Raw genomic sequence first — 50,813 nt, 5'->3', positions numbered from 1 at the left:
TGGCATATCGGCGCACGTTGGTTTGCCCATGCACAGCGACATCCAGATGGGCGCTTGCTACATCTACGCCAACAAATTGGGTAGCTTGTTGGATCTTCATCGTACAAAATACGAGTGCCGGGGTGGGCCCTGCTGTCGGCGTGAGCTTGCAAGAATTGGAGATCGAGACTGCATCATGCAGGTGACGTCGCCAGGTTCCTTATCGTCGCTCGGCGCAGGGATGGGGTGCTGACTCAGTAAGTCGGTCCATTGGGTCTAATGCAATGGCCGATGCCCGTCGATGTCCCTCCATCCCGGCTCCTCGCCCTTTCTTCATGGTTGGTTGATGGAAACCAAACCATACAAGCCCGTCTAAGGGTCGAAGCCTTGCTTGTGGCTTCGACAGGTGAACGGCATTAGGTAAAGCTCATCCCATCTCGACTCGCTCGCCCGGCAGTCTCGTCGCCTATGCCAAGGCACTTCCTTGATCTTTACAATTGCGGCCGCATATTCATATGCTCACCCCTGGGGAAACACTCTTGGGGCCGTGCCAGACGCAACCTGTTGACCATAATGAAAACCATTGACGAGATGCTGCACCTTGACTTGTTGACCTCAGATCAGCACGCTCAGATCGGCGCATGGATTGCGCAGGCCGGATCGGCCGATGAAATTTTGAAAATGCCTGCGCCCCTCTGGCTGGCCCTGGAGCGCGCCAGCGCCGCAATGGGCCTCGACCAAGACCTCGCGCGCAATCCTCAATTTGATGAGATCGATACTCTATGGCCGTGACTTGATGGGTCTAGTCTGAGTATCACCAAGGCTAAATATTACTCGGGCGTTCGCCCTCGCGTCCAGACTGTGAGCAAGCCCTAGCCCATGAGCTGAGAGCGGCCAAAAGCGCCATAACTTCGATCTTCGATAGCGACCGCCGCGCACCGCTATCTCCGTCAACTGCTCAGGCAAGTTACGACTCCCGACGCTATCAGCTTCTCGATGCGCTCCTCATCGAAGCCAAGGCGTCTCCGCGGCTTCAAACAAACGCCCGTAGCCAACTGAGCGGTCAGAGGAGCTGACATGCAACTGCTTTTTCTCAAACTACCCCCTCGCTCCCCCGCTTCATCTCGTCATCCCTGGTTGGTCGGCCCCCGCGTAGGCGGGCTATCCGGGGGGTGGAAAAAGGCGACGATTTTCCGTATTCCGCCGCGCGCCTTCGCCTGATCTCGACTCCTCTGCGTATACATAAAAATCATCGTTTACCCTATATTTCACCAAATTTAGCTTGAATATCCACTTAACATGACATCAAATCGACATCAACGTATACGTAAATAGCTTCTGGCAGTTTGCGTAGCGTGCAGAGCATGAGCGATCGAGGCTCGGTACGAAACGCACATAAGGAGCGGAAGATGAGCATTGGAAAAATTCAACGGGTGGTGAGTCGCGCGGCGGCCTTCACAGCGGTCTCAGCCATCGCTTGCAGCGCTTGGGCACAACCCACCGAGAAAATCAAGGTGGGCCTCATGCTGCCCGCAAGCGGCACGTTTGCAGCGCTCGGGACAGCCATTGAAAACGGCTTTCGAATGTATGTAAGCGAGCAAGGCGGCAAGCTCAGCGGGCGAGAGATCGAATACTTCAAAGTCGACGACGAGTCTGATCCTTCCAAGGCCATGCACAACGTCAACCGCCTGATCAAACGCGACAATGTCGATGTGCTCGTGGGTACCGTGCATTCCGGCGTCGTCATGGCGATGGCTCGTGCAGCCAAGGAAAGTGGCACTATTCTCATAGTGCCAAACGCTGGTGCCGACGCAGTCACCGGAGTGATGTGTGGCCCCACCATCTTCCGCTCATCCTTCAGCAATTGGCAGATCTCCTATCCAATGGGCGTCATCGCGGCCAAGCAGGAAGGCAAGAAAAACGCCATCACCATCAACTGGAAATATGCGGCCGGTGAAGAAGCGGCAAGTGCCTTCAAGGAAGGATTTGAAAAGAACGGTGGCAAGGTCACCAGGCAACTTACGGTGCCGTTTCCGAACGTGGAATTTCAGGCGTTCCTGACCGAAATCGCTGCGGCGAAACCGGATGCAGTATTCGCCTTTTTTGCAGGCTCCGGTGCAGCGAAATTTGTGAAGGATTACCACGCTTCGGGTCTGTCCAAGAACATTCCACTGTATGGTCAAGGCGCGCTCACGGATGGCACGCTGGACGCGCAAGGCGCCTCCGCCGAAGGCATTCTCACCACCCTGCATTACGCAGACGAACTAGGCACCGAGCGCGACAAGGTTTTCCGCACCAACTACGCGAAGGCCTACAAGCTCGCCCCCGATGTGTACTCCGTGCAGGGCTACGATGCAGCGCAAATGCTGGCGGTCGGCTTGAAGGCTGCGGGAGGCGATATCTCCAAGAAAGACCTCTTCCGCACTGCGATTGAGAAAGCCACGATTCCAAGCCCACGCGGTGACTTCACCATAAGCAAGTCGCACAACCCTGTGCAGGACATATATCTCCGCAAGGTAGAGGGCAAGCAGAACACCAAAATCAGCATCGCAGCAAAGAAGCTGGCTGATCCTGCACACGGCTGCAAACTCTGATCAAAACACCCGCAGGGCTCGTCATACCTGGAATGGCGTGAGTCGGTTCTCAGCCAACTCACGGATTCAGTTCGTTCTTCAACACGACAAGAGGTTGCCGTGGATCTAGCTACGTTTCTGGTGCAGTGCCTGAACTCGATTCAGTACGGACTACTGCTGTTTCTGCTGGCCTCGGGGTTGACGCTGATTTTCGGGATCATGGGGGTGATCAATCTTGCGCACGGCAGCTTCTACATGATCGGGGCGTATATGGCGTTTACGCTCGCGCCGTATATAGGCCAGCACTTCATTAGCATGCTGCTGGTCGGCGTGGTTCTGGCCGTGGCCATTGGGTATTTCCTGGAATGGGCGTTCTTCAGTTTTCTGTACGAGCGTGATCATCTGCAACAGGTGCTGATGACCTTCGGCCTGATCTTGGTGTTTGAAGAGTTGCGTGCCATTCTCGTAGGCAACGATGTGCACGGTGTGCAAGCACCCGCTTGGCTCTCGGGAAGTTTCTCGTTGGCTGGCATCATGACCTACCCGTGGTATCGCGTTTTTGCTGCAGTAACTTGCCTGATTGTGGCGTTGCTCATGTATTGGATGGTGAACCGCACACGCCTTGGAATGATGGTGCGAGCGGGCGCTAGCAATCGCGACATGGTGCGCGGCCTGGGCATCGACATCAAGCGCCTGTACCGCATCGTTTTTGCAATGGGCGTGGCATTGGCCGCGCTTGCGGGAATGATCGCTGCACCGATGAGTTCCGTCTACCCCCACATGGGCTCAAGCGTACTCATCATTTGTTTCGTGGTAGTGGTCATTGGCGGTATTGGATCGATCACTGGCGCGTTGGTGGCTTCGCTTCTCGTGGGCTTTGTGGACACGTTTGGCAAGGTGTTTTTCCAGGAACTGAGCGGAATGAGCATCTATCTGCTCATGGCAGTCATTTTGGTATGGCGCCCCGAAGGCCTGATGGGCAAGAGGAGCTGAGCCATGACAACCCAAACCCTTCAGGCGCAACCAACGGTGCAAAATTTGCGCGATGAAGCAAAAGCGCAAGCCGAGGCGCCAATACTTACCTCCAAAGACATGTCTGACTCGGTGCTACGCAGTGGCAGTGCATGGCGGAGGCTGAATCTGATGGTGCCGCTGATTTGCGCGATCGCGCTAGCCGTGGCTGCACCCCTGTGGTCGTCATACCTCTCAGATCTGGTGGTGAAAGTGATGATCATGTCGATCTTTGCACTCAGCCTGCAGTTGCTGGTCGGTGGCACGGGCTTGGTGAGTCTTGGGCATGCCGCATTCTTTGGTATTGGTGCCTACGCCACCGCTCTCGCAATGCCTCCTTTCGGCGGCAATCTGCTGATGCTTCTAGGCGCTGCCTTGATGGCTGCTGCGCTAAGCGCATTGGTCATCGGAACACTTAGCCTGCGCACCAAGGGGGTGTACTTCATCATGGTGACGCTCGCCTTTGCGCAGCTCGCGTTCTTTGTGTTTCACGACACCAGCGTGGGCGGCGGCAGCGACGGCATCTACCTAGATGCGCGCCCATCCATCGGCTTTATCGACATGGAAAGCAGCCGCACCCAATACTACGTGGTGCTCCTCTCTCTGGTGTTGGTCTACGGGCTGCTGACACTCATTCGCCGCTCCCGCTTTGGTGCCGCCCTGGCAGGAATTCGCGTGAATGAGCAACGCATGCGTGCGGCGGGTTTCAGCACCTATTGGTACAAGCTCGCGGCATTTGTGCTTGCGGGTGCGCTCGCCGGAATGGCAGGGTTTTTGCTGGCCGCGCGAGACGGTGTGGTGAACCCCGAGTTGATGGCATGGAATCATTCTGGTGAGGTTTTACTGATGGTTATTCTGGGTGGCATCGGCTCGCTACGCGGTGCAGTCATTGGCACCGTGGCGTTCGTGGCGTTGAAGGAATTGCTGGGTACGCATGCGCTGGTCGGCGCTCTGGCCGATCACTGGCAACTGACGCTCGGCATTTCCATCATCGTGCTTGTCGCTTTGCTGCCCAGAGGCGTGATGGGTATTGGCGATCAACTCAAGAAATGGCGCCCTGCCAAATCCCCATTTGGGGCGCAGCATGACTGACGTACAACACCCCAAGCTCTCGGTTCGCGGCTTGACACGGCGCTTTGGCGGACTCATCGCGGTGAAGGACGTCGATCTCGACCTGCACGAAGGCGAAGTCCACGCCGTGATCGGTACCAACGGCGCGGGCAAATCGACGCTGATCAACATGCTCTCAGGCGAAATGCCCGTCTCAAGCGGCACCATCAAGCTCGAAGGCAAGGACGTCACGCGTATGCCTCAGCCACACCGCTCCAAAGCAGGTATTGGCCGCAGTTATCAACGCACAACGATATTCCAGGAGTTCACCGTGCTTGAGAACTGTCGCCTTGCCGCCCAAGCTCAGTCGCACACCAGACCGTGGCACATCTGGCAAGCCTCGCAGCATTGCGCCTCTAGTCTCGAGCGGGCGCGCGATGCGCTTGGACGCGCGGGGCTAGAGGCTTATGCCAACACGCACGCGGGTAGCCTGAGCCACGGTGCCAAACGACAGCTGGAGGTAGCCATGTGCCTGGCCACGCAGCCGCAGGTATTGCTGCTGGACGAACCGCTTGCCGGCATGGGGTCGGAGGAAACGGAACGCATGCTCGGTTTGCTCGGTGACTTAAAGAGCGGGCACGCCGTGCTGCTGGTTGAGCACGATATGGATGCAGTGTTTCGCATCGCCGATCGCATCACCGTGATGGTTAACGGCAGTGTAGTCGCCACAGCCACGCCCGACCGGATACGTATCGACCCGGTAGTGCGGACAGCGTATCTGGGAGAAGAACAGCATGACTGAACTGCTTGCAGACCGCACCACGACGAACGCCGCATCAACAACGATGTTCCGCATCGAAGGCATCCACACCTATTACGGCGACAGCCACATTCTGCGAGGCGTGAGTCTGGAACTGACGCAAGGCCGGGCGGTCGGCCTCCTCGGCCGCAACGGCATGGGCAAGACCACGTTGATCCGCACGCTCATGGGATATGTGCAAGCACGCGTAGGAAAAGTACTTGCCGATGCACGTGATGTGACGAACTATCCCCCCGAGAAGATGGCGCGCCTTGGCATCGGCTACGTGCCTGAAGGCCGTGGGGTGTTCCCGAATCTGACCGTGAAGGAAAACCTGCAAATGAGCGCACGCGCAGGTTTGAACGGCGAACGCGATTGGACATACGACCGCGTAATGGATACATTTGCGCGGCTCAAAGAACGTTGCAACAACCGCGGCGACCAGCTTTCAGGTGGAGAGCAACAAATGGTCTCCATCGGTCGAGCCCTGATGACCAACCCACGTCTGATGATCCTGGACGAAGCCACTGAAGGCCTGGCGCCTTTGGTGGTCAAGGAAATCTGGCGTGTGATTGCAGAAATCCGCCAAGCCGGGGTCTCCACGCTCATTGTCGACCGAGACTATAAAAAGGTTCTTGCGCACACCGATCACGCCGCAGTGATGGAAAAAGGCCAGCTTGTGGTGGCCACCAACTCAGCGCAATTGTTGGCTCAACCCGAACAACTGGCGCAACTTCTAGGTGTTTGACGTTTTCGATTCGGCAACACAAGGAGGGCGTGCAGGAAAGGCCGTGAACTCTTCAGGTACAGCCGGTGCTTCTGGCGCTCGAAACCTCAGGGCCGCACGATCATGCGCAAGCCCGCCAGATCAAGCGACGAGTCCCCCTGCAAGAAGATTTGATGAAGGTATCGCCAAGTGGAGCGCGAATGCTCAATCGCCAGCGCTTCAGCACGTGTGCCTTCGCGAAGTTCGATGGCCTCCACAATGGAGCGATGTTGCTCCTGCGCATAGATCACGACCTGTAGCAACCCGTCCAGATTCAGCGGGGAAGCGCTTGCAAATGCATTCGGCGTGGCAAATGGAAGCACCACCAATCGCTCAAGCGAGCGCTTCAACATTGGACTATTGCAAGTGTCTTGCATCAAATCGTGGAACTGATCGTTCAGACGCACATATTCAGCCAAATGGTCCCATGAATGCTTGAGATTCTCGACCGCTACATCGAGCTGCTTCACGACCTTTTTCAGCGCTTTCAGCACCTCGGGTGGCGCGCCTCGTTCTGCAGCCAAGCGTACTGCCATGCCCTCGAGATTCCCGCGTACAGCGATCGCATCAAACACATCGGTTACCGAGAACTTGACTACAGCAAAGCCCCCGCCAGGAAGCGGCTCCATCAGTCCTTCTTCGCATACACGTTGCATTGCAGTGCGCGCGGGCGTTCGGGAAACGCCCAAAGTGTCGACGAGCATTTGCTCAAGCACGCGCTCCCCGGGGCGCAAGCGGCCGTCAATGATGTAGCCCCGCAGTCCCATGATCGCCTTGATCGTTTGGGATGCACGCGAGTCTTTGGCGGAATCGGGTTCTAGGTTTTGGTCTGCCATGGTTGGAATCATCTTAGCTCGAAGCAACAACGTATACGTAACTATGCTCGTTTTCCCTTAAATATTCAATTTTCCATTTGAAAATTCAGCCATTTTGGCGTCAAATCGAAAACAACGTATACGTTAATGCAATTCAGTCTACCGGCACTTGCGTTAGTACACGTGATCGCGCGGAGTCGAAATGAATACAGGAGTCAAAGGCTTGTTCCCAATATATACACGTCAAAAGCCGACTTGCGGTTTGCCCAGGTGATTGGCATGCCGACGCATTCGCTGTGCCGACGAGTCCTTGTGGGCGTACTTGAACAGCTAGCAAACAGAGCGCACCCTGCGCGCCCGTATTCACGCCTAGGGACTCTCTAGATCTTCATCGGACTGAGTAACTTTTCTCCGTCTCATCTTTCAGTTGGGAGAACGATATGTTCATCAAAGACGCTTGGTATATCGCGGCCTGGGCTCACGAGGTCAAAGATCAAGTCCTGGCTCGCAAAATCTGCAATGAGTCGATTGTGATTTTTCGAGACAAAGCCACCCAGAAGGCTGGCGCGCTGCGCGACCGTTGTTGTCACCGTGGCACGCCTCTGAGCTACGGCCAGGTGGTCCAAGCGGGCCTGGAATGCGGATACCACGGGTTGATCTTCAACACTGCAGGGGCCTGCGTTCACATTCCCGGGCAAGCAAAAATCCCCAGCAAAGCGTGCGTTCAATCATTCCCATTGGTTGAAAAAGATGAGTGTCTATGGATCTGGATGGGTGATCCTGAGAAGGCCGACGTCAGCAAGATCGTCGACTATCCGTATCACAACGATCATGCCAAGTGGCCGCACAAGCATGAGGTCTATCACGTCAAGGCCAACTCCATGCTCATGGTGGACAACCTGATGGATCTGACCCATCTGGCTTATGTGCACAAGAGCACCATCGGCGGCAGCAACGCCAACGCGCATATCGAAGCACAGATGAAAGTCACGCCCAAAGATACCGGCCTGCACTTTATCCGCTGGCTGCTGAACTCGACACCACCACCAACTTACAAAAAAGCCGTTCCAGATATCGGCGAGCGCGTAGACCGGTGGATGGAGTTCGAGTTCGTTGCGCCTGGAAGCGTCATTCAGTGGACCGGTGGGCTTAAGACTGGCATGGATGCTCAGAACAACCGCGACCAAGAGGGCGGGTTCTCTCTACGCATTTTCCACGGCCTGACACCTGAGACCGAAAGCAGTTGCTTTTACTTCTGGTCTGCAGCAAACGGCTATCGCCAGAATGATCCTCAGGCAACAGAAGATCTGTTTCACGAAATTACCGTGGCGTTCAGCGAAGACAAAGGCATTGTTCAGGCGCAGCAACGCATGCTGGATGAAACCGGCACCAGCGATCTGGTCGACATCGTCTCCGATCAGGCTCGCGTGCATATGCGGCGGACAGTAACCAGATTGCTTGCCCAGGAGCAGCAAAGCGCTGCTTGAACAATGAAAGTGCAACCACGGTAATGTTCCTTCAGGACAAGCGCCATGGCTCGCCCTTTCGTTACCTGAATGATCCAAGACGGCATGCGCCGCAACGAATCCTTATATGAGCATTCCGAAATTGACAGTGCGTGTGGCGCGCAAGACGCTGGTAGCACAAGGCATCTGTTGCGTTGAACTAGTGTCGGCTAGTGATGCTTATGCACTTCCTGCGTTTACGGCGGGCTCCCATATCGACGTTTACTTACCGGGTGACATCGTTCGCCAATACTCGCTGTGTAACGATCCGGGCGAAACTGACCGCTATGTGCTCGGCGTGCTGAACGATCCCAACTCTCGCGGTGGATCAAAAGCGATGCACGAGGCAGTGACGGAGGGATGCACGTTAGAAATCAGCGAGCCAAAGAACCATTTCGAGCTATCTCCCGATGCAGAGCAACATGTGCTTTTTGCGGGAGGCATTGGCATCACCCCCATCCTTAGCATGGTGCAATTTCTGGCTCGAAACGGCCGGCCGTTCAAGATGCACTATTGCACTCGCTCCAAAGCCACTACAGCGTTTGCGCAGCGTTTATCAGCGCCTTCACTCGCTACGCATGTCACCCACTACTTTGACGATGCCATCGGCACACCAAAACTCGAACTTGAAGCCGAGTTGAAGACCTTGCGACTTGGAGCGCACATCTACGTCTGCGGCCCCAAAGGGTTCATGGATTGGGTTCTGGGCACCGCACGCAGCTACGGCTGGCCGGAAAGCCAGTTGCACTACGAGTTCTTTGCAGCAGATGCACCAGACCTTTCGGATGCCGACAGCTTTGACGTCAGGATCGCCAGTAGCGGACAAGTCATCACCATCGCCAAGGACAAGACTGTGGTGCAGGCATTGGCTGAATGCGGTATCGAGATCGAGACCTCATGCGAGCAGGGGATTTGCGGCACATGCCTTACAGGTGTGAAGGAAGGAAGGCCCGATCACAAGGATCTATTCCTCACTCAAGCAGAGCACGACTTGAATGACCAATTCACGCCCTGCTGTTCGCGCTCGCTCTCGCCATTGTTGGTGCTTGATTTGTAGTTTCGGCAGCTCCGGGGCGTTAAGGGGTTTTGACGGCAAGCTCAGGTTCAGCCGGGTCCCTTCAGTCGCCCGGCAATCAATAGGACTTGGGCAATCCCAGCACGCGTTCGGCGATGTGGCTGAGCACCAGCTCGCGGCTCACAGGTGCAATGCGGGGGAGCATCGACTCACGGAAGTAACGCTCCACATGGTATTCCTTGGCGTAACCGAAGCCACCATGCGTACGTACCGCCCTGTCACAGGCAGTGAATCCCGCCTCCGCCGCCAGTATCTTGGCCGCATTGGCCTCTGGGCCACAAGGGAGACCGCCGTCGTAGAGCTCCGCAGCATGAAAAACCATCAAGTTGGCCGCTTCCAATTCGGCCCAGCTCTCAGCCAACGGGTGCTGAATGGCTTGGTTTTGCCCGATAGGACGCCCAAAGACAATGCGCTCTTTTGCATAGGCCGTAGCCTTGGCCAGTGCCCGGCGGCCGATTCCGACGGCCTCTGCGCCCACCAAGATCCGCTCAGGGTTCATGCTGTCCAGGATGATTCGAAAGCCCTGACCCTCTTGTCCTATGCGATCTCTCTCAGGCACAGGTAGGTCGGAAATGAAGATGGCGTTGGAGTCAACTGCGGCTCGACCCAGTTTCTCGATCTCGCGCACCTCGATATGCTTGCGATTCAGATCCGTATAGAACAGTGTGATCCCGTCCGTTGGTCGCTTTGGGTCATAGGCCGCGGTACGCACCAGCAGCATGATTTTGTTGGCAACCTGAGCAGTGGATGTCCAGACTTTCTGGCCATTGATCACATAGCCATCGCCAGTGCGAACTGCGCGTGTGCTCAGCTGAGTGGTGTTCAATCCCGCATCGGGCTCCGTCACCCCGAAGGCGGTGAGGTCTTCGCCGCGAATCAGAGGCGGCAGCATACGCTTGCGCTGCTCCTCTGTGCCATGCTTGACCATGGCATGGGGCCCGAAAATATTGATGTGAATGCTTGAGCAGGCGGCCATGGTGCCAGCAGAGCTGGCTATGAGCTGCATCATGTAGGCGGATTCGGTCACACCCAGGCCCGCACCGCCATATTCCTCCGGCAAGGAAATACCTAGCCAACCGGCCTTAGCCATGGCGTCACGAAATTCATGTGGAAACTTGTGCTCGCGATCCAGCCCCAGCCAGTAATCGTCATCGAATTGGTCACACAGGTCGGTGATGGCGTCGCGGATTTGCGCCAGCTCGGGGGTCATGGTGGGTTTGGTCATGGCGGTGATGCAAGATCCAAGTTGAAGGAAAGTGGCAGGATGTCGTCCCCACCAGGCGCAAGAATACAGTGAAGTTATTATTTTAATGTACTGTTTTTAGGACTTTTACTTCTGTGCCAAGCATTGGCCAATTTTTCAGCATTCCGTCCGCGTATTGGGCCTGAGCCTGTGGCGATGGCTTGCCTCCCCAGATTTTGTCGTTGGCGTCCGAGGCAAAATTCGTCCAGATGGAAAAGACTAGGCGTTGCCAAGACGCAGAATTGGCAAAAGACTTGCTTATGAAACAGTTCAGATGTGTCGCTTTAGCAGCGCTCCTTAGCGCTCCTGCATTTTCGTATTCGCAACCGCACGTGCAGGTCGGTTTTTCCCCCGAAGGTTCAGCGCGCCAACTGGTCCTGGAAACAATTCAGAGCGCGCATCAGAGCATTCACATGCTCGCTTACGCGTTCCAGGCGCCAGACATCACGCAGGCCTTGGTGGATGCCAAGAATCGTGGCGTGGATGTCCGCATCGTGATTGACCGCAAGCGCAATCTGAACAAAGCCAGCAAGGCGGCCATGGATCTCGTGACCCGCAACTCTATTGAGCTCCGAACCAACGACCACTTTCACCTCCATCACGACAAGACCATCATCGTAGACAGTAATGCGGTTCAGACCGGTTCTTTCAACTATGCACCGTCTGCAGAAACGCTCAACTCGGAGAATGTAGTGGTCATTCGCGATATGCCGGAGGTCTCGCGTCAGTACCTTGCACACTGGCAATCACGGTGGGAACTTGGAAAACCGTACCCAGCGCGCTAGGCTATCCGTGCCTCCCAGCCAACGCCAAAGTCACATTTCTGTAGATTTCCCAGGCACCTTCCAGCTGACACAGTGGGGCTGCGGGCCCCAGGCGTAGTGAAATCGCGCGTCCCGGCAAAGACCAACCGACTGGGCGAAGCGATCGCCCATTCAACCATCAACCAGGTTGATGTCGATACTGACGGAATGCAACCAAGCCGATCAGGCCCAGCAGCAACAGCAAAGCAATGCCTCCCAAGCCAGGTACTGGCGCGGGCGGCGGGGGCACGACTACGTTTCGGGTCACTGAAGCGCTCGAAAGGTTGTTACCCGAGGATGCGTCCCGACCACCATTGTTGTCGTTGTCCGCGCCTGTGCCTCCAGTGATAGCAATGTTGCCGCTGTCGGGCATGGGGAAGCTCACAGTGCACGTCAGCACCCCATTACTCACGACATTGGTCGGGGCGCTGCAGACCGGCGTTGGGCTGCCGGGCAACGCAGCAGCATTCGGGATGCTGCAGAACGCATTGAAGGCTGTGCTGCTTCCGATGTTCGTGCAGGTCGTAGTGCAACTAACAGTGGTACCCGCCCCTGCCGTGCTCGGTGTGCAGATGGTCGCGCTGTTCAAGTCAGTTACCGGGCGCAGTGCCAAAAGATTACCCGTGGAGCCCGCCGGGGGCACGCTGACGGTGATCGTCTGCACAGTCGTGCTGCCCGCCACACTGGTGTTCAGACTGCCAGGATTTCCGTCCTCACCAGTCGTGCCTTGTTGCGTGTAAGCAGCCTGAAAACCTGTCGGCGGCGTAGTGGTCACAGAGCAGTTCGCTGCGACAGGTACGCCTTCAAAACTGAAGCTGCCGTCGGCGCCGGTGTTAATGGGGCCGGCACTGAAACTTGGGTCGGTGCAGCTCAAAGAAACGCCGACCACTGTGCCTGCGTCCACGCTGTTGCCGTTGTCTTGTGTGTTGGCCGGCGTGCTGCCTTCCGTATAAATCCGGCCCGACACGGCGGCGACCTGGCGCAATGCAAAAAGGTTGCCCGTGGAGCCCATCGGCGGCACGTTGACGGTAATTGTCTGCATAGTCGTGCTGCCAGCCACACTGGTGTTCAGATTGCCAGGATTGCCGTCCTCACCGGTCGTGCCTTGCTGCGTGTAAGCAGCCTGGAAACCTGCCGGTGGGGTAGTGGTCACAGAGCAGTTGGCAGAGATAGGCACGCCTTCAAAACTGAAGCTGCCGTCGGCGCCGGTGTTGATGGGGCCGGCACTGAAACTTGGGTCGGTGCAGCTCAAAGAAACGCCGACCACTGTGCCTGCGTCCACACCGTTGCCGTTGTCTTCTGTGTTGGCTGGCGTACTGCCCTCCGTATAAATCCGGCCCGACACGGCGGCGACATGGGTCACATTCAACATGAAGGGAATGGCACTTTCCACCCCTTCCACAGTGGTAAAGCCGATGCAGCCGATGTCAACGCGAGCCGCAATGCAGGTGTCGTCTGGCAACGGATTGGCTGCTGGCGCTGGAAAGAAGCTGAATACGAATTCGTTACCTCCAAACACCACCGTACGATTGGTAGAACCATCCAACACCCAGATATCACTGCATGGGGTGCCACCAGAGACCGCACAAGGAGGCGTGTTCGGCGTTTCTGAAAACCGGATGGTGTAGATAAACGTTTGATACTCGTAAGCATCGCCGCTGTCCTTTATTCGCATGCCAAGCGTGGTTTGGATCTTTGCACTGGCCAAGGTCGCGTGATTGGTAGCCACAAGATTGTTGTGATGGGTGTAGGTATTGGCGAATTGCGCTGCGCCATTCACCGTCAATGAGCCGCTCTGCGGGTTATTCGAAATGCCGATGCCGCTACGGCCGGTACCGGCAGGGCCGACGGGACAAACGCCCCAGGAGATAGAAGAGTTAGTAACCTGCTCACACCCGTTCGTAGTGCTTGGGCCGGCGCCGTTGAAGGTGGTGTCACCTATACCTATAACAAACGCCGCGCTGACGGTGTAGTCCCACTCCACGGGAGCGGCTGACGCATTCCCTGCGGCTAGTGCCAAGAGAAATCCGATAGCGCTGATGCGCTTCATCCAACGTTGCATTCTTTTCTCCAAAAAAGAACCGACCGGGTCGACTCACTTCATACGCCCCACCGTTTTCTACTTACGCCTTCGACGGGCTTGGCTTTTGCCAGCCATCAGGCGCTAGATTCCTTTTTGTCGAAGTCACAGTGGACGCGTTAGATTTGGAAAAATGTTATACAAGTTACGATTTTTAACGTTTGCTTTCTAAGATCCTCGTTTGGTTTTAATCAATTTGGATTCAAATTTCGAAGAATAATTTTCAACAAAAATAGGACAACGTTATTCACTTTGCAGCTTTAACCGCGTTATCGGCAGGATCGAACCTAGCTCATGTAGCCAAGTTCACGCGCGACGGTGTAGTTACCTTGCCCATCACTGCTACGCCAAAAGCGGTAAACCGCGCATATGCGCTTCGCGGACAGCGAGATGGGAATCGAAATCGACCAGAACCCGGGCGTCAATATTTACAGCACGTTCCAACACGTGCAGACCACGAGTAGTGGCAGTGGGCCGGGCTTATAGACCACGCAGTGCATTGTTTCGGTCCCGGGTGGATCTTTGGGCGTGACCAGCGCATCTCGGGCCAAGACACTGGATCTCCGTGTCGATCACCGAGACGTCTGACGCACAGAACAAACGGCCAAGGGCGCTGAGGCTAGCCGTTCGACTGAATACAACTCACCAAAAGCTTGAAGGGTTCAAGCATCCGTTCCTGCGGAACACTCGCGAAACCGAGTAAGAGACCACTTGATTTCGTACTTCCCAAGTAATAGCGCGAAAGTGGCCGAACCAAAACCCCCAGTGCCCCCGCGGCGTCGGAGATCGCAACATCATCACTGCCATTTGGCAGAGCCAGGACAAGGTGCAAACCTGCCCCCGTGTCGTACTCGTGAATCCAGCCACGGCCAAGCCATTGCTCTATAAGTTGGATGAGGTATGCCCTGCGCGCTTCGTAAATCAACCGCATTTTCCTAATATGCGCGGCGTACTCGCCACTGTTGATGAACTCAGCCAATGCGGCTTGCATCAGCATATGGCCACCACGGTAAAGCTCCGACTGAGCCGTTCGCAAAGCCATCGCCACGTCTGATGGCACCACCATGTACGCTATACGCAGGCCTGGATAGAGGGTTTTGCTGAATGTCCCCACATAGATTACCGGGGCGTTTGGTATCAGTCCCTGAAGAGAGGGGACGGGTTGCCCGATGAAGCGGAACTCACTGTCGTAGTCATCCTCGACCACCCAAAAATTGTGATGGGCGGCAGCACTTATCAGGTCGAAACGGCGCGCCATGCTCATCACCGCCCCGAGCGGATACTGATGTGAAGGCGTCACAAAAGCAAAACGCGGCGGGTCGCCAGCAGGACACATGCCGGCGGAGTCCACTGGCATAGGAACAAGCCCGATTCCGTTGACACCTAATACGCTCCGGGTGCCCCAGTAACCAGGCTCCTCCACCCACGCTTTGTCACCTGGGTCCCCAAGAACGCGTGTGATCAGATCAATCGCCTGGTGCACGCCCTCGGTCACGATGATTTGACTTGGCTCGCACACGACAGATCGAGCCTGCCGAAGATACACCGACAAGCTGCTATGCAGCGGAGGATAGCCGCCACCCGCGGAGTAACTCAGCGTGGAAGGCGGAAGGCTTCGGGCCAGTCTGGCGGTAATTCTGGCGAGCTTTCCATGTGGTGCCTGGGTGATGTCAGGCACTCCTGGCAGAAACGCCCCCCACTGGCGGGCATGAGCTAGAGCACCGTCCACCACCTTGCGGCCACGCACAGAAAGTAGCGAGGCGGTACGGCGGGCCGCAGGCGCGTCACCCCGAGAGTTGCGGGGAAGCAGGGGTAAATCGGGAATGCGTTCGGCCACGTAAGTGCCGCTGCCAGTGAGCCCCCGGACGTAGCCTTCAGTGTTGAGCTGCTCGTAGGCATACATGACCGTATTGCGAGAAATGCCGAGTTGCTCCGCCAGATCACGCGAGGGCGGTAAACGCGACGCAGCCGGCAAGCTGCCGTCGTGAATAGCTAGGCGCAGGCATTCGTAGAGAAGGCGGTTGATGGCGGTGCCAGGCTGGGATTGCCGGTCAGCCAGTAGTCGTTGCGACAACAGGTCAACACTGATTGGTCTCAATTGGCCCTATTTAATTAAACAAAGTGGAACCATAGTGTAGATCCACTTTGATCTCTAATTCGGCCTCATCTCATCATCGTTTCCTGATTTCCATGAACAACCAAAAAATTGATCAACGCCGCGTTGAGGCGGGTCCCCGCGGTGTCGGGGTACTGTGCAATTTCTACGCAGACCGAGCTGAGAACGCGACCATATGGGACGTTGAAGGTCGCGCCTACATTGATTTCGCCGCAGGTATCGCCGTGCTGAATACCGGCCACCGCCACCCTTTGGTCGTAGCGGCAATTCAGGCGCAGCTAGAACGATTCACCCACACGGCCTACCAAATCGTTCCCTACGAAAGCGCAGTGGCCCTTTTGGAACGTATTAATGCAGTGGCGCCGATAGATGGTCCAAAGAAGACTGCACTTTTCACGACTGGCGCCGAGGCTGTGGAGAACGCCATCAAAATCGCGCGCGCCTACACCAGGCGCCCCGGAGTGATCGCGTTCAACGGTGGCTTCCACGGCCGTACCATGATGGGGCTGGCATTAACCGGCAAGGTTCACCCTTACAAGCTTGGCTTTGGGCCATTCCCAAACGAGGTCTACCACGTGCCGTTCCCGAACGCTGCCAAAGGCATTGCGGTCGAAGACAGCTTGGCAGCACTGGAGCAACTCTTCAAGTGCGATATTGAAGCCCAACGGGTGGCTGCCATCGTGTTGGAGCCTGTACAGGGAGAGGGCGGCTTCAATATCGCCCCCGCCGAACTGATGGAGCGACTGCGGTCCGTTTGCAATCAACACGACATCCTGCTGATTGCGGACGAGGTTCAAACCGGCTTCGGGCGCACCGGCAAGATGTTCGCGATGGAACACTTTGGCGTCCAACCCGATATCTTGATCATGGCAAAAAGCCTTGCGGGCGGGATGCCGCTTTCGGCCGTGTGTGGCCGCGCCGAAGTGATGGATTCGCCCGCCCCCGGTGGACTTGGTGGAACTTACGCGGGTAATCCACTTGCCGTAGCAGCTGCGCATGCCGTGATGGATGCAATCGAGCAGGACAAGTTGTTGAGTCGTTCGATTTCACTAGGCGCCCGCTTGCAAGAGTTCCTTGACGATTGGCGAGGCCGCTGGGCCGCAATCGCTGAAGTCCGGGGCCTGGGCTCCATGGTCGCTGCCGAATTCACGGATCCGGAGACCGGCAAGCCCGACGCGGCCACCGTGGCCCTTGTGCAAAAACTGGCACTAGAGCGCGGCCTGCTGCTCCTCAGCTGTGGGTCGTATGGGAATGTCATACGTTTTCTTTACCCATTAACGATCCCCTACGCACAGTTTGAGGATGCGCTCACGAAGCTGTCTGAAGTGTTTGCGTTAGTCGCAGAAATCAACGTCATCTCGTAGCGAACGTTCATCCATATGAAATCCTCTCCACTTGCTTCACTCAAAGATCCGACTTTGCTGAAAACCGACGCCCTTATCAACGGTAAGTGGTTTAAAGGTAGCCGTCGCTTTGATGTCAACGATCCGGCCACGGGATTGAAACTGGCCGACGTACCCAATCTGCATGCCTCCGATGCGGAAGAAGCCATCGCCTCGGCCGACACCGCTTGGCCTGCCTGGCGCTCACACACTGGCAAGCAACGTCACGCCATTCTGATGAACTGGTTTGAATTGCTCATGGCTCACCAGGAAGATCTGGCCCGTATCATGACCGCCGAACAGGGCAAGCCTTTCTTCGAAGCGAAGGGAGAAGTGGCCTACGCGGCCAGTTTCATCGAATGGTTTGCCGAAGAAGCCAAACGCGTCAACGGCGAGACCCTGCCGCCGTTCGATAGCAGCCGTCGCCTGATGGTCATCAAACAGTCCATTGGCGTATGCGCCGCCATCACTCCCTGGAACTTCCCGCTGGCCATGATCACCCGCAAAGTAGCGCCTGCGCTGGCAGCGGGCTGTCCGGTGGTGATCAAGCCCGCCGAACAGACCCCGCTTACCGCACTCGCCGCGGTTGAACTTGCTGTGCGCGCAGGTGTGCCAGCCGGTGTCATTAGCATACTCACTGCCGACAGCGAGAACAGTATTGCCATTGGCAAGGTGCTTTGCGAATCGCCCGTAGTCCGCCACATCAGCTTTACTGGATCGACCGAAGTGGGGCGTATTCTGATGGCTCAGAGCGCACCTACCGTTAAAAAATTGAGCCTGGAACTTGGAGGCAACGCGCCATTCATTGTGTTTGACGACGCAGACATCGACTCTGCGGTCGCGGGTGCCATGGCGAGTAAGTTCAGGAACGCTGGACAGACATGCGTTTGTGCCAACCGGATCTATGTACAGGATGGTGTGTACGACAGATTTATCGAAAAGCTTGCGGCCAAAGTGAAAACATTGAAAGTCGGCAATGGGTTCGAACATGGCGTGGAACAGGGGCCACTCATTGAACCGGCGGCCGTCGCCAAAGTGCAGGAGCACTTGGAAGACGCGGTAGCCAAAGGTGGTCGGGTAGTGGCAGGCGGCCAAAAACTCGCAGGCCAGTTCTTTCAGCCGACCGTAGTGGCGGATGCCACGCCATACATGCTTTGTGCGCGCGAAGAGACGTTTGGGCCATTCGCACCCGTCTTTCGATTCGAAAAAGAACAAGAAGCCATTGACGCAGCCAACAACACTGAATTCGGCCTGGCCAGCTACTTCTATAGCCGGGACGTGAGCCGTGTTTTCCGAGTCGCAGAGGCCTTGGAGTACGGCATGGTTGGAATTAACGCGGGCATCATTGCAACCGAACACGTGCCGTTTGGCGGAGTGAAGCAATCTGGCTTAGGCCGCGAGGGCTCGCACCATGGCATTCAAGATTATCTGGAGTTGAAATATCTTTGCCTGGGCGACATCTAGGGGCCCATCTGGAGAATCCGCATCACATGCACCAAAATCGTCGCTACGACTTATGGAGATGGCCGCATCCATGCGGCTGCCTTCACCAACATAGCGATGTAAGTGAGCGCCTCCGAAACATCGCGCTCGATAATGTGCCTGGCAGAAGACTTGTCCCTGCTGCGCAGCGCATTGCACAGTTCATAACGCCACTGAGGGCGGTCCTGTTGAATCTTCGCGATGTATTCGGGATGCAGCAATCTCAGATACGGTCCAGTCTGGAGCCAAAGCATCTCTATATGCCGAAGCAATGTGGGCAGACCACTGGCGGCATAGAGCTTGAACTGAAATTCCGCCACCCGTTTGGAGTCGGTTAAAACATCGTCCGCGCTGCGTGCTGTATCCACCATTCGGGCAATGGTTTCGAGATGATCAATCTCCTCAGCCGTGATACGTTCTGCCGCCCTCTCAGCGGCAAGGCCTTCGAGGGCCTTACGTATATCGAGCAACTCGAATATCTTTTCCCTCGAAAGAAGCGGCACCGTCACCGAGCGACTGTGCTCCTGTACAAGGACACCTTCAATCACCAAACGGTGCAAGGCTTCACGCACAGGGGTGAGGCTGACCTGGAAATCATTGGCCAGTTGCCTAAGGATTAATTTCTCGCCGGGGGCGAACAGCCCGCTCAACAGGGAGGTGCGTATTCCCGAATACACAACGTCGCGCATGGCGCCTTCAGTCGCATCACTCGCCATGAAGCACGTACGGTTGGCATCCGCTATTGAAAGCTGCGGGAAGCTTCAGAAAAAACGCGTTCTTCGATATCAGCGTCTGACATCGGAAAATCCGGCCAGAAACGAGATTTTTCATACTTAAACATTCCCTTGGTGTAGTACCCGACCCCGGGAGTCCGCACGAGCAAAGGCGTGGCCAGTCCGGCGAAGTTCAGTGTGAAATGATAGCCGGATTTCACCACTACGAAATCCTGCTCCTCGATGACGATGCCCTGACTTGTCAGCACGGCGGGGTCGTGGCTGTAGGCCGCCTGAGTGGTCAAAAGAACGGCTATGCGCCGATCGACCAAAACTACGGCGCAGGGCCCCAGCGAGCTCGGGTCACCTCCCTGGAACGGACCTGCGAGCACAAAATCACCGAGCCCAACATGAACCACCTCCCCGGTGATACACCGGGGATGAAAACCTGGTGTTATCTGCCCGCCTGCTTGGAGAGTGACGGTCGCGCCCAAGCCCGCCTGCAACGCCCTGTGGGCATTTTCCGGATCGGTCACGGTCAGCGCCCCGCGCAATTGAGGGTAATGATCCAGCACAGCCGAAAGCAGCATCACACTGTCACCCGGAGCGCCTGCGAGGATTCGGTCGCCCATGTCAGCAAGCACGAAAGGCCGATCCACAGGGGTGCAAGCTACATGCCGGAAGGCCTCATCAATGCTGAGCAACTCGTCCACAAAGCGTTCTCGGTTCTCCCAGAACAAGCCCACCAGCCTCTTGGCTATGGCGGGTGATTCGGCGTGCAGCCCGTTGCTCAGAACGGTGACTACCTGACCGAATTCCTGATGGTCCGTGCTACGGAATACGTTGTAGATGGAGATGTCTTCGATGGCTGGCGATGAGCACAAGGCATCCCTTGCCGCTTGGTGAATTTCAGCCAGCGGACCCGTGGCTGTTTCGCCGGCACCTGGGAGTGCCATCGGTAAGCGTGCGCAGGCAGTGACAGGTTTCAGCTCCCCGTCCAACATTGAAAGCACTAGCCTCGCCACTCTTTTGCCGCACTGCATGACATCAGAATGCGGGTTCTCCTTGCAGGCAATACAAATATCTGCGTGGGTCAGCATGGTCGTAGTGAGGTTCGCATGCAGATCCAAACCGACACCCAGCGGCACCGCGGCGCCCACGGCTTGTCTGATGGCGCACAGCAAATCTCCATCTGCGTCAGCCAGCTCAGTGGTACCCATGGCTCCATGCAAATCGAGAACTATGGCGTCCGGTTTGCATGAAACCAGCATGGATATCAGTTGCGCCTTGGCACCGGCATAAACCTCCTGAGCTATCAACCCGCTTGGAGGGCCCGACACGGAAAGGAGCGGCAAGATTTCCACACCCGCCTCGTCGAGTTCGGCAATGATCCCAGCCAATGTCGAGCTTCCAGCGAATGGGAACAGATCAACACCGACTTGAACCGATAGCTGAGACAAAAGCGTGGGCTGTGGGTTGAATCGGTTCGACTCATGGTAGAACCGCGCCACAGCAACGCGATAGCGTCGTTTAGTCAGCGTGTCACTCATTGGATTCGAGGGATTTTGGCCGCCTGTATGGCAGCGCCCATTGACTTATAGCCCTGCTCCAGCACTGACTTATAACTGTTCCCATCCAGTGCGATAGGGTCGAAACCCACATCTCGCAACGAATTCTGGACCGATTTCTCCCGGATGGACGCCATGACAATGCTTTCGAGCCGCGTTTTTATGTCGAGGGGAAGCGCTTTGGGGGCGGCGATGCCCACATATGAATTGATGGCCACGTCGTAGCCCTGCTCTTTCGCCGTGGCAATCTCAGGGAATTCCGACCAACGCGTGTCGCTAAGCGATGCCAACAGTCGCAGCTTTCCTGTTTTGATGTGTTCGATCACTTCTGAAGGGTTTTGGACGCTGATGACGATATCGCCTGCCAATAGCCCTAATACTGTGTCGCTTCCCGACTTGTAGGGGACCGCCTGTAGCTTGGCACCAGTAAGGCTGGACAGTGCGCTCAGAGCTATGAGGTCTGTAGGTGAGGATGTCCCGTAGAAGAGGCCTTGGCCGGTCTTTGCGGCATCGATCATTTGCGCAAGCGTTTTTATTGGCGAGTCACCGCGTGTGATAAGGCCATAACGGTATTTCCCCATTGCCCCGAGATAGTCGAAATCATTCAAGCTGTAGTTGAGGTTCATCAGGTGCGGCGACATCGCGACACTGGAAAAAGTCACGACTCCTATGTTGTAGCCATCTGGCTTGTATTTCGCCAGCAAAGATGGCCCAAGGGTGCCCTGCGCACCGCCTTTGTTGACTACCACCACAGGCTTACCCAACTTTGCAGCGATCTCGCGCGAGACAATCCGAGCAGCTGCATCTGTGTTACCACCCGCTCCAAAATTCACCGTCATCGCCACCTCACGTGCAGGCCACTGGTCTTGGGCCGACACCAGCGTTGCAGTCAAAGAAATGGTGATGACCAGGACGATTCGATAGATCATAGAAATCATGTGAAATCCTTTCGGTTTTATGGCTGGAAAATTGGAAGCGTGTCGCACGGACAACCTAGTAGGTCGTGGTGTCCAGGACACCAACGAGCTTTTCGGTTTTCACTAACGTGACGCATTCGGCGAGATCAGCCAAGTAGCGCTCAAGAACGGGCGCGTGAACTGGATTAACCATGAAATGAATGGCCACTGGTTCAACGTTACGACCAACGAACCACCCCTTTTCGTCCATGCAATCCGCTACAGCGTTGATGTCCACATCCGAGCACCGTGAGCGATAAAGAACGAACGACAGTTCGCTGTGGGGCTGAACAACTTCCAACTCGGAAATGGAATTGACGCCGGCAATCATCTTTTGCTGCGTTTCTTCTACGATCGAAGCAATTTTTTGGTAGCCCTCCTTACCCAGGTAATTCATGACCGCCCAAGCAGACGCTACAGGGCTCGCAGCTCGAGTGCCGAGAAATGTCTCCGTGGAATATGCACCTCGTGGCCAGTCATCGAAAGCAAAAACCTGGTGCTGCTTCAGTGCTTGATCACGATAGAGAATCAGGGAAGCACCTTTCGCAGAAAATCCATATTTGTGGATGTCTGCCGAGAGACTGCTGACGCCCGGTAGCGCGAAATCAAAGTTGGGAATGCTGGAACCGTTCATCTTCATAAACGGGGCCAAAAACCCACCAACGCATGCGTCCACATGAAGAAGTAATTTCTTCTCCACGGCCAAGTCTGAGAGCTCGGCAATCGGATCGAACACGCCGTAAGGATAGCCAGGAGCCGATCCAACAATCATGGCCGTGTTGGAGTCGATAGCGTCTGCCATCGCCGCGACGTCAGCTCGGAAATTCGCCAGCACCGGAACGCGAATCACGTCCATATCCAGTGTGTAGGCTGCCTTGTCAAACGCCGGGTGCGCCGTCCGTGGAATGACGATGTTGCATCGAGCCCGGTCCACTCCTTGCGCTGCCTGTGCTGCCCGTTTAACGCTGCGCGCTGTTTTGACTGCCTGAAAAATGCTCTCTGTGCCACCTGAGGTGAAGCTTCCGCCTGCGGACGGCGGCGCATGAAATAGCGACAGCGCCATACCAATGACCTCGGATTCCAACTTCTGCACACTGGGGAAAGCTTTTCGTCCGAGGCCGTTCTCCATGAAAAACAGTGAAGAGGCCTCTTTTGCAACTGCCGCCAATTGCTCATCTAACCAATACACATAGAGAGCCATACGCCCCTCTTTCCATTGGTAGTCAGATGCCTTGGCCTCTTGCAATGCGACCTCCAGGTCTTTCCAAGACGTGCCGGTGGCCGGAAGCTGCGTGCGAGCGGGGGTGACGGGTTTAGGGTCCAACATGGTTTCTCCGTTGATCTGGAAGAATATTATCACCTTTCACTATTTTTGTGATCACAAAAATAGTGAAAGGTGATTTATACACATCATCCACGGGTACATCCTGTACAAACACAGACAAAACATGCAGTTCAACGCGCTCCAAAGCGACAGGCGCCAGTGCTCAGAGTGCGTAGCCAAGCCATTGAAGCAGCTCATCACTTGACCAATGCCCCAAGGTACCGAGCAGAGTGAGATCCTGGACGAATGACGAGGCACGAAGCACGAGACCGAACATCGCCGCGAGCGTGTCTGGAGTTCAAGAACTCCATGAAAAGAGTTGAAGAGTCACTGAGGAATCAGCCGAAGCAGCGCATTGCATTCTTGAAATCACCAAAAATGCCCTTATCATTAGCACTCGTCGGAGATGAGTGCCAACAACACAAACTCCTTCGCTCTTCTTGCCAGCGCGTGTGGCCTTTTGCCACGTATTTGGCTTATCAGCATCACCTCAGATCAACTTACCAGGAGAACTCATGAAACTGCGCCCCTTAGCCGATCGCGTGATCGTCAAGCGCCTCGAGAACGAAACCAAAACTGCCTCCGGCATTGTGATTCCGGACAGCGTGGCCGAGAAACCTGACCAAGGCGAAGTGCTGGCAGTGGGTCCAGGCAAGAGAAACGACAAAGGCGAGTTGTCTGCCATGAACGTCAAAGTGGGCGACCGCGTCCTGTTTGGCAAATACAGTGGCCAGACCGTCAAGGTCGACGGCGACGAATTGCTGGTGATGAAAGAAGACGACCTCTTCGCCGTCGTCGAAAAGTAATCGCTTGGTTTTGCGTTCATCGTGTGGTGAACGCAACCCCCTCTTTTTAGTTGAGCTGGTGCGCAGTGCGCCCATACGCTTGACGCCCAACGGAGAATTTAAAAAATGGCAGCAAAAGACGTAATTTTTGGTTCCGAAGCCCGTGCTCGCATGGTCGAAGGCGTGAACATCCTGGCTAACGCAGTCAAAACCACCCTGGGTCCTAAAGGCCGCAACGTGGTTCTGGAGCGCTCTTTCGGCGCCCCCACCGTCACTAAAGATGGCGTGTCCGTCGCTAAAGAAATCGAACTGAAAGACCGCCTCCAGAACATGGGTGCGCAGATGGTCAAGGAAGTGGCTTCCAAAACCAGCGACAACGCTGGCGACGGCACCACAACGGCTACCGTTCTGGCACAAGCCATCGTGCGCGAAGGCATGAAATATGTGGCCGCCGGCATGAACCCGATGGACCTGAAGCGCGGCATCGACAAGGCCGTGATCGCCCTGGTCGAGCAGCTCAAAAAGGCCAGCAAAGCCACCACCACGAGCAAAGAAATTGCTCAAGTGGGTTCCATCTCCGCCAACTCTGACGAATCCATCGGCAAAATCATTGCTGACGCGATGGACAAAGTGGGCAAAGAAGGCGTTATCACCGTCGAAGACGGCAAGAGCCTGGACAACGAGCTGGATGTCGTTGAAGGCATGCAATTCGACCGCGGCTACCTGTCGCCTTACTTCATCAACAATCCCGAAAAGCAAGCCGCTCTTCTGGACAACCCATATGTTCTGCTGTTCGACAAAAAGATCAGCAACATTCGCGAACTGCTGCCTACACTGGAAGCCGTTGCAAAAGCTGGCCGTCCTCTGCTGATCATCGCTGAAGAAGTTGATGGTGAAGCCCTGGCTACGCTGGTTGTGAACACCATCCGCGGCATCCTGAAAGTTGTGGCTGTCAAGGCTCCTGGCTTCGGCGATCGTCGCAAGGCCATGCTGGAAGACATCGCCATCCTGACCGGCGGCAAAGTGGTTGCCGAAGAAGTCGGTCTGTCGCTGGAAAAAGTGACGCTGGCCGATCTGGGCCAAGCCAAAACCATCGAAGTGGGCAAAGAAAACACCACCATCATCGACGGCGCCGGCAAAGCTGCTGACATCGAAGCACGTGTCAAACAAATCCGCGTGCAGATCGAAGAAGCCACTTCCGACTACGACCGTGAAAAACTGCAAGAGCGCGTGGCCAAGCTGGCCGGCGGCGTGGCAGTGATCAAGGTTGGCGCTGCCACCGAAGTCGAGATGAAAGAGAAGAAAGCCCGCGTGGAAGACGCCCTGCACGCTACCCGCGCTGCAGTGGAAGAAGGCATTGTGGCTGGCGGCGGCGTAGCACTGCTGCGTGCCAAGCAAGCTGCTGGCACCATCCAAGGCGCCAACGCTGACCAAGACGCTGGTATCAAGCTGGTGTTGAAAGCCATTGAATCTCCTCTGCGCGAGATCGTCTACAACGCAGGCGAAGAAGCCAGCGTCGTGGTGAACAAGGTGTTGGAAGGCAAGGGCAACTTTGGCTACAACGCTGCCAATGGCGTGTATGGCGACATGATCGAGATGGGCATCCTGGACCCAACCAAGGTCACCCGCACTGCACTGCAAAACGCCGCTTCCGTAGCCAGCTTGATGTTGACCACAGAAGTGATGGTTGCAGAAGCACCAAAAGACGACGCACCTGCTGGCGGCATGCCTGGCGGCATGGGCGGCATGGGTGGCATGGACGGCATGATGTAATTTCTGCCGCCAGCCATAGGTAGCCCTGTGCTACCTTGCTTGCTAAAAAAGAGCCGCCTAGTGCGGCTCTTTTTTTTGCAGTCCAGGCATCACATGGGCGTTTTGCCCCGGCGCAAAGGGGAACTCGTTTGAAAGCTCTATTACTGCAAAAGGTAGCGAAAACCTGCCTCCCCAGAACGCTTTCACACACTGGATCTCACGAACTTCCCCACGGCTTTTCAGCTTTGCGAGTTTTGCCCCAAAACCGGCGATGTCTCACCCGAGCAATCATCACATCGCACCACACCGGACCCCACTAATGATGGCAGTCGCGAAAGACCACGCAGATCTCGCCCTGGTGCTGGCGGAGATTGGGTTAATGATCGTGGCTGAAGATGCTCATGTACACGGAGCCGACGCGCCGGAGGAAACAGCTATCCCGTAGACGAAGAAGCTGGGGCTATACACAGCCCACCACTTTGAGTGAGTTCAGCTCAAAGCCAGCGGCAGGGCGCGATGGGCGCCTAAAGCTACAACCACCTCAGAAGCAGCGACAAGGCGCTTCTGGCCTCGTTGGTGAATACGCCGCCTTGGCGAATGAGTGCGTATATCTGCGCCATGGAGAGCCAGTGATATCCGTCAGGCGGCTTTATCGCCTGGCCGATGTCGACAATGGCGTATTCGTTTTCATCGAACAGAAAGCGGCCGCCTTCCTCAGATTGGCGACACGAGACGATCGCTCGCCCAGCAGCGATCAGGCTCTGCCCAAACAGGTCGCTTTGCTCGGGACTACCGGGTTCTTCCAGCACTGCAGAAGTAAGCTCTATTCGCCCCTCAAAGCCTAGCTCGGCCACCTGCTTGAAAAGAAGGTAGGGGATATCGCTCATGTATCCGAGAGGCAGCACCACTTGCCCCTTGCCACCGCTTTGCAAGATAGGTTGATCCCAAGACCGCACCTCTCTGCTTGCCGATTGAACCTGAATATGGCGCATCCGAAATGGCCTCTCGGTATCTCCCAAAGGAAAAGGCCCCTCCCCCCCCATACCCCACCGAGACAGCGCTGACAAGGGAACGATTTCTGAAGCTTTTTTCCATGCGGCTGAGCGCGAAATTTTTCGGCGTACCTCAGCCAAGGAGGTCATGGCGTGTTGATCCGGAAGCTCGTAAGACGCGCGCAGGGATTGGGCGAAGCCCTCCCCTTCAAAAGGTACGCCGCCGCCAGCCAGCATCTGCCAATCAGCGCAGACGAGCGTGGACCGTAGATCGGTATTGACCAGATGATTTTCAGACAGCAAGCCGCAAAGCTGCCGTATGGGAATCCACGTATGAAAAGGTGAGGTTTCCCTGTCTGAGTCCTTTATGAGCAGGCTCACATTGCGATTTCGTTTGCCAAAAAAGCGCGTGCCCTGTTCAGACTGCAAAGTGTCCGAAGCAAATTCACTGTCGCCACCCAACCAGTCTCCGAAAAGAGGACTGGCGCCTCCGTGCACCCGATCGGTGTTGCTGGCTGTGGCCTGGTAAGAGGGCGCGAGCTGGAACAAGCCCACGTTACCCGGTTCGGCTTTGAGCTGCACAAGAGCTTCGGTGAAGCCATGATTCTTGCGCAAGAACAAGCCTAGCGTCCCAATCTCGCGCTGATCCAGAAGCGGTTGTTCGATGAGGGTGCCATTCTGGTCTTCAGCACGAACGCCTATCACCGAGAAGAACCTCCGACTGCGGTGGCGTATGGCGCCTTCTCCCAAAGCCCAATGGCTGGATTCTCCTAGTGGCATGTAACGCAAGCTGAATTGCTCTGCGTCGCTGAGCGTTCTCAGCCGACTCACCAGCCACGCCAATGGACCGCTGTTAGCAAGCTGATGGTTCACCGACGTGGATTCAATAGAACCGGGTGTACTGGGCGAGCCACTCATGAGGCTCCAATCCTGGAACGATTCTTCAGGAAGAAATGGATAGCTTGGGAACCCAGGGCATTCACCAACTCCTGCCGCTCCTGGGGATGGTCGATCATTCTTGCCAACACCCGGTCAGCGAATAGATGGTGCGACATCGCGCTGTGCAGCCCGGCCGTTCGGGCGAGCAGCGCTTTCCTGACTGGGAGGGAATAGCCAGCGGCCTCTGAAAGCTCTGGAAAAATTTTATGTGCTCGCTCAATAAGAGGCGACCGTACGTAGTATTCCAGCACGTCAGCCATCTCGAAACATGCGCGTGTAGTCCCTGCAGGGCTGGGCGCGCTCAAGTTGCGAGAACCATCGACCCTCATCCGGGTAAGCCGCTGAGGCAAGATCACCATTTCACCCAAGCTCGCCAGTCGAATCCAAAGATCGAGATCGGACAGCTGGACAAGTGAGGGGCGGAACCGCCCTGCTTGCTCCACTAGATGCCGCCTGGCCATCGCCGAAATAATGCAGAACTGATTTGAGAAAAACAGACGGTGCAGCCATTGGTCGGCACTCTGGGGAGTTTCACCAGTGGCAAAAAGGCCGTTGGCCCAGGTGTCCTGCGCGGGTTGGCCGGCCGGGTCGATCAAATCCACCTCGGTGAAGCAAATGGCCACATCTTCCCGGGCCTCAAGCAATTCCAGCTGCGCAGCCAGTTTCTCCGGCGCCCATTCATCGTCTGAGTTTTGGAACGCGACGTACCGGCCGGAAGCCAGGCTCAGGCCAATGTTGCGAGCATGTTCCCGCCGATTTTCCTGAAGTCGAACCAGGCGCAAGCGGTGATCTCGAATGCTTTCAACAAGCTCAGGTGTTCCATCCGTGGACCCGTCGTCCACCACAATGACTTCAATATCCCGGACAGTTTGCTCAAGAACAGATTCCAAAGCCTGGCGCACATACGCGACGTGCTGATACGAAGCGATAACAATCGAGACAAGGGGAGCGGACACTGCAAAGCTCCTTGTTTTTCAGTGCGCTTCCTGGAAGCCCTGAATGTGCTGACGTACCATGAACGTGAGGACGCTCTATAACCCAGAGACCGCAGCCCCTTGCAAGGCTAATGAGCCGCTGCGTCCGGCAATTTCACCCATGACCACCCGGTGCCGCGGCAAGGCAGTCACATTGAGCGATTCAAATAGATCGCCGGTAGAAACCAGTTTATAGCCCTGCTCGCGCCAGCCGGAAAGCAAGCGCTCGAAAGTAGGCAGAAGCTTCATTCCTTCCAGCTCCGCGTGCAACGTGTAGACATGGCCCTGTGCTTGAGGCTTCGCCGTCAGCGCCAGCAGATGCTCATGCACGTTGTCAGGAGTGAGGCCGTCGGCACCGATGAGCTCGTCCAGCGTGGGCAAGGTGGTAGGCAATTGCGGTACGCCTACGGGCGCGCCGCCAGCATCCACCGGCTGAAAAGGGTGTGTGCCGCGCCCATCGCTGGCGTAATCAAAACCGAGCGTTTTCTCCAGCGCGTAGGCGGCGTCATTCATCTGCCAGCCTGCGGCGCCGTGGGTGCTCGGCGGCTTGCCGAATATCTCTGTGAAGCGCTTCGCGGCCAGCCGCATTTCGCGCTCAGTCCAAGCGGCATCTTTGCCTGCAACATTGTCCTGCCAACGAATGTGGTCCCAGGTGTGGATGCCCACCTCGAAGCCGGCATCACGCACTTGCCGCATCAGCGCAGCCTCACGACGGCCGATATCGGGGCCGGGCAGCAGCGTACCGTACAGCAAGGTACGAATGCCGTAGTGCTCAACCACGGAAGTACGCGATACCTTGCTCAAAAACCCAGGCCTAAAGACACGCCGAATAGCGCGACCGGTGTGATCCGGCCCCAGGCTGAAGAGAAACGTCGCGCCAGCTTGGTGCCGGTTCAGCGCCTCCACCAGCGCGGGCACGCCCTCTTTAGTACCGCGCCAAGTGTCGACGTCGATCTTCAGCGACAGCAGCGGTGGAGACTGGGTACCGACAGGTTGCATCAGGCAGCGAGATCGCGCGAGGCGACCACGTGGTCGCGGTAGTAATCGAAGATACCTCGCAAGGCGTCTGGCATGGCCACTTCAGGCGCCCAAGCCAGGTCACCGCGGGTGTTCTCAATTTTGGGCACGCGGTTCTGCACGTCTTGGTAGCCCTTGCCGTAGTAGCTGGAGGAGGTGGTATCAATCAACTCCACGCGGCTGGCGTTTTCACGGTATTCGGGGTATTTCGCCGCGAGTTCCAGCATCATGTTCGCCAGTTCGCGAATCGAATAGTTATTGGCCGGGTTGCCAATGTTGTAGATCTGCCCGCTGGCCTTGCCACCGGGGTTTTCAATGATCTTCATCAGCGCTGCGATGCCATCATCCACGTAGGTGAACGCACGCTTTTGCTCCCCACCATCGACCAGACGGATGGGCTCGCCGCGCACAATGTGCCCCAGGAACTGGGTGATGACGCGGCTGGAGCCTTCCTTGGGCGTGTCGATGCTGTCCAGCCCGCCGCCGATCCAGTTGAAGGGGCGGAACAGCGTGTAATCAAGCCCTTCCTGCTGACCGTAGCCATGGATCACGCGATCCATCAATTGCTTGGCGCAGGCGTAGATCCAGCGCGGTTTGTTGATGGGGCCATAGACCAGCTCAGACTGCTCGGGGTCAAACTCGCTGTCATGGCACATGCCATAGACCTCGGAGGTAGAAGGAAACACCAGGCGTTTGCCGTAGCGCACGCAATGACGCACGATGGGCAGGTTGGCTTCGAAATCGAGTTCGAACACACGCAAAGGGTGGCTCACGTAGGTAGCCGGCGTGGCAATAGCCACCAGGGGCAACACCACATCGCACTTCTTCACGTGGTATTCGATCCATTCCTTGTTGATGGTGATGTCACCTTCGAAGAAATGAAAGCGAGGGTGATTCTCCCACTCGCGCACGCGGTCGGTGTTCATGTCCATGCCGAACACCTCCCAATCGGTGGTGTCGATGATGCGGCGGGTGAGGTGATGGCCGATGAAGCCGTTAACACCAAGGATGAGGACTTTTTTCATTAATTTCGTTCGCTGGTAAATGAGACGTCAGGCGCCAAGAGTGACCGTATCGGCACCTAATCGAACCCTGAAATTATCGGGGGTCAATGGCGCATCGGCCAAGGTGGCGGCCAGAACGTGCAAACTGGCACCGTCGGGGCAAGCTAGAACCATCTGATCGCCGTGCAATCGCAGTTCGGCAAGCGCAGGCTTATTATCGACGCCCGCCACTCGCCAGGTCTGCCACAGCCGCAGGCGCCCCTGCGGCAGATCAGCGAAAGCGCCGGGATAAGGGTGCGTGAGCGCGCGCACGAAATCATGCACGATCTGAGCGCTCCACGCAGGGTTAATCCGGCCGTCTTCTGGCTTTCTCCCGCCGAAATAGCTGCCTTTGGAAAGATCCTGAGGCTGTGGCCTTGCACTGCCATCCAGCAAGGCTGGAAGGCTACGCCAGAGCACCGTTTCCGCGGCGACGGTGACTTTCTCAAATACCTGCTGCGCGGTGTCGTCAGGCAGGATGGGCACCGCCATCTGATCCACGATGGCGCCAGCATCAGGCTTGATCTCCATCGTGTGCAGGGTAGCGCCCGTTTCCGTTTCTCCGCGGATGATGGCCCAATTCACTGGCACGCGTCCCCGGTAGAGGGGCAGCAGGGATCCGTGCATGTTGTAAGCCCCTCGCGGCACCGATTGCAGCAGGGGTGCGCCCATCATTTGGCGATAGTAGAAAGAGAACAAAAAGTCGGCTCGTGCTGCCTGGACTTCCGCCAGAACTTCAGCGGTATTGGCATCTTCCGGCGTGATCACCCTCAGGCCGTGCAAAGCGGCGGTTTTGGCCACGCTGGCGAACCAGATATCTTCGTTCGGATTGTCTGTGTGTGTGACCACCAGCGGCACCTCCACCCCGCGCGCCAAGAGCGCCAGCAAGCAGCGCACGCCTACATTGTGATAGGCGAAAACGACTGCGCGGCTCACGGCGCGGCATCCTTATTGGATTGTTCTAACACCGCAGATACGAGGTAGCGTGGCCGTTGGCGCACTTCCTGGTAGATGCGTCCTATGTACTCACCCAGGAGCCCGATGCCGAACAGAGCCAGGCCGATCAGCAGAAAGGCGATGGCAAAAAGCGTAAACAAACCGCCCTCTTCCGGGCCAAGGAACAACCGGCGCAACCCCATATAGAGAACCAGCAAGCCAGAGAGCACGGAAACGATCATGCCGCCGAGCGAGAACAGCTGCAAAGGGACCAGAGAAAAACCGGTGACGATGTCGAAATTCAGCCTAATCAGGCTGTAGAGCGAATATTTGGATTCCCCTGCAGCACGCTCTTCATGGCCAACGATGATTTCGGTGGGGTTCTGGGAGAACTGATAGGCCAGTGCCGGCACGTAGGTGTTCATCTCGCTGCACTGATTGATGAGATCAATGACGCGCCGGCTGTAGGCCCGCAGCATGCAGCCCTGATCGGTCATCTTGATACGGGTAATGCGCTCGCGCAGCCGGTTCATGGCGCGGCTGGCCGCGTGGCGCCACCAGGAATCGCTTCGCTGCCTGCGGATCGTGCCTACGTAGTCGTGCCCGGCGTCCATTTGGGCAAGTAAAGCGCCGATTTCCTCAGGCGGGTTTTGCAGATCCGCATCCAGAGTGACCACTCGCTCACCACGGCAATAAGCAAAGCCAGCCAAAATGGCCCTGTGTTGGCCGAAATTGCCGTTGAACAAGATCACACGGGTGACGTCCGGACGAGCTTGGAACTGCTCCGAGAGCATCTGAGCTGAGCGGTCACGGCTGCCGTCATTGACGAACAGAATCTCGTAGCTCACACCCAAGGCGTCCAGCGAAGGGTATAGCCTTGCGAACAGAGCGGGAAGTACATCCTGCTCGTTGTAAACGGGGATGATGACCGAGACCGAGGGGGCCGCGGAGGAGGTGGATACAGTCGTTTCCATGAGGCTTATTGTGAACTGCGTGACGGGCGGCAGGCAGGCCCCATCATCATTGCCCTCTTTCGCAGGAGAAAAAGGGGATCGCCAGTCTTACTTCCAGATTTTTGAAACTACGTTGCAGACGCGTTGAACATCCTCATCGCGCATGGCGGGAAACAGTGGAAGTGTGACGGTGCGGCGGCCTACATCCTCGGCGACGGGGAAATCGCCTTCGGCGAAGCCCATGGCACGGAAGAAGGTAAACAAGTGCATGGCGGGGTAATGCACGCCCACACCAAACCCTTCAGCGCGCATGGCGTCAATGAAGGCGCCCCGTGTCATGACAGCATCTTTCGGCAGCAAAGGCTGGAACATATGCCAGTTGCTTTGCTCGAAATCAGGCAGCGGCAGATCGAAGCCCAGGCTTTTGTCGAAATACTCGAAGTAACGCTTAGCCAGTTCTCGGCGGCGTGCGTTGAACTCGTCCAAACGCCGCATTTGGCCAAGGCCAATAGCAGCGGCAATATCGGTCATGTTGCTCTTGCCGCCCAGCACATCGACATCCATGCCGCCGTCAGCGTGGCGTGTCACGCCCTGCAGGCGCAGCTTTTCGCACAGCTTGGCTTCTGCCTCGTCGTTCAGCACCAGGCAGCCGCCCTCGCCGCTGGTCATATTCTTGTTGGCGTGAAAGCTGAACACGACCAAGTCGCCCGTGGTGCCGATTCGTTGCCCCGCCCAGTTGGCGCCCATGGATTGGGCCGCGTCTTCGATCACGCGCAGGTTGTGACGGCGTGCGATGGCGTAGAGGCGTTCACGGTCAACCGGCAGGCCCGCCAAATCGACCGGAATGATGGCTCGGGTGCGCGGCGTAATGGCCGCTTCGATGAGATCCACATCAATGTTGCGGGTATCCGCGCGTACATCCACGAACACCGGCGTAGCGCCTACGGTGAGCACCACATTGGCCGTGGCCACCCAGGTCAGGCTGGTGGTGATGACTTCGTCTCCGGGGCCAATACCAGCCACACGCAGCGCAATTTCAAGCGCGGCAGTGGCCGAACTCATGGTGCGCACCGGGCGTCCACCCACGTGTTCAGAAAGCGCGGCTTCGAACGCACGTGCGCGTGGACCGGTGGTGATCCAGCCAGAACGCAGTACCTCTGCAACCTCTGCGATGGTGGCCTCGTCGATGGAGGGCCGGGTAAAGGGAAGAAAGTCCATGATGTATTTCTGATCAGGCGCTGCGTGCTACCAATATGACGCCAATGATGATGACTGCAATACCCAGCAAGCGCTGTGGCCCCACGGCCTCACCAAAAAGCCACCACGCCAGGGCAGCGTTCACCACGTAGCCAATTGAGAGCATGGGGTAGGCCACGCTCACCTCCACGCGAGAAAGTGCCAGTATCCACACCACCACGCTGATGACGTAGCAGCTAAGCCCGCCGATGATGGGCAGGTTGGAGGCCAGTTGCCAACCAACCGGCAACACATTGGCTGGCGTGAAGTTGAATTCGCCGATCTGCCGCACGCCGGCTTTCAGCAGCAACTGCGCCGCCGCATTGAGCAGCACACCCACAAGAATCAGCGCGAATTCGGTCAGCTTCATGGTTTGGTTTCTTCAGGTTTGACAACCACTCTGCGCCGCGGATCTTCATACACCAAGCGCATAGGCAACTGGCGCTTCTGCATCTCTTCATAGGTGTCAGGCGGCATCACAGCGGCGGCGCGGGGGGAGGACTGCCAGCGCTCTACAAAACCTTCCAGTGTGGGGATCCAGAGCGCGGGTTCGGCGTCTTGCCCGTAGGTGAACTCATCTCTGTAGTCCACCAGTACGACCGGGCGGCGCAGGTAGAACGGAAGGCTTTGGTCGTAAAAGCGAACAGCGAACACCGGTACTTCGGAGCCCACATACGGCTGCAAGATAGCGGCCACGTTCTTGCTGCTGCGCATTTGGAACGCGTAATGGTCATGACCCAGCATGACCGTTGACACACCCAGAACACTGGCAAGCGAGACCAGCACAACGGCGAAAAGCTTACGTCCACGCCCCAGCAGCCACCAAGCCGCGCCGAAAGCGAGCAGGGAAACCACCGCAGAGCCCGCCAACATATCCATGAAGGGCTGCACCACGGCCAGCGGTTGCGTTTCTGACACGAACATATCAGTGGAGAACCAGGCCCCTACGGCCACCAGCCAGAACCCGGCGGGCGCTATCAGGTGCCAGCGAAGGCGGCGCGGATCTGCACGTGGGAGCCAATAAGCCCCCAGGAGCGCCAAGGCCGGGAACATCGGCAAGATGTAAGACGGCAGTTTGGAACGTGAGACGCTGAAGAACGCGAAGATGAAGACCGACCAGATCACCAGCAGGCGAGCGGGCTGGAACGTCTCCGAAACCTCACGCCGGGTGCCGCGCCATAGCCACTGCGGCAGCATGGTCGTCCAGGGCAATGCGCCAAGCAACAGTACCGGCACAAAATACCAAGCTTCACCGGTGCGCCGGGCTTCATCTGTCAGAAAGCGCCGGAAATGCTCGCGAATGAAGAAGAAATCGAAAAACCCGGGGTTTTTCAGCGAAACAGCAATAAACCAGGGCGCTGCAAGCAGGAAATAGATAAACAGCCCTGAGCCCCAGTGCATACGGCGCCAGAAGCCAAACTGGCGCTGCAACAGGCTGTATAGCACCAGCGTGGCACCGGGAATGACAATGCCCACTAGCCCCTTGGACAAAGTAGCCCCGGCCATGGCAGCCCAGCACACCCACATGGCGTTGCGGCGCTCGCGCGCGTCGGCATCGTCGTTCTGGGCAATCAAAAAGGCGCACAGACTCAGGGCCTGAAAGAATGTCAGCCCCATGTCCAGCGTGAGGAAGTGGCTGTTGGCACTGATCCAGGTCATTCCAGCGGCCAACAGAGCGGCGTAGGCACCGCTCAGCGATCCCCATAGCCTGCGTGCGGTAAACCAGACCGCGACGATGGTGAGAAAACCACTCAGGGCCGGCCAGAAACGGGCCGCGAATTCATTGATACCGAACACGCCCAGGCTGGCGGCGGTGACCCAGTACTGAAAAATAGGTTTTTCAAAGTAAAGCAGGCCGTTCAGGCGAGGCGTGATCCAGTCGCCGCTTTGCAACATGGCAAGGCCAATGGAGGCGTAACGTCCTTCGTCTGGGCTGAACAGCGCCCGCCAGCCCAATGGAACGAACCAGATGAGTGCCAGCACGATCCAGCATGCCAGTGCCGTTGATCGGCTCACGGGGAGGGAAGTCATAGTCCGGCGCGCGGCCGAGGCTTGGCTATCAGGGTGCATGAGTGTTAAGGGAGAGGCTCCGTGGGGGTTCAACGGTTGCAAACAAGGAGGGTGCAGCAGCGGATCTAGAAGATCCATCCGCGATCAAATGGCCAGTCTGGGGAGTTGCTGGCGGCAAAATTGGTCGCAGCGGCCCGCTTTTTTACCAGCTTTTTGCGTCATGTTCGCCCACCGGCCTGTAAATCTGAAGAAAACAATGCCTGCTGGGGCTGATTTTCAGCTTTGGAAGCCCCAAGTCTCTTGCGTTTTCGTGTTCACGATGGGCGTAAGCGCGCCAACAAGCCCGCAGTGGAGGCATCCAGCCCGGCCGCATCGCCTGAAGCAAGGCGGGGAGCCAGGTCGGCAGCAATGGTTTTACCGAGTTCCACGCCCCATTGGTCAAAACTGTTGATGCCCCATAGCGAGCCGCTGCTGAACACACGGTGCTCGTACAGCGCCAGCAGTGCCCCCAGGGTGGTGGGATCCATGCGCTCCAACAGCAGGAATGTGCTGGGCCGATTTCCCGGGAAATTCCGGTGGCCGCAGGCACTGGTTTGCCCAATCATCAATGCGCGCGCCTGCGCCAGGGCATTTGCAAGCAAGCTGCGGTGCTGGTCTTGCAAGCTGTGGGCGGGCTCTCTCACAGCGATGAATTCGACCGGAATCACTTCTGGTCCCTGGTGCAGCATCTGGAAAAACGCATGTTGCCCGTTACTACCCGCTTCTCCCCACACCACGGGTGAGGTGGAAAATGACAGAGCGCGGCCGCTTGCGTCCACCCCCTTGCCGTTGCTTTCCATCTCCAACTGCTGCAAATAGGCCGGCAGCCGGCGCAAGCCGTGGTGATATGGAGCCACACAGCGGCTGCGAAGGCCAAGGAAATCGCACTGCCATACATCCAGCAGCGCCAGACGCAGGGGAAGATTGGTTTCGATTGGAGCACTGGCGAAATGCTGATCCATCGCCGAAGCGCCCGCCAGCAAAGCGCGAAAACCTTCGCTGCCAATGGCAATGGCCAGAGGCAATCCCACCGCTGACCACAAAGAATAGCGCCCGCCTACCCAATCCCAGATGCTGAACACCCGGCTGATTCCGAACTGGCTGGCAGCCTCTACGTTGCAGGTTACACCAACGAAATGCCGAGCCACGTCGGTGCCGCCTTGCGCTAAAAACCATTGGCGTGCCGCCTTGGCATTCAGCAAGGTTTCAGCAGTGCCAAAGGTCTTGGAGACCACGATGAACAGCGTGTGCGCCGCATCCAGGGCAGGCAGCAACTCAGATATCTCGTGCCCATCTCCGTTGGCCACAAAGTGCACGCGCGGCCCGCTTGTGACGCCAGCCGCGCGCAGCGTCTGCGCCGCCATGCGGGGACCAAGATCAGACCCGCCGATACCGATGTTCACCACATCCGTGATGCTTGCATCAGCACGCACAGCCTCCGCGAATGCCAACATGTCCGCCAGAGAAGTAGCGACTTCTTCCCTGAGGCCCTGCGAAGCGTCTTCTCGCCCAGGGGAGTACGGCTCCCGCAGCAGCGTATGCCATGCGGCGCGTTGCTCTGCGGTGTTGACTTCCTCGCCGGTCAACAGCGCTTGGCGATGGTCCTCGAACCCGCACTCACGCGCCAGTTGCAGCAGCAACTCCTGCGCCCGGGCATCAATCAGGTTCTTGGAGAGATCAGCAAAGACGTAAGGTGCTTGTTGACTGAAGCGCTCAAATCGCTGTTCATCCGCGACGAAGGCCGTGCGCAGATCAAACGGCTCCGCGCCCTTGAGAAAGTGGCGCGCATGCGCTTGCAATAGCGGCCAAGCGGCCGTTTCGTCACAACGCGGGCGGGTTTTCCAGTCCATCAGGCCACCAGCATCAACGCTTCAAGCTTCTCCGCATCTTGAATAAAAGCGCGGATGCCTTCAGCCAGCTTCTCAGTGGCCATGGCGTCCTGATTGAGGGCAAGGCGGAAAGCAGCCTCTTCGAACTGCACGGCTGGTATATCCAGCGAGCGCGCAGCCTCCGCGTCCAGCGCGCGCGCCAGGGGGGCGCTGCTGCTTGAAAGTTGCGCCAGCAACTCGGGGCTGATGGTGAGAAGATCACAACCAGCCAGCGCGGTGATCTGGCCTGGGTTGCGAAAGCTCGCCCCCATGACTTCGGTGGCGATACCGTGACGCTTGTAGTACTCAAAAATTCGGCGCACAGATTGCACGCCTGGATCGTTCGCGCCGGCCATAGTGGCTTCATCCCATGCGGTTCCGGCGGATTTTTTGTACCAATCGTAGATGCGACCGACGAATGGCGAGATCAGTTGGACACCCGCATGACCGCAGGCCACCGCTTGGCAAAATCCAAACAGCAAGGTCAAGTTGCAGTGAATACCACGCCGCTCCAGTCGTTCAGCCGCGCGGATACCCTCCCAGGTCGCGGCGATCTTGATCAGCACACGGTCCGGTGAAATGCCCGCCGCCGAATACAGCTCAATCAGCCGCTCAGCGCGCGTGTAGGTGGCGTCTTCGTCGAAGGAAAGGCGCGCATCGACCTCCGTGGAGACCCGGCCAGGCACCATGGAAAGAATTTCGCAACCAAAGCGGACCAGCAAGCGGTCAACGACCTCATCCAGCGGCCGCCCGCGATTCGCAGCCACGGTCTCTTTCAAGAGCGGCGCGTAATCGGTCTTTTGGACCGCCTTGAGGATCAAGGAAGGGTTGGTGGTGGCGTCTTGTGGCTGAAACTGCGCCAGTTGCATGAAATCGCCGGTATCGGCAACCACGGTGGTGAGCTGTTTGAGCGCGTCTAGCTGATTCATGGGGGCGATTATCGACGAGGAAGCAGGGTCATTCGCGGCGCATGCGACCGTACCGTGATTCACCCTGCAGATAGAAAGACGCGCCAGCCCAGCGGCATGGCAGGCCCATCTGTGGCAAAAAGCAGACTCCTGAGACTTACTTCTTGCGCAGATCCACCACCCGCCGCGCCTTGCCTACGCTGCGCTCGATGCCGCCTTCTCCCCTCAGATCGATCTCCACACTGCTGCCCACATAGATTTTGATCTCGTATTGCAGTTGCTTGGCAGCGGCGCGGGCTTCTATGCTTTCCGGGTCCACGCCGGGTGCGGTTTCGATCGCCACCTTGAGGTTGTCCATGGGACCTTCGCGCGTCAACACGCATTGGTAATGCGGCGAAAGCTCGGGGCGCTTGAGAATCAGTTCCTCAATTTGCGTTGGAAACACATTGACCCCCCGGATGATCATCATGTCATCGCTGCGGCCAGTGATTTTTTCCATGCGACGCATGGTGCGCGCGGTGCCGGGTAGCAGGCGCGTGAGATCGCGGGTGCGATAGCGAATGATGGGCAGGGCTTCCTTGGTCAAGCTGGTGAAAACCAGCTCACCCTGCTCGCCATCAGCCACCGGCTCCCCGGTATCTGGGTCGATGATCTCTGGATAGAAATGGTCTTCCCAGATCGTGGGGCCATCCTTGGTTTCCACGCATTCGCTGGCAACGCCTGGCCCCATGACCTCGGAGAGGCCATAGATATCCACCGCGTCGATGTTCATGCGCACCTCAATGGCATTACGCATCTCGTTGGTCCACGGTTCGGCCCCGAAAATCCCGATGCGCAAAGAGGTGGACTTGGGATCCAGGCCCATCCGTTCAATCTCATCGGCAATGGCCAGCATATAGCTGGGTGTGACCATGATGATGTTGGGCTTGAAATCCTGGATCAGCTGAATTTGCTTCTCGGTCTGCCCACCACCGAAAGGTACCACTGTGAGGCCGAGCTTCTCTGCACCATAGTGAGCGCCCATGCCTCCGGTGAAAAGCCCATAGCCATAGCTGATATGCGCCATATCACCCGGCCTGGCACCGGCCGCGCGGATGGAGCGGGCCACCACGCCCGCCCAGGTATCAATGTCCTTGGCCGTGTAGCCCACCACTGTGGGTTTGCCGGTGGTGCCGCTGCTGGCATGAATACGCACCACCTGATCACGCGGCACGGCGAACATCCCAAAGGGGTAGTTGTCACGCAGATCGGACTTGGTGGTGAACGGGAATTTGGCAAGGTCTGCCAGCGTCTTGCAATCGTCCGGATGAACGCCCGCCGCATCGAACTTGGCCTTGTACACAGGCGAGTTCTCGTAGGCATGCTTGAGCGACCAGCGCAAGCGTTCAAGCTGCAAGGAGCGCAGCTCGTCAATGCTGGCCTTCTCTATCGGCTCTAGCGGAAAGCTTTTCATTTTTTGGCCTCTTCGGGTTTCACTTCATCGGTGGGAATCACTGTGCCGGCAATTTGCGCGCTCTTGCCGCGAAAAAGAGCCACGGTCTGGCCCTTCTGGTTGGTAACGCGCATGTCGTAGATGCCATGGCGGCCGCTTTGGACCTGCTCAATGCCTTCGCAGGTGAGCATGTCACCTTCATGCGCAGGCTTGAGAAATTCGATCGAGCAACCAGCCGCCACGGTGTTCTGGTTGCGGCTGTTGCACGCAAAGGCGAACGTGGAATCGGCCAGCGTAAAAATAAACCCGCCGTGGCAGATTTGATGGCCGTTCAGGTGCGCTGCCCGCACCTCCATTCGCATCAGGGCTCGGCCTGGCTCACAGGCCAGAAGCTCCATGCGCATGGTGTCTTTAGACGCCACATCGGCTGAAAACATGGCTTCACCAACCTGGCGCGCCAAATCCTGCGCCTGACCCGGCGCTACAGAGGACTGCGTAGTCATCATTGCCCCTTGAACTGCGGTGCGCGCTTTTGCAGGAAGGCAGTTACGCCCTCAATGTAATCATGAGTGAAACCCAAACGCGACTGCACATCTCGCTCCAGATCCAGTTGCTCATGAAGAGTATGTGTATGCGCGTTTCGCAAAAGATGGCGGGTTGCCACCAGCGCCTTGGTGGGCATGGCTGCCAGACGCTGCGCCATGGCCTTGGCTGCGCCCAGGGCATCTTCCTGCACATCCCAGATCATGCCCATGGCTTTGGCATCGGCAGCAGACAGCTTGTCGCCTGTCAGCGCCAAGCCCATTGCACGCGCCAAACCTATGCGCTGCGGCAGCAACCAGGTGCCGCCGCTGTCGGGCACGAGGCCAATCTTGCTGAAGGCCTGAATGAACCCTGCCCCGGGCGCGGCAATGGCGACATCGCACACCATGACCAACGAAGCGCCGGCCCCCGCAGCCACGCCATTGACCGCGCAGATGGTAGGTACGCGAACATCCACCAGACGGCGCGTGGTGGGGTTAAAAGCCTCATCAATCACCGGGCCGGGATCGGCGCGATGCATGATGTCCGGCCCCTCGCGGAAATCGAACTCCGATAGATCAGCCCCCGCACAAAACCCCCTGCCGGCCCCTGTGATCACTAGGGCTCGAATCGATTCATCAGCCTCCACGCGATCCAGAGCGGCCCAAAGGTCGCTATGCATCTTCCGGGTAAAACTGTTAAGCGCCTGAGGGCGGTTAAGCGTAAGAATGGCGACTGGGCCATCTGTTTCGTACAGGACGCAGGGTTCCGGGTTGGTCATTTTTTGTCTCCTTCAGACGCCAATTTACCATTAACCAACCGAGTGGTCGGGTAACCCGACCTGTTGATCGCTATAGTTATCCCTGCGCGTGGGACTTAAACACGCCCCAAGCCGCAAGAACAACCTTTCAGAACAAGCAGGAGATACCCCTTGGCCTATGAATTCATTGAAGTCCGCACAGAAGGCGGAAAAGTCGGCATCGTCACTCTGAACCGCCCCAAGCAGCTGAATGCGCTGAACAGCCAGTTGATGGTGGAATTGGGCCAAGCGCTCAAGGCTTTTGATGCAGACGAAGCCATTGGCTGCATGATCGTGACTGGAAGCGAAAAAGCCTTTGCTGCCGGGGCTGACATTGGCGCCATGGCCACCTACAGTTTTGCGGACGTCTATCGTGATGACTACATCACGCGTGATTGGGAAACCATCCGCTCCATCCGCAAGCCAGTCATTGCGGCCGTCAGCGGCTTCGCCCTGGGCGGAGGCTGCGAGCTGGCCATGATGTGTGATTTCATCATCGCCGCAGACAACGCCAAGTTTGGTCAACCCGAGATCAAACTGGGCGTGATCCCTGGCGCAGGCGGCACACAACGCCTGCCCCGCGCAGTGGGCAAATCCAAAGCCATGGACCTGGTGCTCACCGGCCGCATGATGAATGCCGAAGAAGCCGAACGCGCCGGCTTGGCCAGCCGTGTGGTGCCGCTGGACAAGCTGATGGAAGAAGCTCTTGGTGCGGCCCTGATGATTTGCGACTATGGCCAACTCGCCGTCATGGCCGCCAAGGAAAGCGTAAACCGCGCCTTTGAAGGCAGCTTGAATGACGGCGTGATGTTCGAACGCCGCTTGTTCCACGCTTTGTTTGCCACCAGCGACCAGAAAGAAGGCATGGACGCCTTCGTGAACAAGCGCAAGGGGCAGTTCACTCACCGGTAAGCGGTTACTGGATCAGGAGGATGCCTCTGGACAGACATCCTCGACAAGAAGAAATGCCCACGCTCGTTTTCACGATCGTGGGCATTTTGCTGTCCCGCCAGACTGGGTCCGCTGGGAACGCGTATGACCGCGTTCACGCTCACGCACCCCGGACTCGCTGCTCTAATTCTTCTTTAGTAGCAATTTGCTCGTTTCGGCGCCATGTCTATTCACAAAGTTTTGAATAGCGGAAGCAAGAATTTTTTGATGATCGCCGCCCTGTTTCAAGATCAATGGCGTTTTTCCATCTGACGTGTCAAGCCGCTGCGCCAAGGCCAGTTGAGTATTAACGCCATCTTGAGAGTAAATTCCACCGGCTTCATTTGCACTTCGCTTAAAAGCATAGACTTTCGGCAATGAAGAAATAGTAACGTCAGCGCAAAGAAGCAGGCCTTGTAAATCTCCCTTTACTTGATACTCGCAGCCAAACTTCAAAGTATCGTCCACCGCAAATCCGTTGCCATTGACGGTTGCCGGGGCAACTGAATTAAAAAGTCTAACCTGAGCGCTCCCTTTGCCTGTTGAATAACTGATATTATTAAAATTCCAAAGCCCCATCATACTGACTGGACTTGATTCGTCATCTAGCTTCACACGATATATTGTGCGAGCCCCCACCCCTGGAAAATTCAGAATGCCAGTAGTACTTGTATTGAAGGACCCAGTGACTAGTCTTTTAGACAGGTCTTTTGAGGAAGTAAGCTCCACCTCAACATTGTCCCCGTTAATAGCACCCGACCCATACAGAAAATACGTATTGTTTGGAACTTCTCCAACGGCAAAAATGACAAACAATTTATTGTTTTGGGCGTCAATATTTATAATTTCGCCGCCGTAGGCATTTTGCCCATTAGCCATCAGCCATGTCCCAGTCTGAGGTGCGGCTACGGCAAAATTAGCAGCAGATAACGCAAAGATCGCCGAACAAGCAAGTATTGATTTAATTTTCATGAAGCTCCTCTATTAAATTACGTCGGATAGCAAATATGTTTTCGCCAAAAGATTAATCCTAGCCCTCTCCTTTTATCGTTTTAACTCAAAGCCAAAATGCGCACCCGAGAGCCTTGATTTCTATTTTTTCTATTTTCAGGCTCACTCTCCCGTCCGTGCATTTTCACAATGATACATAAATATACATTTGTCAACACAAGAAGACCCTGACAACAACGGCAGAAGCGCTGAGAGCAATGTCTGTCAATGGGTCTCCGGTGCATCCTCCATGATCTTCATGCGCTGCCAGTTCGAATTGACTTCCGTCAAGGAATCTCCGACCTGGGAGCACATGGCGCTCAAAATCTGGTTGTGACACCCGTTGCGATGGTGCCCGAGACAGAAATCCAGCACAGAAAGGCCTCTGGCGCGCAGCGCCTGCCCCGCCCAATAAGCAAATCCAAAGCCATGGACCTGGTGCTCACCGGCCGCATGATGAATGCGGAAAAAGCCGAGCGCGCCGGTTTAGCCAGCCGTGTGGTGTCGCTGGAAAAGCTGATGGAAGAAGCCCTGGGTGCGGGCCTGACGATATGCGATTACGGCCACCTCGCCGTCATGGCTGGCACGAAAAGTGTGAATCGTGCTTTAGAAGACCGCCGATTCCGGCCTCTATTTGCCGGTAGCGTTCAGAAAGAAGGAACGGGCGCTTTTGCAAACAAGCGCAAGGTGCCGCTCACTCATCGGTAAGCTGCTTCCAGAACGACCGAGCCCCAGGAGACCGATGTTTGGGCACGTTCAGCAATTTGTGAATTGAGAAAATTAATTTCCCCGCGATAGAAAAATCGCACGCCAGTACCGCAAAAAACAATCACTGGAATCAGCAGCACTTGTCAACGGCTCGCCGATTTAATTTATAAAAATACGCCTGCGGTTACTAAAAATAATCCTCGGAGTATTTTAATTTGCGGATTGAATTTATTTTTTTGGTGCTTCTATCGATTTTTTTACCACTGAACCTTGACCGACAGGGTCATGCAAAAAAATCGGAAAACTTACTTAGCTTCCTTCAAAATTAAATTTTTCACCATACTTCCGTAGTTGTATGAAAAATTCTCCATGGCAGACCGCATTAGATTTTGTGCTTCACCCCCCTGCTTGAGAATCAAAATCGTTTCCCCGTCGGACGCCACGAGTCTTTGCCCATATCCCCTACCACGATAACTATCGTTTTGAATATAGTATCCAGCCAATTCATTTGCACTTCGCTTTAAAATATATCCAGCAGAGACAGATGGATTGGCCATATCTATGCAGACGACATGTCCTTGAAACTCTCCACGCAACTTATATTCGCATCCAAATTTTTGCGTACGATCCAAGGCAATGCCGGAGCCTTCAACGGTTCCTGGAATAACCGAATTGAACTCTCGATATTGAGCCACCCCAGTATCACTTTCCCCGGGAATATGACTAAAATTCCAAACCCCCATCATATTTACCGGGTTTGATTCATCTTCAAGCTTTACCCGATACACTGAGCGCTGACCCACACCCGGGAAATTCAAAACCCCGGTTGTACTGGTATTGAAACTTCCTGTGACTCTTTTGACAGACGAGTCTTTGGAGGATGTTAGGTCTAAAACAACATTACTATCGTCTATAGTCCCTCGTCCATAAAGGAAATAGGTATTATTTGGAACCGCCCCAACGGCAAATATAACAAATAGCTTATTGTTTTGTGCATCGATATTTATAATATCGCCACCATAGGCGTTTTGCCCATTCGCAATCAGCCAAGTTCCTGTTTGAGGCGCTGCAGCCGCACAGCTTATCGCTGAAAGACCAAAAGCCAGAGAACAAATAATTTTAGATTCAATGCCCATACACTCTCCTGATCTGATTTAAAAATATAGAAACTTAGTTCTCATTTTTAATGACGACATTAGTTTAAGCAGTATTCCTATACTGATGCATAAGCAACTGCCTGTCAACAAGAAGCAATCAGTTCAACGGCGATGTGAGCCTTGGGCGGGGTCACCCAACGCTTCTTAGAGTTTTCACTGGATTGGAGGCTTGCGCTCCAGAACCGCCAAGAACCGTTCCCTAGTCGATACTTGATCGGGCTGTAACGATCCGCGAGTTCAGGGGCAGCCGCTCTATCCGCGAACTACACTAAGGCGCCACTACCCACGTGCACCCAGCATAAGATGACGCGCGCGTCTCTACGCTAGAGAAAACTCTGACAGCAAGCCCACGCATCGCAGGCCTGCGCTGACCGGCCTCTATCGCAGAGGGCGGCGAAGTGACAATATGATTCGCCTACTCTTTATTCAAGAGTTCTTGTTTGGCGATAGCTCCGTAGTTGTACAAGAAATTCTCAATGGCAGAAGACAGAATTTTTTGCGACTCATTTGCTGATTTCGGCGTTACCAGGCTTTTTCCGTCTGATGTACCCACTCTTCTTGCCAAGGCTATGGTCGTCCCGTTAATAGCATTGCTCACCATATACACCCCACCAGCCTCATCTGCACTGCGCTTCAGAAAGTAGTTCAATTGCTGCGAGGGGTTGGTTACATCGACGCAAACTGTATACCCTTTATACGTCCCTCCCGTTTGGAATTCACATCCAAATTTCCCTGAGCCATCAACGGAAATGCCACCACCGTTAACTGATGCTGGCAGGATGGAATTCAAAAGGCGACCTTGAGACGTTCCCTTCGCTGTTGAAGTGTTTACATAAGTAAAAATCCAGGAGCCAAGCATAGTCTGAGGCTTGGTTGTGTCAGCTAACTGTACTCGGAATACGGTGCGACTCCCGACACCTTCAAAAGTCATCACACCGGTTGTACTACTATTGAAACTACCCGTCACTTGCTTTTTTGTCAAATCCTTGGAGGAAGTAAGCTCCACCGCGACATTGTCACCATCTAGAGTGCCTGTACCATAGAGAAAATAGGTATTATTTGGTACAGCTCCAACCGCGAAAATAATAAAAACCTTGTTGTCTTGGACGTCGATATTTATAAGATCACCGCCATAGGCGTTTTCTCCGGACGCGATCATCCATAGCCCAGTTTGGGGCGCTGCGACCGCAAAATTTACGGCAGATAGGCTTAGAAATGCCGAACACGCAAGAATTGACTTAATTTTCATGAACTTCCTCCACTTGATTACGAGATATATTTCGCTTACTAAAATTTAACTTTGATTCCTACCCATTCAGGCTTGGGATTTAAATTACAAATAGGCAACAGCCGTTTACCTAAAAACAACTGAATAAATACAAAATCAGAATTCAACTTACCACTTCGAAGAGTGACCAGTTTACTTTTCATCTCATACTGCTGCACAAACCGCCTCCTGTCAACCTGGATGGCCGCTGCGGATAGCGAAAAGATGCACCTAAACAACTACTCCGCACATTAATCCGACCGGTTCATTCATTTGAACTAAACAGAAATGCTTCGTTTACACAGTAGGCGAGAGAATTGCATTTGGCGGGAATCGAGAAATGCGTCAGCGTCTCACTCTCCGCGTGGATTCACGTCGCGAAAATCCCTCGATGCATTCTTTAACGGTATCTCCAACTGCCATTCGATGGGCGAGAAATCAGCTCAATATGGAACGCGCCCCCCAGATACCGGGGGTAGCGATACCTCAAGAGCCGTCATGGACCTCAAAGCGCTGGGCTCGAGGCCCTATCTAGTTCGCAAACTACGATGACTAGGCAGCTTCACAGGAAAGCCCGGGGAACAACCCTCGCATTCACCTCGGCGCGCCCTCTGGCAGCCGCCTACCGGGTTTGGGGTAAGCGCCCCAACTCTTCCACGAAGCGCGCCAAGGCCGACGCCTCGATTGGGCCCGAGCGCTCTGCCAAGCCTGAATCTGCTGGCTTGAACCGCCAATAGCGCGAATAGAGCTCCAGCACCCCCAAGGGCAGGCCATTGCTCAACAACTCCACGCTCGCCCTGGCAGCCTCCGCCATCCCTTGGGCAGGCGCCGCCTCCCCCTGCGGCAGGGCCACCATCATTTGAGCCAAACCTCCGGCTTGCGAACGCGGGAGAGCCGGGCCTTCTGGCAATCTCCGTAAATGGGTCCAGTTGGGCGGCCACGCAGAAGAGGCAAGGGCATCTGCCATTGGAGAAGCCACCTGAGCACGGGGCGCCATACGAGGCGCCGCAGCGGGCGCGGGGGCCATGGCGGTTGATGTTTCTCCTACGCTTGCGCCGGCGGCGGCAGCCCCTCTGGCGCGCTCACTCTCCAAGCGGCGTTCAGCCCCCAAGGACGACGCTTCTTTTTGCGTATTCCGCATCGCTTGCGCTGCACGAGCTTCTTCCGCCTTCATGGCACGGTCTTCTGCGGGAGCAGTACTCCGCTCAAGCACCTTCGCTGAGGGGTCCGCCTCCGGTGCTGGTGCTGGTGCTGGTGCTGGTGCTGGTGCTGGTGCTGGTGCTGGTGCTGGTGGCGGAACAGGTTCCGAGGGCGCAGGCTTTTTCGCAGGAGGTGGAGTGGCCGTAGCGCGAACCGGTGCCTCGGGCATGGGTGCTCGATAAACAGGCTCGCCGGCAGCAGCCTTCTCTGGTTCAGGGCGAGGCGGCGTGCTTTCCTTGGCCTCCGGCAAAGGCGAAGCCACCGCTGGTACCTCAGCTTGAAAAGCCGGCTCGCCATCCAAACGCGCTTCAGGCACTGGCTCGCCTTGCCACATGAGGGTAACGAAGCTAGCCACCAACAAGGAAGCCAGCGCAGCATTCCACGGCATACGCGAACGCGGCGCTCCCTCGCCACGCCACCAAGACAACCACCCGCGAGACCTGCGTTCTTCCTGGGCCGCAGGCTTCACGGCCTCCCGCGCTGCCGCCAATATGGAGGCTCGCACGGACGCATCTGGGTGCATATGTGCATCTGGCGCATGCTCGAGGGCCTTCGCCAGGCGCGCGTCTAGCAATTTCTGAGACCCTTCATTGGCCTCCGTTGGCCGCGGATCTGTGTCACTCATGTGCGCACCTCCAGCACGACCAGATAGGCCTGCATACACCCGCGCAGTTTTTGCAACGCATACCGCAACCGGCTCTTGGCAGTTTCGAACGGTAGTGCGAGGCGGTGTGCGAGGTCTTCCACCGAAGTGCCATCTTCGTGGTGCAACAAAAAGGCCGCACGCTGGACAGCCGGCAACGCGTCCAGGCAATCAAGTAACTGCTGGCCTGCGGCCCTCCAGAAGGCCACGTCTTCGGTGGAAGGGTGGTTCAAATCCAGCGCAGCCTGCAACCACTCCATGGAATCGTCGGCATCGTCAGGCAACTCCAACGGCTTCTCACGCCCGCTCACACGCAACCGGTCCATAGCGGCATTGTGGGCAATGGTGAAAGCCCAGGTTCGCCAACTGGCATCGCCTCGCGCCGCATATTTCTCTCGCGCCGCAATGATTCGCATCCAGGTGTCTTGAAACACCTCTTCTGCTTGCGCTGCGAGCCCATGCCCCAGCAGGCGCCGAACGAACCGCAGCAACGCACTCTCGTGGCGCGCATACAGCGCATCAAAGGCGGGGGTATCACCTTGGGCGTAGGCTAGCATCAGTTCGTCGTCGGTCAAGGCTTCAACAGCGCGATGGGGAAACATATGGTTATTCTCACATCAGCTTGCACGCTTGCCAGCACCCAATGGGGTCAACTCTTTACAAATCCCCTTGACCGATGGCGCCTCAGACCACCACACAGGCCCTGTTCCTATGTGGTGTTACTCGGTCCTGTTAAGGCTTCGCACCTGGTGCCATTGGAGAGATTGCGTCCGCTTATAGTCCGGACTCATGTACATCCGGGGTAGGTCGGAAGTTCCATCCGGCACCACATCTCATTTAAGAACGATTATCATTTCGGCCTCACCGCCAAGGGCTTCGTCCGACAGCGATTAGCCAATCTCTCATTCAAGGAAAAATAGTATGACGCTTCGTGTTGCCCGCCGAGTAGTGCTGGGGGGAATGTTGGGAGCGGGGCTGAGCGCAATGCCGGCCTGGATATCCATGGCAAATGCGCAAACCGCCAGCGTGACCGCAAAGACCGTGGCGGCAGGTTATGCCGAGCTAGTATTTGCCAACTACAGTGACACCTTGGCCGCAGCACGCGATATGCAGAAGGTGATTGCAGCGTTCCTGGCGGCCCCCTCACAAGCCTCGCTGGACGCGGCCCGCAAGACTTGGCTGGCAGCACGTGAGTTCTACGGCCAGACCGAGGCTTTCCGCTTCTATGGCGGCCCCATCGACGACGACAAAGGCCCCGAAGGCCAGATCAACGCCTGGCCCATGGATGAATCCTACGTGGACTACGTGGAAGGCAAGGCCAACACCGGCCTCATCAACAACCCGAAGTTCAAAATCACCAAAGCCAACCTGGCCAAGCAAAATGAGCGTGGCGGCGAAGAGAACATCGCCACCGGCTGGCATGCGATTGAATTTCTGCTGTGGGGCCAGGATTTGTCTGAGTCCGGCCCCGGCAACCGCCCTTTTGAAGACTACGTAGACGGCAAACGGCCACACGCCGATCGCCGCCGCACCTACCTGAAGGTAGTGACCGAGTTGCTCATTGACGACCTTACCCAAGTCACTCAAGCCTGGGCACCGGGCAAGAAGAACTACCGCTCGCGCTTCGAAGCAGGTGGTATGGAATCCGTACGCAAGATCATCGTGGGCCTGGGCTCGCTTTCGCGCGGCGAACTGGCTGGCGAGAGAATGGAAGTCGCCCTGAACTCGCAGGATCAGGAAGATGAGCACTCCTGCTTCTCAGATAACACCCACCGCGACATGGTGACCAATGCCAAGGGCATCCAGAATGTGTGGCTGGGTCAGTACACCCGTCTGGATGGAACCGCTCTAAAAGTCGCTTCGCTTTCGGAGCTCGTTGCAGCTAAAAACACTGAGCTGGTCAGCAAGACGAGCGCGCAGATCGCGCAGACAGTCAAAGCCACGGAAGGCATCCAGGCACCGTTTGATCGCGAGATCATCGGTGGCGCCAATGCGCCGGGCCGCAAGCGCATCCAGGCCGCGGTGGATAGTGCCACCGAGCAATCCAAACTATTGGTGCAATCGGCCAATGCCATTGGTATCACCAAGCTGACGCTGGTTCAGCCGTAATCTTGAAATTGCACTGACTTATGACGGGATCGAAGAACGCGCACGCTGGCGAAACTAAACGGGAAAAAACTTGGTTCCGCCAGCAAGGCGTAGCTTTGGCTTGGGCAGGTGCCAGCCTGTGCGCGGTGGTGGCCACCGCCTTGTTACTCCCGTTTGGGGCTGATGCACAGCCCACTGCAAAAGCGAATACGGCGCGCGCGGCACCGGATCCCAGCGAACTCACTGGCGGGAAAACCACCGTGTTCGCTACCGGCAAAAATGCGTTCTCATTCCCGTTTGCCAACCTGAGTGATGAAGAGCGTACGCGGTTTGTCATTGGCAACTCCTTCTTTAAGCGCAACTGGGTCGAAGCGCCGGCCTCCAC

General features: G+C 56.5%; 46 protein-coding genes and 1 pseudogene (1 of these 47 cut by a window edge). 20 read left to right on the top strand and 27 right to left on the bottom strand.

Annotated elements, in window-relative coordinates:
* Positions 1-552: 552 nt before the first annotated feature.
* The 7 genes from G518_RS0117745 to G518_RS0117720 all read left to right on the top strand — a co-directional run bounded on the left by G518_RS0117745 (position 553) and on the right by G518_RS0117720 (position 6,160).
* Positions 553-771 carry a hypothetical protein gene (locus G518_RS0117745; RefSeq protein ID WP_028603705.1) on the top strand — a complete coding sequence of 73 codons (219 nt, stop codon included), beginning with the start codon at positions 553-555 and terminating at the stop codon, positions 769-771.
* A 285-nt stretch (positions 772-1,056) separates the two neighbouring features.
* Positions 1,057-1,200, top strand: a complete 144-nt coding sequence (locus G518_RS40690; protein WP_211231734.1) for a hypothetical protein — start codon at positions 1,057-1,059, stop codon at positions 1,198-1,200.
* Between the two features lie 188 nt (positions 1,201-1,388).
* On the top strand, positions 1,389-2,573 hold the full coding sequence (locus tag G518_RS0117740) for an ABC transporter substrate-binding protein (RefSeq protein WP_051236947.1): 1,185 nt from the start codon (positions 1,389-1,391) through the stop codon (positions 2,571-2,573).
* Positions 2,574-2,672: 99 nt separating this feature from the next.
* Positions 2,673-3,545: a branched-chain amino acid ABC transporter permease gene (locus tag G518_RS0117735; protein WP_028603703.1), complete on the top strand. Its 873-nt coding sequence runs from the start codon at positions 2,673-2,675 to the stop codon at positions 3,543-3,545.
* Between the two features lie 99 nt (positions 3,546-3,644).
* A complete protein-coding gene (locus G518_RS0117730; RefSeq protein ID WP_051236951.1) occupies positions 3,645-4,655 on the top strand; it encodes a branched-chain amino acid ABC transporter permease in 1,011 nt (336 codons plus the stop codon).
* The gene (locus G518_RS0117725; RefSeq protein ID WP_028603701.1) at positions 4,648-5,415 is read left to right on the top strand and encodes an ABC transporter ATP-binding protein; all 768 of its coding nucleotides are present in this window, start codon (positions 4,648-4,650) and stop codon (positions 5,413-5,415) included. The genes G518_RS0117730 and G518_RS0117725 overlap by 8 nt, the downstream gene beginning before the upstream one ends.
* 43 nt (positions 5,416-5,458) lie before the next feature.
* Positions 5,459-6,160 (top strand): ABC transporter ATP-binding protein, encoded by a 702-nt coding sequence (locus tag G518_RS0117720; RefSeq protein ID WP_028603700.1) that lies wholly within the window; start codon positions 5,459-5,461, stop codon positions 6,158-6,160.
* Positions 6,161-6,246: 86 nt separating this feature from the next.
* Here the strand turns inward: G518_RS0117720 and G518_RS0117715 are convergent, their stop codons facing one another.
* Positions 6,247-7,014, bottom strand: coding sequence for a GntR family transcriptional regulator (locus tag G518_RS0117715; RefSeq protein WP_028603699.1), 768 nt, complete (start codon positions 7,012-7,014; stop codon positions 6,247-6,249).
* Between the two features lie 419 nt (positions 7,015-7,433).
* Here G518_RS0117715 and G518_RS35660 point away from each other — a divergent pair, with 419 nt between their 5' ends.
* Positions 7,434-8,480: an aromatic ring-hydroxylating oxygenase subunit alpha gene (locus tag G518_RS35660; RefSeq protein WP_051236943.1), complete on the top strand. Its 1,047-nt coding sequence runs from the start codon at positions 7,434-7,436 to the stop codon at positions 8,478-8,480.
* A 106-nt stretch (positions 8,481-8,586) separates the two neighbouring features.
* Positions 8,587-9,555: a PDR/VanB family oxidoreductase gene (locus tag G518_RS0117705; protein WP_028603698.1), complete on the top strand. Its 969-nt coding sequence runs from the start codon at positions 8,587-8,589 to the stop codon at positions 9,553-9,555.
* A 76-nt stretch (positions 9,556-9,631) separates the two neighbouring features.
* Here the strand turns inward: G518_RS0117705 and G518_RS0117700 are convergent, their stop codons facing one another.
* On the bottom strand, positions 9,632-10,798 hold the full coding sequence (locus G518_RS0117700) for an acyl-CoA dehydrogenase family protein (protein ID WP_028603697.1): 1,167 nt from the start codon (positions 10,796-10,798) through the stop codon (positions 9,632-9,634).
* Between the two features lie 227 nt (positions 10,799-11,025).
* Here G518_RS0117700 and G518_RS0117695 point away from each other — a divergent pair, with 227 nt between their 5' ends.
* Positions 11,026-11,601, top strand: coding sequence for a phospholipase D family nuclease (locus tag G518_RS0117695; protein ID WP_342663773.1), 576 nt, complete (start codon positions 11,026-11,028; stop codon positions 11,599-11,601).
* Between the two features lie 157 nt (positions 11,602-11,758).
* Here G518_RS0117695 and G518_RS0117690 read toward each other — a convergent pair whose 3' ends face one another.
* On the bottom strand, positions 11,759-13,681 hold the full coding sequence (locus G518_RS0117690) for a THxN family PEP-CTERM protein (RefSeq protein WP_028603695.1): 1,923 nt from the start codon (positions 13,679-13,681) through the stop codon (positions 11,759-11,761).
* Between the two features lie 637 nt (positions 13,682-14,318).
* Complete coding sequence (pdxR, locus tag G518_RS0117685; protein WP_342663772.1) at positions 14,319-15,773, bottom strand: MocR-like pyridoxine biosynthesis transcription factor PdxR; 1,455 nt, start codon at positions 15,771-15,773, stop codon at positions 14,319-14,321.
* 116 nt (positions 15,774-15,889) lie between these two features.
* Between pdxR and gabT the strand changes: the two genes are divergently transcribed.
* Together gabT and G518_RS0117675 are read left to right on the top strand one after the other, a co-directional pair.
* Positions 15,890-17,179 carry a 4-aminobutyrate--2-oxoglutarate transaminase gene (gene gabT, locus G518_RS0117680; protein ID WP_028603693.1) on the top strand — a complete coding sequence of 430 codons (1,290 nt, stop codon included), beginning with the start codon at positions 15,890-15,892 and terminating at the stop codon, positions 17,177-17,179.
* Positions 17,180-17,188: 9 nt separating this feature from the next.
* Complete coding sequence (locus G518_RS0117675; protein WP_028603692.1) at positions 17,189-18,661, top strand: NAD-dependent succinate-semialdehyde dehydrogenase; 1,473 nt, start codon at positions 17,189-17,191, stop codon at positions 18,659-18,661.
* A gap of 50 nt (positions 18,662-18,711) precedes the next feature.
* On the opposite strand, the gene G518_RS0117670 is transcribed toward G518_RS0117675, so the two are convergent.
* From G518_RS0117670 to G518_RS35655, 4 genes are read right to left on the bottom strand one after another with little or no spacing between them, the layout of a single operon-like run.
* Complete coding sequence (locus G518_RS0117670; RefSeq protein WP_211231733.1) at positions 18,712-19,368, bottom strand: GntR family transcriptional regulator; 657 nt, start codon at positions 19,366-19,368, stop codon at positions 18,712-18,714.
* Positions 19,369-19,418: 50 nt separating this feature from the next.
* Entirely contained in the window at positions 19,419-20,942 is a 1,524-nt protein-coding gene (locus G518_RS0117665; RefSeq protein ID WP_028603690.1) for a M81 family metallopeptidase, read from the bottom strand.
* Entirely contained in the window at positions 20,939-21,898 is a 960-nt protein-coding gene (locus tag G518_RS0117660) for a tripartite tricarboxylate transporter substrate binding protein (RefSeq protein WP_051236941.1), read from the bottom strand. Before G518_RS0117660 ends, G518_RS0117665 begins: the two co-directional genes overlap by 4 nt.
* Positions 21,899-21,953: 55 nt before the next feature.
* Positions 21,954-23,243, bottom strand: coding sequence for a pyridoxal phosphate-dependent decarboxylase family protein (locus G518_RS35655; RefSeq protein ID WP_051236939.1), 1,290 nt, complete (start codon positions 23,241-23,243; stop codon positions 21,954-21,956).
* A gap of 512 nt (positions 23,244-23,755) precedes the next feature.
* Between G518_RS35655 and G518_RS0117645 the strand changes: the two genes are divergently transcribed.
* From G518_RS0117645 to G518_RS41320, 3 genes are all read left to right on the top strand, one after another.
* A complete protein-coding gene (locus G518_RS0117645; RefSeq protein ID WP_028603688.1) occupies positions 23,756-24,046 on the top strand; it encodes a co-chaperone GroES in 291 nt (96 codons plus the stop codon).
* A 105-nt stretch (positions 24,047-24,151) separates the two neighbouring features.
* Positions 24,152-25,798, top strand: coding sequence for a chaperonin GroEL (groL, locus tag G518_RS0117640; protein ID WP_028603687.1), 1,647 nt, complete (start codon positions 24,152-24,154; stop codon positions 25,796-25,798).
* Positions 25,799-26,096: 298 nt separating this feature from the next.
* On the top strand, positions 26,097-26,222 hold the full coding sequence (locus tag G518_RS41320) for a hypothetical protein (protein WP_281170539.1): 126 nt from the start codon (positions 26,097-26,099) through the stop codon (positions 26,220-26,222).
* 85 nt (positions 26,223-26,307) lie between these two features.
* Here the strand turns inward: G518_RS41320 and G518_RS0117630 are convergent, their stop codons facing one another.
* The 14 genes from G518_RS0117630 to G518_RS0117565 form a co-directional block, all read right to left on the bottom strand.
* On the bottom strand, positions 26,308-27,687 hold the full coding sequence (locus G518_RS0117630; RefSeq protein ID WP_028603686.1) for an NDP-hexose 2,3-dehydratase family protein: 1,380 nt from the start codon (positions 27,685-27,687) through the stop codon (positions 26,308-26,310).
* A complete protein-coding gene (locus G518_RS0117625; RefSeq protein WP_028603685.1) occupies positions 27,684-28,664 on the bottom strand; it encodes a glycosyltransferase in 981 nt (326 codons plus the stop codon). Before G518_RS0117625 ends, G518_RS0117630 begins: the two co-directional genes overlap by 4 nt.
* A gap of 75 nt (positions 28,665-28,739) precedes the next feature.
* Positions 28,740-29,681: a 4-deoxy-4-formamido-L-arabinose-phosphoundecaprenol deformylase gene (locus tag G518_RS0117620; RefSeq protein WP_028603684.1), complete on the bottom strand. Its 942-nt coding sequence runs from the start codon at positions 29,679-29,681 to the stop codon at positions 28,740-28,742.
* A complete protein-coding gene (locus G518_RS0117615) occupies positions 29,681-30,724 on the bottom strand; it encodes a bifunctional UDP-4-keto-pentose/UDP-xylose synthase (protein ID WP_028603683.1) in 1,044 nt (347 codons plus the stop codon). Before G518_RS0117615 ends, G518_RS0117620 begins: the two co-directional genes overlap by 1 nt.
* A gap of 27 nt (positions 30,725-30,751) precedes the next feature.
* Positions 30,752-31,678: a formyltransferase gene (locus G518_RS0117610; RefSeq protein ID WP_028603682.1), complete on the bottom strand. Its 927-nt coding sequence runs from the start codon at positions 31,676-31,678 to the stop codon at positions 30,752-30,754.
* Entirely contained in the window at positions 31,675-32,652 is a 978-nt protein-coding gene (locus G518_RS0117605) for a glycosyltransferase (protein WP_036595105.1), read from the bottom strand. The genes G518_RS0117610 and G518_RS0117605 overlap by 4 nt, the downstream gene beginning before the upstream one ends.
* A gap of 87 nt (positions 32,653-32,739) precedes the next feature.
* A complete protein-coding gene (locus G518_RS0117600) occupies positions 32,740-33,849 on the bottom strand; it encodes a DegT/DnrJ/EryC1/StrS family aminotransferase (RefSeq protein ID WP_028603680.1) in 1,110 nt (369 codons plus the stop codon).
* Positions 33,850-33,862: 13 nt separating this feature from the next.
* Positions 33,863-34,237, bottom strand: a complete 375-nt coding sequence (locus G518_RS0117595; RefSeq protein ID WP_028603679.1) for an SMR family transporter — start codon at positions 34,235-34,237, stop codon at positions 33,863-33,865.
* Positions 34,234-35,883 (bottom strand): glycosyltransferase family 39 protein, encoded by a 1,650-nt coding sequence (locus G518_RS0117590; protein ID WP_169457962.1) that lies wholly within the window; start codon positions 35,881-35,883, stop codon positions 34,234-34,236. Before G518_RS0117590 ends, G518_RS0117595 begins: the two co-directional genes overlap by 4 nt.
* A 308-nt stretch (positions 35,884-36,191) precedes the next feature.
* Positions 36,192-37,766, bottom strand: coding sequence for a glucose-6-phosphate isomerase (pgi, locus tag G518_RS0117585; RefSeq protein ID WP_028603677.1), 1,575 nt, complete (start codon positions 37,764-37,766; stop codon positions 36,192-36,194).
* Positions 37,766-38,713 (bottom strand): transaldolase, encoded by a 948-nt coding sequence (gene tal, locus G518_RS0117580; RefSeq protein WP_028603676.1) that lies wholly within the window; start codon positions 38,711-38,713, stop codon positions 37,766-37,768. Before tal ends, pgi begins: the two co-directional genes overlap by 1 nt.
* A gap of 136 nt (positions 38,714-38,849) precedes the next feature.
* On the bottom strand, positions 38,850-40,145 hold the full coding sequence (gene paaK / locus G518_RS0117575) for a phenylacetate--CoA ligase PaaK (RefSeq protein ID WP_028603675.1): 1,296 nt from the start codon (positions 40,143-40,145) through the stop codon (positions 38,850-38,852).
* On the bottom strand, positions 40,142-40,627 hold the full coding sequence (gene paaI / locus G518_RS0117570; RefSeq protein WP_028603674.1) for a hydroxyphenylacetyl-CoA thioesterase PaaI: 486 nt from the start codon (positions 40,625-40,627) through the stop codon (positions 40,142-40,144). Before paaI ends, paaK begins: the two co-directional genes overlap by 4 nt.
* Complete coding sequence (locus G518_RS0117565) at positions 40,627-41,427, bottom strand: enoyl-CoA hydratase-related protein (RefSeq protein WP_051236935.1); 801 nt, start codon at positions 41,425-41,427, stop codon at positions 40,627-40,629. Before G518_RS0117565 ends, paaI begins: the two co-directional genes overlap by 1 nt.
* A 150-nt stretch (positions 41,428-41,577) precedes the next feature.
* On the opposite strand from G518_RS0117565, the gene G518_RS0117560 reads away from it, so the two are divergent.
* Positions 41,578-42,357 carry an enoyl-CoA hydratase gene (locus tag G518_RS0117560; protein WP_028603672.1) on the top strand — a complete coding sequence of 260 codons (780 nt, stop codon included), beginning with the start codon at positions 41,578-41,580 and terminating at the stop codon, positions 42,355-42,357.
* Between the two features lie 162 nt (positions 42,358-42,519).
* On the opposite strand, the gene G518_RS0117555 is transcribed toward G518_RS0117560, so the two are convergent.
* Positions 42,520-43,347 carry a hypothetical protein gene (locus G518_RS0117555; RefSeq protein ID WP_028603671.1) on the bottom strand — a complete coding sequence of 276 codons (828 nt, stop codon included), beginning with the start codon at positions 43,345-43,347 and terminating at the stop codon, positions 42,520-42,522.
* Positions 43,348-43,534: 187 nt separating this feature from the next.
* Here G518_RS0117555 and G518_RS41055 point away from each other — a divergent pair, with 187 nt between their 5' ends.
* On the top strand, positions 43,535-43,702 hold the full coding sequence (locus G518_RS41055) for a hypothetical protein (protein WP_245598003.1): 168 nt from the start codon (positions 43,535-43,537) through the stop codon (positions 43,700-43,702).
* Positions 43,703-43,746: 44 nt separating this feature from the next.
* Positions 43,747-44,073: pseudogene (locus G518_RS35650) on the top strand (enoyl-CoA hydratase-related protein); the annotation flags it as partial.
* 305 nt (positions 44,074-44,378) lie between these two features.
* Here G518_RS35650 and G518_RS40040 read toward each other — a convergent pair.
* From G518_RS40040 to G518_RS0117530, 4 genes are all read right to left on the bottom strand, one after another.
* Positions 44,379-45,209 carry a hypothetical protein gene (locus G518_RS40040; RefSeq protein ID WP_156909444.1) on the bottom strand — a complete coding sequence of 277 codons (831 nt, stop codon included), beginning with the start codon at positions 45,207-45,209 and terminating at the stop codon, positions 44,379-44,381.
* Between the two features lie 436 nt (positions 45,210-45,645).
* Entirely contained in the window at positions 45,646-46,479 is an 834-nt protein-coding gene (locus G518_RS0117540) for a hypothetical protein (RefSeq protein WP_028603669.1), read from the bottom strand.
* 640 nt (positions 46,480-47,119) lie between these two features.
* Positions 47,120-48,322: a hypothetical protein gene (locus G518_RS40685; RefSeq protein ID WP_051236930.1), complete on the bottom strand. Its 1,203-nt coding sequence runs from the start codon at positions 48,320-48,322 to the stop codon at positions 47,120-47,122.
* Positions 48,319-48,942, bottom strand: a complete 624-nt coding sequence (locus G518_RS0117530; RefSeq protein ID WP_028603668.1) for a sigma-70 family RNA polymerase sigma factor — start codon at positions 48,940-48,942, stop codon at positions 48,319-48,321. Before G518_RS0117530 ends, G518_RS40685 begins: the two co-directional genes overlap by 4 nt.
* A gap of 382 nt (positions 48,943-49,324) precedes the next feature.
* Here G518_RS0117530 and G518_RS0117525 point away from each other — a divergent pair, with 382 nt between their 5' ends.
* Together G518_RS0117525 and G518_RS0117520 are read left to right on the top strand one after the other, a co-directional pair.
* Positions 49,325-50,449: an imelysin family protein gene (locus G518_RS0117525; protein WP_425414293.1), complete on the top strand. Its 1,125-nt coding sequence runs from the start codon at positions 49,325-49,327 to the stop codon at positions 50,447-50,449.
* 20 nt (positions 50,450-50,469) lie between these two features.
* Positions 50,470-50,813: the 5' portion of a di-heme oxidoreductase family protein gene (locus G518_RS0117520; protein WP_084651934.1), read on the top strand. It continues 1,225 nt past the right edge of the window; the window shows 344 of its 1,569 coding nt (coding positions 1-344); its start codon is at positions 50,470-50,472; its stop codon lies beyond the right edge, outside the window.

Source organism: Ottowia thiooxydans DSM 14619 (assembly GCF_000422885.1).
Classification (GTDB): Bacteria; Pseudomonadota; Gammaproteobacteria; order Burkholderiales; family Burkholderiaceae_C; genus Ottowia; species Ottowia thiooxydans.
Note: the sequence above shows the minus strand (reverse complement) of the source record. Positions and strands in the feature narration are given on the sequence as shown.

Bases quoted from the DNA above. Each gene is read 5' to 3' on its own strand.
- G518_RS40690 (WP_211231734.1), top strand. From the start codon at position 1,057: ATGCAACTGCTTTTTCTCAAACTACCCCCTCGCTCCCCCGCTTCATCT.
- G518_RS0117745 (WP_028603705.1), top strand. From the start codon at position 553: ATGAAAACCATTGACGAGATGCTGCACCTTGACTTGTTGACCTCAGAT.
- G518_RS0117700 (WP_028603697.1), bottom strand. From the start codon at position 10,798: ATGACCAAACCCACCATGACCCCCGAGCTGGCGCAAATCCGCGACGCC.
- G518_RS0117715 (WP_028603699.1), bottom strand. From the start codon at position 7,014: ATGGCAGACCAAAACCTAGAACCCGATTCCGCCAAAGACTCGCGTGCA.
- G518_RS0117725 (WP_028603701.1), top strand. From the start codon at position 4,648: ATGACTGACGTACAACACCCCAAGCTCTCGGTTCGCGGCTTGACACGG.
- G518_RS0117615 (WP_028603683.1), bottom strand. From the start codon at position 30,724: ATGAAAAAAGTCCTCATCCTTGGTGTTAACGGCTTCATCGGCCATCAC.
- G518_RS0117540 (WP_028603669.1), bottom strand. From the start codon at position 46,479: ATGAAAATTAAGTCAATTCTTGCGTGTTCGGCATTTCTAAGCCTATCT.
- tal (WP_028603676.1), bottom strand. From the start codon at position 38,713: ATGAATCAGCTAGACGCGCTCAAACAGCTCACCACCGTGGTTGCCGAT.
- G518_RS0117595 (WP_028603679.1), bottom strand. From the start codon at position 34,237: ATGAAGCTGACCGAATTCGCGCTGATTCTTGTGGGTGTGCTGCTCAAT.
- G518_RS0117740 (WP_051236947.1), top strand. From the start codon at position 1,389: ATGAGCATTGGAAAAATTCAACGGGTGGTGAGTCGCGCGGCGGCCTTC.
- G518_RS0117730 (WP_051236951.1), top strand. From the start codon at position 3,645: ATGTCTGACTCGGTGCTACGCAGTGGCAGTGCATGGCGGAGGCTGAAT.
- G518_RS0117660 (WP_051236941.1), bottom strand. From the start codon at position 21,898: ATGATTTCTATGATCTATCGAATCGTCCTGGTCATCACCATTTCTTTG.
- G518_RS0117555 (WP_028603671.1), bottom strand. From the start codon at position 43,347: ATGAAAATTAAATCAATACTTGCTTGTTCGGCGATCTTTGCGTTATCT.
- G518_RS0117600 (WP_028603680.1), bottom strand. From the start codon at position 33,849: ATGGACTTTCTTCCCTTTACCCGGCCCTCCATCGACGAGGCCACCATC.
- gabT (WP_028603693.1), top strand. From the start codon at position 15,890: ATGAACAACCAAAAAATTGATCAACGCCGCGTTGAGGCGGGTCCCCGC.
- G518_RS41320 (WP_281170539.1), top strand. From the start codon at position 26,097: ATGATGGCAGTCGCGAAAGACCACGCAGATCTCGCCCTGGTGCTGGCG.
- G518_RS0117695 (WP_342663773.1), top strand. From the start codon at position 11,026: ATGGAAAAGACTAGGCGTTGCCAAGACGCAGAATTGGCAAAAGACTTG.
- G518_RS35655 (WP_051236939.1), bottom strand. From the start codon at position 23,243: ATGTTGGACCCTAAACCCGTCACCCCCGCTCGCACGCAGCTTCCGGCC.
- G518_RS0117620 (WP_028603684.1), bottom strand. From the start codon at position 29,681: ATGCAACCTGTCGGTACCCAGTCTCCACCGCTGCTGTCGCTGAAGATC.
- G518_RS0117565 (WP_051236935.1), bottom strand. From the start codon at position 41,427: ATGACCAACCCGGAACCCTGCGTCCTGTACGAAACAGATGGCCCAGTC.
- G518_RS0117665 (WP_028603690.1), bottom strand. From the start codon at position 20,942: ATGAGTGACACGCTGACTAAACGACGCTATCGCGTTGCTGTGGCGCGG.
- paaI (WP_028603674.1), bottom strand. From the start codon at position 40,627: ATGACTACGCAGTCCTCTGTAGCGCCGGGTCAGGCGCAGGATTTGGCG.
- G518_RS0117530 (WP_028603668.1), bottom strand. From the start codon at position 48,942: ATGTTTCCCCATCGCGCTGTTGAAGCCTTGACCGACGACGAACTGATG.
- G518_RS0117605 (WP_036595105.1), bottom strand. From the start codon at position 32,652: ATGGAAACGACTGTATCCACCTCCTCCGCGGCCCCCTCGGTCTCGGTC.
- G518_RS0117525 (WP_425414293.1), top strand. From the start codon at position 49,325: ATGCCGGCCTGGATATCCATGGCAAATGCGCAAACCGCCAGCGTGACC.
- G518_RS0117690 (WP_028603695.1), bottom strand. From the start codon at position 13,681: ATGCAACGTTGGATGAAGCGCATCAGCGCTATCGGATTTCTCTTGGCA.
- groL (WP_028603687.1), top strand. From the start codon at position 24,152: ATGGCAGCAAAAGACGTAATTTTTGGTTCCGAAGCCCGTGCTCGCATG.
- G518_RS40040 (WP_156909444.1), bottom strand. From the start codon at position 45,209: ATGGGCATTGAATCTAAAATTATTTGTTCTCTGGCTTTTGGTCTTTCA.
- paaK (WP_028603675.1), bottom strand. From the start codon at position 40,145: ATGAAAAGCTTTCCGCTAGAGCCGATAGAGAAGGCCAGCATTGACGAG.
- G518_RS0117705 (WP_028603698.1), top strand. From the start codon at position 8,587: ATGAGCATTCCGAAATTGACAGTGCGTGTGGCGCGCAAGACGCTGGTA.
- pgi (WP_028603677.1), bottom strand. From the start codon at position 37,766: ATGGACTGGAAAACCCGCCCGCGTTGTGACGAAACGGCCGCTTGGCCG.
- G518_RS0117670 (WP_211231733.1), bottom strand. From the start codon at position 19,368: ATGCGCGACGTTGTGTATTCGGGAATACGCACCTCCCTGTTGAGCGGG.
- G518_RS0117720 (WP_028603700.1), top strand. From the start codon at position 5,459: ATGTTCCGCATCGAAGGCATCCACACCTATTACGGCGACAGCCACATT.
- G518_RS35660 (WP_051236943.1), top strand. From the start codon at position 7,434: ATGTTCATCAAAGACGCTTGGTATATCGCGGCCTGGGCTCACGAGGTC.
- G518_RS0117630 (WP_028603686.1), bottom strand. From the start codon at position 27,687: ATGAGTGGCTCGCCCAGTACACCCGGTTCTATTGAATCCACGTCGGTG.
- G518_RS0117645 (WP_028603688.1), top strand. From the start codon at position 23,756: ATGAAACTGCGCCCCTTAGCCGATCGCGTGATCGTCAAGCGCCTCGAG.
- G518_RS40685 (WP_051236930.1), bottom strand. From the start codon at position 48,322: ATGAGTGACACAGATCCGCGGCCAACGGAGGCCAATGAAGGGTCTCAG.